Source organism: Streptomyces sp. NPDC029292, from assembly GCF_055569295.1.
Genome location: NZ_JBVHXR010000010.1, coordinates 229,800 through 287,470, shown reverse-complemented (window position 1 = coordinate 287,470; position 57,671 = coordinate 229,800). Strand labels below are relative to the sequence as shown.

42 protein-coding genes, 1 tRNA gene and 4 pseudogenes are annotated in these 57,671 nt (G+C 68.8%); 29 read left to right on the top strand and 18 right to left on the bottom strand.

The window, feature by feature from the left end:
* Positions 1-110 precede the first annotated feature (110 nt).
* The 4 genes and pseudogenes from ACZ4WS_RS23325 (at position 111) to ACZ4WS_RS23310 (ending at position 3,371) form a co-directional block, all read left to right on the top strand.
* Complete coding sequence (locus tag ACZ4WS_RS23325) at positions 111-977, top strand: SDR family oxidoreductase (RefSeq protein WP_467983138.1); 867 nt, start codon at positions 111-113, stop codon at positions 975-977.
* Positions 978-1,119: 142 nt separating this feature from the next.
* Positions 1,120-2,046 (top strand): annotated as a pseudogene (locus ACZ4WS_RS23320) (replication initiator); the annotation flags it as partial.
* Positions 2,039-2,221, top strand: coding sequence for a helix-turn-helix domain-containing protein (locus ACZ4WS_RS23315; protein WP_327429483.1), 183 nt, complete (start codon positions 2,039-2,041; stop codon positions 2,219-2,221). The pseudogene ACZ4WS_RS23320 and the gene ACZ4WS_RS23315, both read left to right, overlap by 8 nt.
* Positions 2,221-3,371: pseudogene (locus ACZ4WS_RS23310) on the top strand (tyrosine-type recombinase/integrase). Before ACZ4WS_RS23315 ends, ACZ4WS_RS23310 begins: the two are co-directional and overlap by 1 nt.
* 481 nt (positions 3,372-3,852) lie before the next feature.
* On the opposite strand, the gene ACZ4WS_RS23305 reads toward ACZ4WS_RS23310, so the two are convergent.
* Positions 3,853-7,317, bottom strand: coding sequence for a type ISP restriction/modification enzyme (locus ACZ4WS_RS23305; protein ID WP_467983137.1), 3,465 nt, complete (start codon positions 7,315-7,317; stop codon positions 3,853-3,855).
* Positions 7,318-7,595: 278 nt separating this feature from the next.
* Between ACZ4WS_RS23305 and ACZ4WS_RS23300 the strand changes: the two genes are divergently transcribed.
* The 3 genes from ACZ4WS_RS23300 to ACZ4WS_RS23290 are packed head-to-tail and all read left to right on the top strand — an operon-like array spanning position 7,596 to position 13,752.
* Complete coding sequence (locus ACZ4WS_RS23300) at positions 7,596-9,341, top strand: N-6 DNA methylase (protein WP_467983136.1); 1,746 nt, start codon at positions 7,596-7,598, stop codon at positions 9,339-9,341.
* Positions 9,338-10,609, top strand: a complete 1,272-nt coding sequence (locus tag ACZ4WS_RS23295) for a hypothetical protein (RefSeq protein ID WP_467983135.1) — start codon at positions 9,338-9,340, stop codon at positions 10,607-10,609. The genes ACZ4WS_RS23300 and ACZ4WS_RS23295 overlap by 4 nt, the downstream gene beginning before the upstream one ends.
* Entirely contained in the window at positions 10,609-13,752 is a 3,144-nt protein-coding gene (locus tag ACZ4WS_RS23290; protein WP_467983134.1) for a type I restriction endonuclease subunit R, read from the top strand. Before ACZ4WS_RS23295 ends, ACZ4WS_RS23290 begins: the two co-directional genes overlap by 1 nt.
* A 299-nt stretch (positions 13,753-14,051) precedes the next feature.
* Here the strand turns inward: ACZ4WS_RS23290 and ACZ4WS_RS23285 are convergent, their stop codons facing one another.
* From ACZ4WS_RS23285 to ACZ4WS_RS23275, 3 genes are all read right to left on the bottom strand, one after another.
* A complete protein-coding gene (locus ACZ4WS_RS23285; protein ID WP_467983133.1) occupies positions 14,052-17,102 on the bottom strand; it encodes an NACHT domain-containing protein in 3,051 nt (1,016 codons plus the stop codon).
* Positions 17,103-17,319: 217 nt separating this feature from the next.
* A complete protein-coding gene (locus tag ACZ4WS_RS23280; RefSeq protein WP_467983132.1) occupies positions 17,320-17,859 on the bottom strand; it encodes a GNAT family N-acetyltransferase in 540 nt (179 codons plus the stop codon).
* Positions 17,856-19,139, bottom strand: a complete 1,284-nt coding sequence (locus ACZ4WS_RS23275; protein ID WP_467983131.1) for an XRE family transcriptional regulator — start codon at positions 19,137-19,139, stop codon at positions 17,856-17,858. Before ACZ4WS_RS23275 ends, ACZ4WS_RS23280 begins: the two co-directional genes overlap by 4 nt.
* A 240-nt stretch (positions 19,140-19,379) precedes the next feature.
* On the opposite strand from ACZ4WS_RS23275, the gene ACZ4WS_RS23270 reads away from it, so the two are divergent.
* The 8 genes from ACZ4WS_RS23270 to ACZ4WS_RS23235 all read left to right on the top strand — a co-directional run bounded on the left by ACZ4WS_RS23270 (position 19,380) and on the right by ACZ4WS_RS23235 (position 28,960).
* Positions 19,380-19,826 carry an ATP-binding protein gene (locus ACZ4WS_RS23270; RefSeq protein ID WP_467983130.1) on the top strand — a complete coding sequence of 149 codons (447 nt, stop codon included), beginning with the start codon at positions 19,380-19,382 and terminating at the stop codon, positions 19,824-19,826.
* Positions 19,827-20,052: 226 nt separating this feature from the next.
* Entirely contained in the window at positions 20,053-20,241 is a 189-nt protein-coding gene (locus ACZ4WS_RS23265) for a hypothetical protein (RefSeq protein ID WP_467983129.1), read from the top strand.
* A 190-nt stretch (positions 20,242-20,431) separates the two neighbouring features.
* Positions 20,432-20,611, top strand: coding sequence for an FxLD family lanthipeptide (locus ACZ4WS_RS23260; protein ID WP_016825826.1), 180 nt, complete (start codon positions 20,432-20,434; stop codon positions 20,609-20,611).
* Between the two features lie 395 nt (positions 20,612-21,006).
* A complete protein-coding gene (locus ACZ4WS_RS23255) occupies positions 21,007-23,961 on the top strand; it encodes a lantibiotic dehydratase (protein ID WP_467983128.1) in 2,955 nt (984 codons plus the stop codon).
* Complete coding sequence (locus tag ACZ4WS_RS23250) at positions 23,958-25,232, top strand: lanthionine synthetase C family protein (RefSeq protein WP_467983127.1); 1,275 nt, start codon at positions 23,958-23,960, stop codon at positions 25,230-25,232. Before ACZ4WS_RS23255 ends, ACZ4WS_RS23250 begins: the two co-directional genes overlap by 4 nt.
* A 21-nt stretch (positions 25,233-25,253) precedes the next feature.
* Positions 25,254-27,335, top strand: a complete 2,082-nt coding sequence (fxlM, locus tag ACZ4WS_RS23245) for a methyltransferase, FxLD system (RefSeq protein WP_467983126.1) — start codon at positions 25,254-25,256, stop codon at positions 27,333-27,335.
* A gap of 88 nt (positions 27,336-27,423) precedes the next feature.
* Positions 27,424-28,557 (top strand): hypothetical protein, encoded by a 1,134-nt coding sequence (locus ACZ4WS_RS23240; RefSeq protein WP_467983125.1) that lies wholly within the window; start codon positions 27,424-27,426, stop codon positions 28,555-28,557.
* 19 nt (positions 28,558-28,576) lie between these two features.
* Positions 28,577-28,960: a tyrosine-type recombinase/integrase gene (locus ACZ4WS_RS23235; RefSeq protein ID WP_467983190.1), complete on the top strand. Its 384-nt coding sequence runs from the start codon at positions 28,577-28,579 to the stop codon at positions 28,958-28,960.
* A gap of 47 nt (positions 28,961-29,007) precedes the next feature.
* Here ACZ4WS_RS23235 and ACZ4WS_RS23230 read toward each other — a convergent pair.
* Positions 29,008-29,080 (bottom strand) — tRNA-Arg (locus tag ACZ4WS_RS23230).
* A 37-nt stretch (positions 29,081-29,117) separates the two neighbouring features.
* Here ACZ4WS_RS23230 and ACZ4WS_RS23225 point away from each other — a divergent pair.
* Positions 29,118-29,858, top strand: a pseudogene (locus ACZ4WS_RS23225) (serine hydrolase domain-containing protein); the annotation flags it as partial.
* Between the two features lie 46 nt (positions 29,859-29,904).
* Here the strand turns inward: ACZ4WS_RS23225 and ACZ4WS_RS23220 are convergent.
* Together ACZ4WS_RS23220 and ACZ4WS_RS23215 are read right to left on the bottom strand one after the other, a co-directional pair.
* Positions 29,905-31,659 (bottom strand): IclR family transcriptional regulator domain-containing protein, encoded by a 1,755-nt coding sequence (locus tag ACZ4WS_RS23220; protein ID WP_467983124.1) that lies wholly within the window; start codon positions 31,657-31,659, stop codon positions 29,905-29,907.
* 224 nt (positions 31,660-31,883) lie between these two features.
* Entirely contained in the window at positions 31,884-33,158 is a 1,275-nt protein-coding gene (locus ACZ4WS_RS23215) for a M6 family metalloprotease domain-containing protein (protein ID WP_467983123.1), read from the bottom strand.
* Positions 33,159-33,465: 307 nt separating this feature from the next.
* Here ACZ4WS_RS23215 and ACZ4WS_RS23210 point away from each other — a divergent pair, with 307 nt between their 5' ends.
* Positions 33,466-34,110, top strand: a complete 645-nt coding sequence (locus ACZ4WS_RS23210; RefSeq protein ID WP_467983122.1) for a TetR/AcrR family transcriptional regulator — start codon at positions 33,466-33,468, stop codon at positions 34,108-34,110.
* A 173-nt stretch (positions 34,111-34,283) separates the two neighbouring features.
* A complete protein-coding gene (locus ACZ4WS_RS23205) occupies positions 34,284-35,834 on the top strand; it encodes an MFS transporter (protein ID WP_467983121.1) in 1,551 nt (516 codons plus the stop codon).
* A gap of 184 nt (positions 35,835-36,018) precedes the next feature.
* On the opposite strand, the gene ACZ4WS_RS23200 is transcribed toward ACZ4WS_RS23205, so the two are convergent.
* Positions 36,019-36,522 (bottom strand): MarR family winged helix-turn-helix transcriptional regulator, encoded by a 504-nt coding sequence (locus tag ACZ4WS_RS23200; RefSeq protein WP_467983120.1) that lies wholly within the window; start codon positions 36,520-36,522, stop codon positions 36,019-36,021.
* Between the two features lie 187 nt (positions 36,523-36,709).
* Between ACZ4WS_RS23200 and ACZ4WS_RS23195 the strand changes: the two genes are divergently transcribed.
* Positions 36,710-37,537 carry a dioxygenase family protein gene (locus ACZ4WS_RS23195; protein WP_467983119.1) on the top strand — a complete coding sequence of 276 codons (828 nt, stop codon included), beginning with the start codon at positions 36,710-36,712 and terminating at the stop codon, positions 37,535-37,537.
* A gap of 1 nt (position 37,538) precedes the next feature.
* On the opposite strand, the gene ACZ4WS_RS23190 is transcribed toward ACZ4WS_RS23195, so the two are convergent.
* The gene (locus ACZ4WS_RS23190) at positions 37,539-38,057 is read right to left on the bottom strand and encodes a GNAT family N-acetyltransferase (RefSeq protein ID WP_467983118.1); all 519 of its coding nucleotides are present in this window, start codon (positions 38,055-38,057) and stop codon (positions 37,539-37,541) included.
* 168 nt (positions 38,058-38,225) lie between these two features.
* Here ACZ4WS_RS23190 and ACZ4WS_RS23185 point away from each other — a divergent pair, with 168 nt between their 5' ends.
* The 3 genes and pseudogenes from ACZ4WS_RS23185 to ACZ4WS_RS23175 all read left to right on the top strand — a co-directional run bounded on the left by ACZ4WS_RS23185 (position 38,226) and on the right by ACZ4WS_RS23175 (position 41,455).
* Positions 38,226-39,227, top strand: a complete 1,002-nt coding sequence (locus ACZ4WS_RS23185) for a sigma-70 family RNA polymerase sigma factor (protein ID WP_467983117.1) — start codon at positions 38,226-38,228, stop codon at positions 39,225-39,227.
* A 529-nt stretch (positions 39,228-39,756) separates the two neighbouring features.
* Complete coding sequence (locus tag ACZ4WS_RS23180; protein ID WP_467983116.1) at positions 39,757-41,025, top strand: TetR family transcriptional regulator; 1,269 nt, start codon at positions 39,757-39,759, stop codon at positions 41,023-41,025.
* Positions 40,998-41,455: pseudogene (locus ACZ4WS_RS23175) on the top strand (SDR family oxidoreductase). The gene ACZ4WS_RS23180 and the pseudogene ACZ4WS_RS23175 overlap by 28 nt, the downstream one beginning before the upstream one ends.
* Before the next feature lie 200 nt (positions 41,456-41,655).
* Here the strand turns inward: ACZ4WS_RS23175 and ACZ4WS_RS23170 are convergent.
* Positions 41,656-42,651 (bottom strand): helix-turn-helix transcriptional regulator, encoded by a 996-nt coding sequence (locus ACZ4WS_RS23170; RefSeq protein WP_467983115.1) that lies wholly within the window; start codon positions 42,649-42,651, stop codon positions 41,656-41,658.
* Between the two features lie 62 nt (positions 42,652-42,713).
* Between ACZ4WS_RS23170 and ACZ4WS_RS23165 the strand changes: the two genes are divergently transcribed.
* The 5 genes from ACZ4WS_RS23165 to ACZ4WS_RS23145 all read left to right on the top strand — a co-directional run bounded on the left by ACZ4WS_RS23165 (position 42,714) and on the right by ACZ4WS_RS23145 (position 49,085).
* Positions 42,714-44,252, top strand: coding sequence for an MFS transporter (locus ACZ4WS_RS23165; protein ID WP_467983114.1), 1,539 nt, complete (start codon positions 42,714-42,716; stop codon positions 44,250-44,252).
* Positions 44,253-44,459: 207 nt separating this feature from the next.
* Positions 44,460-45,221: a DeoR/GlpR family DNA-binding transcription regulator gene (locus ACZ4WS_RS23160; RefSeq protein ID WP_467983113.1), complete on the top strand. Its 762-nt coding sequence runs from the start codon at positions 44,460-44,462 to the stop codon at positions 45,219-45,221.
* Between the two features lie 155 nt (positions 45,222-45,376).
* On the top strand, positions 45,377-46,330 hold the full coding sequence (gene pfkB / locus ACZ4WS_RS23155) for a 1-phosphofructokinase (protein ID WP_467983112.1): 954 nt from the start codon (positions 45,377-45,379) through the stop codon (positions 46,328-46,330).
* A gap of 289 nt (positions 46,331-46,619) precedes the next feature.
* Entirely contained in the window at positions 46,620-48,719 is a 2,100-nt protein-coding gene (locus tag ACZ4WS_RS23150; RefSeq protein ID WP_467983111.1) for a PTS fructose transporter subunit IIABC, read from the top strand.
* 108 nt (positions 48,720-48,827) lie between these two features.
* On the top strand, positions 48,828-49,085 hold the full coding sequence (locus tag ACZ4WS_RS23145) for a hypothetical protein (protein WP_467983110.1): 258 nt from the start codon (positions 48,828-48,830) through the stop codon (positions 49,083-49,085).
* A gap of 337 nt (positions 49,086-49,422) precedes the next feature.
* Here the strand turns inward: ACZ4WS_RS23145 and ACZ4WS_RS23140 are convergent, their stop codons facing one another.
* The 4 genes from ACZ4WS_RS23140 to ACZ4WS_RS23125 form a co-directional block, all read right to left on the bottom strand.
* Positions 49,423-50,178 (bottom strand): DUF6227 family protein, encoded by a 756-nt coding sequence (locus tag ACZ4WS_RS23140; protein WP_467983109.1) that lies wholly within the window; start codon positions 50,176-50,178, stop codon positions 49,423-49,425.
* Positions 50,179-50,335: 157 nt separating this feature from the next.
* Positions 50,336-51,556, bottom strand: a complete 1,221-nt coding sequence (locus tag ACZ4WS_RS23135; RefSeq protein WP_467983108.1) for a L,D-transpeptidase — start codon at positions 51,554-51,556, stop codon at positions 50,336-50,338.
* A gap of 205 nt (positions 51,557-51,761) precedes the next feature.
* The gene (locus tag ACZ4WS_RS23130; protein WP_467983107.1) at positions 51,762-52,787 is read right to left on the bottom strand and encodes a P1 family peptidase; all 1,026 of its coding nucleotides are present in this window, start codon (positions 52,785-52,787) and stop codon (positions 51,762-51,764) included.
* Positions 52,788-52,802: 15 nt separating this feature from the next.
* A complete protein-coding gene (locus ACZ4WS_RS23125) occupies positions 52,803-54,026 on the bottom strand; it encodes a low temperature requirement protein A (protein ID WP_467983106.1) in 1,224 nt (407 codons plus the stop codon).
* A gap of 183 nt (positions 54,027-54,209) precedes the next feature.
* Here ACZ4WS_RS23125 and ACZ4WS_RS23120 point away from each other — a divergent pair, with 183 nt between their 5' ends.
* Positions 54,210-54,350 carry a hypothetical protein gene (locus ACZ4WS_RS23120; protein WP_467983105.1) on the top strand — a complete coding sequence of 47 codons (141 nt, stop codon included), beginning with the start codon at positions 54,210-54,212 and terminating at the stop codon, positions 54,348-54,350.
* Between the two features lie 40 nt (positions 54,351-54,390).
* Positions 54,391-54,573, top strand: a complete 183-nt coding sequence (locus tag ACZ4WS_RS23115) for a hypothetical protein (RefSeq protein ID WP_467983104.1) — start codon at positions 54,391-54,393, stop codon at positions 54,571-54,573.
* Between the two features lie 43 nt (positions 54,574-54,616).
* On the opposite strand, the gene mscL is transcribed toward ACZ4WS_RS23115, so the two are convergent.
* From mscL to ACZ4WS_RS23095, 4 genes are all read right to left on the bottom strand, one after another.
* Entirely contained in the window at positions 54,617-55,087 is a 471-nt protein-coding gene (gene mscL, locus ACZ4WS_RS23110; RefSeq protein ID WP_467983103.1) for a large conductance mechanosensitive channel protein MscL, read from the bottom strand.
* A 144-nt stretch (positions 55,088-55,231) separates the two neighbouring features.
* On the bottom strand, positions 55,232-55,771 hold the full coding sequence (locus ACZ4WS_RS23105) for a hypothetical protein (RefSeq protein ID WP_467983102.1): 540 nt from the start codon (positions 55,769-55,771) through the stop codon (positions 55,232-55,234).
* Between the two features lie 192 nt (positions 55,772-55,963).
* Entirely contained in the window at positions 55,964-56,842 is an 879-nt protein-coding gene (locus ACZ4WS_RS23100) for an S-methyl-5'-thioadenosine phosphorylase (RefSeq protein WP_467983101.1), read from the bottom strand.
* A 105-nt stretch (positions 56,843-56,947) separates the two neighbouring features.
* Positions 56,948-57,271: an FmdB family zinc ribbon protein gene (locus ACZ4WS_RS23095; protein ID WP_467983100.1), complete on the bottom strand. Its 324-nt coding sequence runs from the start codon at positions 57,269-57,271 to the stop codon at positions 56,948-56,950.
* Between the last annotated feature and the right edge of the window lie 400 nt (positions 57,272-57,671).

The window sequence follows — 57,671 nt, the reverse complement described above, 5'->3', positions numbered from 1 at the left end:
TGGCACGCGAATGGCACGGCCGCCGCCCTTCGCCGGCCGGGTAGACGATGCCGGGACCCGACCGACCGGGAGCCGGCCCACCACCGATCCCTCCGCTACCGTGGCAGCCCATGACGGTCCTGATTATCGGTGGCAGTGGCTTTCTGGGAACTGAACTGGTCCGCCAGGCCATCGCGGCGGGGCACGAAACGGCCGCGACGTTCGCCTTCCGACCCGGCAGGGCCTCGGGTGTCGCCTGGCATCCGCTCGACGTCCGGGACCCTGCGCGTGTCGCCAGGGTGATCGCCGACGTTGCCCCCTCGGTCGTCGTCAACGCGTCCAGCGGCCAGTCTGACTGGGCGGTCACCGCCGACGGCGCGATCCGCGTGGCGCTGGCTGCCGCCGAGCAAGGCTGCCGCCTGGTCCATGTCTCCAGCGACGCGGTGTTCTCCGGTGCGCATGTCCGCTACGACGAGAGCAGCCTGCCTGATCCGGTCACCCCCTACGGCGCCGCAAAGGCCGCCGCCGAGACGGCGGTGCGGCTGCTGGTGCCGGGTGCCGTCGTCGCCCGCACCTCGCTGATCCTCGGACACGGCAAGTCCGGGCACGAGCGCATGGTGCATGCCCTTGCGGCCGGCACCCGCGACGGGGTCCTGTTCACCGACGACATCCGTTGCCCGGTACATGTCGAAGACCTGGCCGCCGCCTTGTGGGAGATCGCGCTGTCCGACGCGGCCGGGGTGTTCCACCTCGCCGGGCCGGATGCCCTGAGCCGTCACGACCTCGGTGTGCTCATCGCCCGGCACCAAGGACTTGACGGTGCGCAGCTGCCCGCCAGGCGACGAGCCGACAGCAACCTGCCAGGGGCCCTCGACGTACGCCTCGAGAGCCGCGCAACGCAGGAACGGTTGCGGACCAGGCTCCGCGGCGCCCGCGAATTCCTCCGTGGAGACGGCCGCATCATTCAGGAGCCGCTCCAGTTGCCCCTGCAGCAGTAATCGCACACGGACATCTTCGTCCCGAAGCAACTTGGGCGGGCGTTCCGTCCTGGGCCGGTGCGCCTCTCACCTGCTTCGATGGTCCGCAGGTGTGCGCGGTTGTCCGCCGCTGTGCGTGGGCGTTGTCACGCAGCTAGACACCCGCCGCTGCCGGTGCGGCGTGCGCCACGACCAGGACGACGCCGTACTCGGGACCCCGCTCGACCCGGACACCTACGACTACGAAGCCGCTGTCCTCTGGAACGCGCACGCCGGTCCGCTATGGCGCCGCTTCTCCACCTACCTGCGCCGGGAGGTCGCCAAGCGGGCCGGACTTTCACAGCGTGCGTTCCGCCAGTACGCCCGGGTTTCCTTCGCCAAGGTCGCCGAGTACCAGAAGCGCGGTGCCGTCCACTTCCACGCCGTCATCCGCATCGACGGCCCCGAGGGCGGCGACACCCCGCCTCCCGCCTGGGCCACCGCCGAACTGCTCACCGACGCCATCAGTGCCGCCGCTGCTCACGTCCGCGTGGACGGTCCAGTCATCGACGGACGCGCGCACACCTTCACCTTCGGCCGCCAGCTCGACGTCCGCACCATCCGCTCCGCCGACTTCGACGGTGGCCAGGAACTCACCGAGCGGGCCGTCGCCTCCTACATCGCCAAGTACGCCACCAAGGGCGCCGAGACCGCCACGGGATCTCTCGACCGCCCGCTCAAGTTCCTCGCCGAACTCGCCCAGCTCGACATCAGCGACCACGCTCGCCGGCTGATCCGCACCGCCTGGACTCTCGGCGCGCGCAAGGAGTTAGAAGACCTCCGGCTCCGGGCCTGGGCCCACATGCTCGGCTTCCGCGGCCACTTCTCCACCAAGTCCCGCCGCTACTCCACCACCCTCGGCGCCCTCCGCACCGCCCGCGCCGAATGGCGCCGCGCACAAGCCGCAGAGGCAACCGAGAGCGACACCGACACGACCCTCGTCCTCTCGCACTGGGTCTTCGCGGGAACGGGGCTTTCCTCCGCCGAAGCCTGGCTCGCCGCATCCCTCGAACCCGCCCCCGGAACAGAAGGAGAACCGACACATGCGTGACGAAGAGCTGTTGACCGTGGCCGAAGTCATGGCGCGGCTCAAGCTCGGCCGGTCGACGGTGTACGACCTGATCCGCTCCCGTCGGCTCCCCTCGATCACCATCGGCCGGTGCCGCCGCATACCGGCGCGGGCCCTGAGCGACTACATCTCCCACGAACTGGAGGCGGCTGCCTGATGGCTGGTCAGCGCAAGCGCAACCCCAACGGCGCGGGGACGATCACCAAGCGCAAGGACGGCCGCTTTCAGTGCGCGGTCTACGTGCTCCAGCCGGACGGCACCCGTGCCCGCAAGTTCGCCTACGGCAAGACCTGGCAGGAGTGCGACACCAAGCGCCGCGAGCTCCTCGCCAAGGTCGATCAGGGCGTGCCCGTCCCCACCCGGTCGGCCAAGCTCTCCGAGTGGCTCCCGTACTGGCTGGACAATGTGATCAAGCCTCGGCGGAAGCTCAGCACGTACGACAAGTACGAGGCGCACGTCCGGCTCTACCTGGTGCCGATGCTCGGCTCGAAGCGGCTCGAATCCGTCGGCGTCGCCGACGTACGTCGCTTCCTCCTCCGGCTGGAGAAGGAGACCACCGCCGCAACAGCCAAGGAGTCCCACCGCGTGCTGCGTTCCGCACTGTCCTCCGCCTGCCGCGAGGAACTGATCACGCGCAACGTCGCCAAGCTCGTCGAGCCGCCCCGCACGGACAACCGGGGGTTGAAGCCCTGGACGCTGGACGAGACGCTCGACTTCCTCGCCGCCTCTCGCAGAGATCCGCTCTACGCGGCCTTCGTGCTCGCCATCGCGATGGGACTCCGGCGGGGCGAGATTATCGGCCTCCGGTGGTCGGATCTCGACCTCGACAACCGGGTCCTCTACGTTCGCCAGCAGACTCAGCGCCGTCGCGGCGTCCTGTACGACGACGACCCCAAGAGCCGCCGTCGCCGCGTCGTTCCGCTACCCGCGCTCTGTATCGCCCGCTGCGCTGGCACCGGATGAGGCAGTCGGCCGCACGCGCCAAGGCGGGGGAGCAGTGGCACGAGTCCGGCTACGTCTTCACCACCCGCACCGGTCGCCAGGTCGAGCCGCGGAACGTCTACCGCTCCTTCACCCGCATCGCCGACTCCGCCGGCCTCCGCGTCATCCGGCTCCACGACGCTCGGCACGGCACGGCCACCCTGCTTACGGCGGCCGGAGTCGCGCCCCGCGTCGTGATGGAGATCCTCGGCCACTCGCAGATCAGCATCACCATGGACGTGTATACGCACGTCGTGCAGGACACGCAGCGTGAGGCCATGAGTCACATGGACCGGCTGCTCAGGAAGCGCCCCGGTCGTCAGTGACCGTGCTCGTTGATGTCAGAAGTGGATGTCAAAGGCCCCGGACCAAGATCGGTCCGGGGCCTTTTCCCATGTGCCCCCGGCAGGATTCGAACCTGCGACACCCGCTTTAGGAGTGGGATCGAATCCTTGCCGGGTGGTGCCAGGCGCTGCCTCGCGGTGCTGTTTCCCCTGGTCAGAAGCGCGCAGTGAGCCAGTTGATCCGGCTCATGCCGCCCTGTATCGGGTCGTCCGCTCACGCATCGCTCACGCGCAGCCGACTGCTGAGCAGCGCGTGGTCAGGTCTGGCCGAGGTCGATCTCCACCGGGAACGGGGCCGCTACCTTGAGGACGCCGGTGAACAAGTCTCCGTCCCGGTAGGTCTTCGTCGCGAGTCCGTTCTGGCTAGCCCTTCCTCCTTCAGGCGGTCGGCGCTTCGTGAGGTCGTCGGCAAGAGAGTGGGACGAGGAAGTGTGCGAGCCACGAAGCAGCTGCTCCCCGGCCCTCATGCCCGACCGCGGTGCCGTCGGGCATGAGGGCCGGGCCGCACAGGTGAGTGCCGGTCAGGTGCCGCGTCACCCGGGGAGTCGTTCGGGGGCGTTAGAGGCTCGACAGGTCCGGGAGGTTGACCATCGACTGTTTCCAGGCCGGGCAGAAACGCGTGGTCCGGATCAGTGCGAGCGTTCTTGGCGCGCTCGGGTACTGGGAGGATGCGGCGCCGATTCAGTTCAGCCACATCGATCAGAGGGGCGGTCACTATGCGGTCGAGTAACTCTGCCTGCCGCGGCTCCAGGTCAGTCAGGTGACTGAGTACGGCGAGGATCTCCACGAGCTCCCGACTCCACTCGTGCTCCCAGTGCTCTGGGCGCTCGCGGTCGAGTTCGCTGGTCACCTTGCCGGCGCTGCGGGTGCTGCGGTACGCGAGCCAGCTGTCGAGTACGTTACGACCGCCGGTGGTGTAGTTGCGCATGCGCGGCGTGACGCCAGTGAAGACGCCCCCCTCGATGATCAGGTGCTCGTTTTCGGAGTCGTAGGTGATCGTGGAGGGGAGCCCATCAGGCGCGACTTGTCGGGCATATGTGATCTCGGGATGCAGGTCTCTCCACCAGTTCGATGTGCCTGCGGGGCGTCCATCGCCTGGACTGATGCTTCGTGTACCGAAGGTGGACGCCCACAGAATGTGGTGTCCCAGGCTGACGGCCTCATGCCAGAGGTCACTAGCGGCGGTCAAGGGGATGCGTACGCCGAGTGAGTTGAGGTCGTCTGCATAGCGCTCGGTGAAGGCGGGATGGGCGGTGACGGCGCCGACATAGGCCAGCAGGTCTTCCGGGATGACCTCTTGGAGACCGTAGGAGTTGGCGAGGTGATGTAACAGCCCGGGGGCGATGTTGGGGGAGCGGTCAGCATGCAGGAACGGCAGCACGCGACCACCGTTGCCGTTGAAGTAGTGCATGTCCGGGATGAGCGCGGTAAAGAGCAGGGCTGGGCCGGTCTGCAGGCGTTGCGAGTGCTGTTCGACGATGAAGACCTGGCCGTCTATGGCGGCTTGCCACAGCTCCGGGCGGGAAAAGTCGATGACGCGCCCGTCGGGTATGAGCCATTGGCGGTCCCAGGCTCTGCGGGCGACGCGTATCGGAACAGGACAGGGGCTGTGCTCGTCGCGGAGAAGGGTCGGCGGGTGGGGGTGACCGGGTATCTGGACGGCTTCCTTGTCCAAGGTGCGGTCGCGGGTCTCTTTGAAAAGTGCCCTTTGCGTAGAGAGGTCACGTTCCTGGACGAGGCGGTCCCATCGTCGGCGCAAGGTGGTTTTGGATGGACTGAAGACCCAGTTCCGGTTGGGTTTTATGCCCGGTTTACGCCAGGGTATGAGGTCGGTGAGAGCGGGAAAGGTGTCCCAGCCGCTGTGGGAGGCGGGTGTGAAGGGGGCGTGCTTGACAGGCCGGGAAGTGCGCCAGCCGGGGCCGTTGATGTGCAGGTCGTGTAGTTGCTCTTCTTTGTCCCGGCGAGTGCCGTGGACGGCCGTGTAGTGGACAGGGGCCAGTTGGTCTCGCCGCTCGCCTTGCTTGCGGACAAAAATGGCTATGGCTAGTTCCTGCTGGACGCCCGGGAAGAAACGGCTGTTGAGTGGCGGTCTCTTCGTCTCAGGGGTGAGGTCGATGACCCAGCCCTCGGTGCAAGTGCGGCGCAGGTACGAGCGCATGCCCTGAAAGCCGGCGCCGCGGATGAACCCGCCGGTACTAACGAAGCAGACAACGCCGTGACGGTGGTCGTCGTACTGGTCGAACACCTTGTGCGTGGCCCAGCGCCAGAAGTAAGTGCAGAGGCTTTTCAGTTTGTTCTCGTACACCCCTGCCGCACCGTGTAGCCGGAAGGCGTCCAGCGGTGGGGCGCCTCGGTCTGGTGAGCCATTCTCGATCCATCCACCCTGGCCTTCTGCTTGTTCGCGGTGGGGAGGATTGCCGATGACGACAGTGATGCGGCTTTCGCGCTGGATGAAGCTTGCGGCTTCAGCGTCGTCGCGCAAGGGGCCCCACAGGGCGCCGTAGCGGGTGAAGAGTTCGCTCGGCCGCCAGGGGTCGGCAAGGGTGTCGGCTAGATGTAGGCGCATGTCGCGCAGCCGAACCCGGGCGTTGAGAGAACGCAGCATCTGCCCGACGCGCATCTGTGCAACGGCGAAAGCGCCCATCTGCTTTTCGAAGCCGATCAGTCGGCCTGCGAGTTCTTGGACGGATTCGGCGCGGAAGCCATCATTGCCGCCCTCGGACTGCTTGCGGGCGACGAGGTCGATGATGCCGGTGAGGAAGGTGCCGGTGCCCATGGCCGGGTCGATGATGGACACGCCAGGGTCGGCGAAACCGTCTGGGCAACCCAGCGTGGTGATCAGCACTTCGTCGACAAGGCGGATCATCTCCTCCATCAGCGGCGCTGGGGTGTAGTAGGTGCCGGAGTCCTTGCGGAGGTCGGGGTCGTACTCCTGCAGGAAGTGCTCGTAAAGGTGGATGTGGAAGCCGGGTTCGCTGGCCAGGGCGCTCCGCCAGTCGATGGCGTCGATGACGCGAACGAGCATGTCGAGGCTGTCGCGAAATTCTCCCTCGACCTGGTCGGTGAGAATCTGCAGAGCGCGCCCCATGACGGAATGCTCCGCTCCCAGCCGGCGGCCGACCTCATGCAGGCTCATCTTGGCCAGTGAGCTGTCATGGGCATTGGCGGCATCCGCGCTGGCGAGTAGGAGCGCGAAGGTGACAGATTGGGCATAGCGGTCGGCGAAGGCCGCGCGTTTGTCCCGGTCATCAGTGGTGGGAAAGAGATCGACTTCGAGAGTGGAGGCCAGGTCAGTGAAGGGACGCCGGTGGCGCGGGAGCCTGGCCTCGGCGTCGAGCCGGTCGTGGACAGCATCGCGCAGGAGTGTGCACAGCGGGGCTACCTGAGCGACAACTTCCCGCATCGATGTCAGTGGATGCGGCTGCCAACTGAAGAACGCTGTCAGCATTGATTCGAAGGCGGCTTCGCTGGCTACCGGTAGCCGCAGGCGGGCGCCGGCAGTACGCAGATCGCCGTCGAGATGGATGGCGTCGCCGTGCTGCCGCCCTGAGCGATACATGATCCAGGTCTGGCCGTTGGTGTAGATCAAGTTGGGGAGCTTCGCCATGCCCTGCCACTGTCGTAGATCACGTTGGTTCAGTCCGCCAGGATGGATCACGCTCTTGTCCGGGCTCTTCAGCTCGACGTAGCCGACGATGTTGCGAGATAACTTGCCGATCCGCACAGCCAGGTCGGGGCGGATTCGGTGCGCGGCGATCGCTACCTCGGCATGCAGGACAGCCTGTAGCCCTAACACGTTCGCCGCGTCGACGAGAAGCGTCTCCACGGCGCGACGTATCGCGGCTTCCTTCTGCCCGTGCAGCAATGCCTGCTTGCACGCTGCACCGAACTCGCTGATGATCCGCCGAAACCCGTCCCTGCGCTGCATCCCGCCCCCAGAGGCCAGCACACTCCCGGTATCCAACTCAACACACAGTAAGTGCAACATCACTGACCGTCGAGAGGGTCTCAAGGCTGCGTACACCCACCGGCCTGCGGCAGTGCCCCCTTCTCCCCGCGCTGCACGGGTTCAATCTTCTGATCCGCAGCTCTGCTACAGGTCGGTGCTGCAGGCCCTTGAAGGGGTCCCCTAGGTGAACCATGGGACGGCGGCTGCTGCCTCTGGCAAAGTGATCGGCACTGCTAAACGATTCTCGTGAGGAACTTGTGAGCTCGCTCGGTAGCTTCATCTGGTCAATCGCTGACCAGCTTCGGGGTCCCTATCGCCCTAACCAGTACGGGACGGTGATTCTCCCGTTCACGATCTTGAGACGGCTCGACTGCGTACTCGAGCCGGACCGCGCGGCGGTACGGGAGCTGGCTGCGAGGTACGAGAACCCGAACCGGCTCAAGATCGAGGTCAAGAAAGCCACGGGGCGGACGTTCTACAACACCTCCAACTACGAGTTCGCGAACGTGCTGGCTGATGCGGACGGGCTGGCGGACAACCTCGCTGACTACATCGACCGGTTCTCCACCGACGTGGACGTGTTCGAGTACTTCGACTTCAAGAAGGAGATCCTAGCCCTGGAGAAGGCCGGACTCCTGCGCGAGATCGTCAAGTCCTTCGGCGCCGTCGATCTCCACCCCGATGTGGTGTCGAACTCCGACATGGGCGACGCCTTCGAGTACATCATCCGCAAGTTCAACGAGGCCGCGAACGAGACCTCTGGAGACCACTACACGCCGCGCGACGCGATCCGGCTGCTGGTCGACCTGCTCTTTGCGGAGAAGGACGTCGACCTCACCGAGGGCGGCATCATCCGGTCGCTGTACGACCCAACCGCCGGCACCGGCGGCATGCTCTCCCTCGCAGAGGAGCACCTGCTCGCCCAGAATTCCGAGGCGAAGTTGAGCCTGTACGGCCAGGAGTACAACCCGCAGTCGTACGCCATCTGTAAGTCCGACCTGCTCGCCAAGGGCCACGACACGACCAACATCGCCTTCGGCAACACGCTCACCGACGACGCCTTCAAGGGCCGTCAGTTCGACTATTGCATGTCCAACCCGCCCTACGGGGTGGACTGGAAGCAGTACGCCAAGGCGGTCAAGGCGGAGCGCGACTCCGCCGGCCCCTACGGCCGCTTCGCTCCGGGTCTCCCCGCAACCTCGGACGGCCAGATGCTCTTCCTGCTCCACCTGGCCCACAAGATGCGCGCACCCGAGGACGGCGGCGGCCGCGTCGGCATCGTCATGAACGGCTCGCCGCTCTTCAACGGCGCCGCCGAATCCGGACCCTCCAACATCCGCAGGTGGCTACTGGAGAACGACCTCGTTGAGGCGATCGTCGCCCTGCCGACCAACATGTTCTTCAACACCGGTATCGCCACCTACATCTGGATCCTCGACAACACCAAGCATCCCGACCGCCAGGGCAAGGTCCAACTCATCGACGGCACGTCGTTCTGGACCAAGATGCGCAAGAACCTCGGCTCCAAAGGACGCGAGATCAGCGACGCTGACCGCGTCGAGGTCGTGCAGCTGTACGCCGACTTCGAGGACGCCGACCCCGACCTCTCCAAGGTGCTGCGTAACGACGAGTTCGGCTACTGGACCATCACCGTCGAGCGTCCCCTGCTTGATGAAGACGGGAACCCTGTCGTCGACCGCAAGGGCAACCCGAAGCCCGACTCGAAAAAGCGTGACACCGAGAACGTGCCCTTTACCTACGGCGGCTCAACCGCTGGCGTAGCAGGGGAGCGCGAAGTCGTCCAGGCGTACTTCGACGCGGAAGTGAAGCCGCACGTTCCTGACGCCTGGGTCGACTGGGCCAAGACCAAGACCGGCTACGAGATCCCCTTCACCCGCCAGTTTTACAAGTACGTACCACCCCGCCCGCTCGCCGAGATCGACGCCGACCTGGAGAAGCAGGTCGCCAAGATCCTCGATCTCCTCCGCGAGGTGGAGCAGTGATCACCACGCCGCCGCCCGACTGGCGTAAGACAACGGTGCGGCGAGTGTTGCGCCTGCTGGACCGACCTGCTCGGTCGGGGCTCGGTGTCATCACTGCCTATCGGGATGGCACAGTCACTCTGCGCTCGAACCGCCGTGAGGACGGTTACACCTTCTCTGATACCGAGAACGGCTATCAGGAGATCCGCCCCGGCGACCTGGTTTTCCACGCCCTCGACGGTTTTGCTGGCGCCGTCGGCGTCTCGGACAGTCATGGCAACGGTTCACCCGTCTACCACGTCTGTGAGCCTGTGGCGGGCGACGATCCCGCTTACCTTGCCCGCCTGCTACGCCACCTTGGCACCTCCGGCTTCCTCGCCACCCAGGCGCCGAACGTTCGCGAGCGCAGCGTTGACTTCCGCAACTGGAGCACTTTCGCTCGCATTCCTCTGGTACTGCCCCCGGCCGACGAGCAGCGCTCCATCGCCGACTACCTCGACCGCGAGACAGCCCGCATCGACACGCTCATCGAAGAGCAGCAGCGGCTGATCGACATGTTGCGGGAGCGTCGGAAGGCACTCGTCGAAGAGATCGTGTTCGGTGGTCTCGATGCTTCGGCCACGAGTGAAAATCCTGAGTCGTGGCTACCTCCCACGCCGTCGCACTGGCGGGTCATGCAACTCGGATTCATGAGCGACACCCTGGCCGGCTACGCCTTCCCGAGCGATGGTTTCAGTTCCGATGGAGACCATGTGCGTCTGCTGCGGGGCGTCAACGTGAAGCCAGGCAGGGTCGACTGGGCGGATGTCGTCTACTGGGATTCTCACGCTGCGCCCGTTCCTGCAGAGTTCGACCTTCAAGCTGGAGACCTCGTCTTCGGGATGGATCGACCGTTCGTGGGCGGTGGCGTGCGCATCGCCGCGATCTCCAGCGAGGACCTCCCAGCCTTGTTGCTCCAGCGGGTCATGCGGATCCGGCCGGATGCCGAGGCAGATCCCGGCTATGTCCGGTATGTGATGTCGACTGATGCTTTCTACGACTACCTGGAGCCGCTGTTCACCGGTGTCAGCGTGCCGCATGTGAGCGAGTGGCAGGTGCGCAAGTTCAAGATGCCGTTCCCGCCACTCGATGAGCAGCGTTGCATTGCTATGCACCTGGACGCTCAGACGACAAAGATCGACACGCTCATCGCCGAGACCGAGCGGTTCATCGAGTTCTCCAGGGAGCGCCGGTCGGCGTTGATCACGGCGGCGGTTACGGGGCAGATCGACGTACACGAGGTGGCGTGATGGCTGACCACAACGAGGTGGTCTTCGAGACCGAGATCTGCGAGTACCTCCGGGACCACGGTTGGCTGTACTCGGCGAACGACCGTGACGGTGGTGAGTACGACCGGGAGCGGGCGCTGTTCCCGGATGACCTGTACGCGTGGCTAGAGAAGACACAGAAGGCGGCGTACGAGAAGGCGTTGAAGGCGGCGGGGTCGCAGGCGAAGTTCCTCGACGTACTGACCGCGGCGCTCGACCGGCCGCTGGAACATGGTGGCGGGACGCTGAACATCCTGCGTAACGGGGTGCAGTACATCGGCGGTGGTCGGTTGAAGATGGCGCAGTTCCGTCCGGAGACGTCGCTCAACGAGACCACGACGGCGCGCTACGAGGCGATGCGGGTGCGGGTGGTGCGGCAGGTGCACTTCTCGACCGCCGACCAGCGCAGTATCGATCTAGTGTTCTTCGTCAACGGCCTTCCGGTGGCCACGGTGGAGCTGAAGACTGACTTCACCCAGTCGCTGGACGAGGCGGTCAACCAGTACAAGCAGGGTCGCAATCCGTTGACGAGCGGGCGGCCGGAGCCGTTGCTGTCGTTCGGTCACCGCGCGTTGGTGCATTTCGCGGTCTCGAACGACCTCGCGGCGATGACCACGAGGCTGGAGGGGGAGAAGACCCACTTCTTGCCGTTCAACATCGGCTTCGACAGCGGTGCCGGCAACCCGCCCGGCACGGACGGACGGTCGTCGACGGCGTACCTGTGGGAACGCGTCTGGGAGAAACACGCCTGGCTGAACTTCATCGGGAGGCTGATGATCGTGCAGACCAAGGAAGAGTGGGACGTCACCACCGGCACGTCGGTGCGGCGTACAAACATGCTCTTCCCGCGGTTCCACCAGTGGGAGGCCGTCACGAGCATCGTCGCGGCGGTGAAAGAGGAGGGTGTCGGGCAGCGGTACCTGATTGAGCACTCGGCCGGGTCGGGGAAGACGAACACCATCGCCTGGACGGCCCACCGGCTGGCGCGGCTGCACGTCGATGATCGGAAGGTCTTCGACTCAGTCATCGTGGTCGTGGACCGCACCGTGCTCGACTCCCAGCTGCAGGATGCGATCCGGCAGATCGACGGCACCGGCAAGATCGTCGCGACTATCAACCCCGAGGACGTCCGCAAGGTCGGCGCGAAGTCGAAGTCGGGTCTGTTGGCGCAAGCGTTGAAGAACGGCGAGCTAATCATCGCGGTGACGGTACAGACCTTCCCGCATGCGCTGGACGAGATCCGGACCGACGCTGGCCTCAAGGGCAAGCGGTTCGCCGTCATCGCCGATGAGGCGCACTCCTCCCAGTCGGGTCAGATCTCCTCGAAGCTGAAGCAGGTACTGACGGCCGAGGAGGTCAAGGAGATCGAGGAGGGCGGCGAGGTCGACGTGGAGTCGGTGCTTGCCTCGGAGATGACCGAGCGGGCCGAGTCGGAGAACATCTCCTACTTCGCTTTCACCGCCACACCGAAGAACAAGACCCTCGAACTATTCGGCCGCAAGGGTGCCGACGGGAAGCCGCGCGAGTTCCACCTGTACTCGATGAAGCAGGCGATCGAGGAGGGCTACATCCTCGACGTGCTCAAGGGCTATCAGTCCTACGACACCGCGTTGAAGATCGCCGGCAGGGCCGAGAGCGGTGACGGGGGAGAGGTCGAGGAGGCCGCCGCCCGCAAGGGGCTCATGCGGTGGGTGCAACTCCACCCGACGAACATCAGCCAGAAGGTGCAGATCATCGTCGAACACTTCCACGCCAACGTCGCCTACCTCCTCGAAGGCAAGGCGAAGGCGATGGTGGTGACCGACTCGCGCAAGTCCGCAGTGAAGTACAAGCTGGCCATCGACGCCTACATCGCCAGGCGCCGCACCGAGGACGCCTCGTACAACTACCGGACCCTGGTCGCCTTCTCCGCCGGGGTGACGATGACCGAGGACGAGACCTGGCACAGCGACTGGGGCCCGCAGCCGTCGAAGGACGACGAGTTCACCGAGGCCAACATGAACCCCGGCGCCGGGGCTGAGCTGGCAGCCGCATTCAAGGGCGAGACGTACAAAATCATGCTGGTCGCCAACAAGTTCCAGACCGGCTTCGACCAGCCCTTACTCTCGGCGATGTACATAGACAAGAAGCTGTCAGGGGTCACCGCGGTGCAGACACTCTCGCGGCTCAACCGCACCCATCGCACCGCTGGTGGGGAGCAGAAGCGCAAGACGTTCGTCATCGACTTCGCCAACAAGCCCGAGGACATCAAGGCAGCCTTCGAGCCGTACTTCAAGAACGCGACCCTGGAGACCGAGACCGATCCGTACGTCGTCGTCCACCTGGCTAACAAGCTTGCCCAGGCCGGAATCTACACCGAGGACGACGTTCGCAAGGTCGCCGAGTTGTGGGTGACCCGGAAGGGCAACAACGCGCTCTCGGCGGCGATCAGCCCGGCGCAGCACGGGTTCCGGCGCCGCTACGCGCGGGCGATCGAGGAGGAGGACAAGGTCACGCTCCAGGCGCTCGACCTGTTCCGCAAGGATGTCTCCACCTACGTACGTCTCTATGACTTCATGTCCCAGATCGTCGACTACGGCGACCCCTACATGGAGATGCTCTCGATCTTCCTGCGCCTGCTGGAGAAGGTCATCGCCGAGTCCGCCTGGGCCGCCGACGTTGACCTCTCCGACGTGGTGCTGGTCGGGGTCAAGCACAACAAGGCGATCCCGGTCAACATCTCGCTCGTGGGCGACGGGCAGCTGAAGGGCATCAGCGCAGCTGGCACGGGAATGAAGAAGGATCCGAAGTACGTCGCGCTCCAGGTCGTCATAGACAAGATGAACGACCTCTTCGGTGCCGAGTCGTTCGCCGAGTCCCAGGTCAGGGAGTTCGTGCAGGGACTCGTCCAGCGGTTGCTCGCCGACTCGAACCTGGTCAGGCAGACCAAGGTGAACTCCAAGAAGCAGTTCGTGGAGTCACCAGACTTCCAAGCAGCCGTTACGGAGGCGGTGGCAGACAACCAGGACGCCCACAACACGATGGCTGACTACTTCTTCACCGATGGGCCGGCCATCAACTCGATCATCGTGGCCCTCGCGGATGCCTTCTACGAAGCTGCGGTTGATCAGCAGGTGGATTCTTAGATACGGCAGTACGCATGTCGCGCCCCCAGCGCACCGTCCTGCTGCGGAGGTGAGGGCAAGCAGGCTCCATCGCCCTGCTGCCCGAGCCCCCACCCAGCTGGCCCGCGACACTGCAGGCCACCGAGCGCGGTGCGGAGACGGCTGCTGACTGGTACGGCAGGTCAGACCCTGGTACCTGCCCTCGGCCTCCAGAACCGGGCCGCCGCGATACTGGGTCGTGTACCGCTGGTAGGGAGAGCTCCCTACTTGCCACGCCTTGTGCGTGCTAAGGGATTGTGGCCGGCTTTGAGGCCCATACTTCACTTCCCGTCGAGTCTCTCCCAATACTCGTACACGCCCGGCCTTGTTCCGTCGTTGGCCAGGATGGTGGAGGCGCTGCACCTGAGGCGAAGCCGAGTTTTCGGTTCCCCGCTGGCCGAGAACCTTTCAAGCGTGGCCAGTCCCGTCGAATCCAGGTCGTTGACGAACTTCTTCCAGGCGTCAGGCCCGTAGTCTCGCGGCCACTTCAGCCGAGGATCTTCTGGCTGGTGATCGCGTCGGAGGATTACCGACTTCTCCAACCGCCTGGCCATGTTGCTCAAGAAGTGACGCGCAGCCAGCACATCGACGGATGGGCCTGCCAGACCTTGCGCTCCGGCGTCTGCGACTTCAGACCCGTACTTACGCAAGGCATCGAGGATTTCATCTCTTCGATCTAGAAGCGCATTGGGAAGCAACAACTCGACCAGATCGGCGTGACGCACACCACGTAGTCCCGAGAGATCAGATGGAGAACCGATCACCCGAATCTTCTTGATCTCGGTCTGTTTGAGATGAAGTTGCCAGCCAGGGGAGCTGGGCAGAGCGAGCGAGGAGAGTTCGCAACTGATCAGGTGGGCCCTAGTGAATCGTGTCTGGCTGAGGTCCAGCTCATCAGAGAACACGGCGCCGACGATTTCAGTGCCGGGCATCTGACCCGTTTCCCGGATAACAGCTGCCCAGAGGGCTCCTAGGTTGGTCGCGGCCACGAGGTGGCCGACACCGGCTCCGTTGGGGCGGTAGTCGCTGATTGCCTGAGCGGTGCGCTCCGGGCCGGCTGTGGCCACTACTCCCGCGATGGTCGCCGATCGCCAGTGGGACTGCTGGAGCATCGAGCGGAACAGATTGATCTGTCCGTTGACGAGGTAGTGGCTTGCGGCCCCCGCCAGGAACTGGTCGAAGAACAACTCATGCTGGAAGCGGAACCGGGAAGTAGACGTGTCTTCCGAGGCAGCGGCGAGCCCGCAAAGGACAGGGAGCCGTTGCTTCAGATGGCGCCTGCCGGGACTGGACAGTTCTTCCTCGATGGCGCTTTCGGCTGCGATCTCCAGTTCGCTGATGTCCGCTTCGCGCTCTTCGTTGCTCGCCATGAACTCGGCCACGTACTCAAACATCCGTCGTAGCTCTGCGCTGCTGAGTAGAGCCGCGTCTGTCTGGCCCATCGTCAGCTTCCTCTCCTCGCGGGCCACGTACTTGTTTAGCAGTCGCTCAGTGAGGCCATCGCTTTCGATCTCGCTCTCGTCGGGGGCGAGCGCAATCTCGGCGAACACGCGCGCGAAGAAGGGAAGGCCGAGTAGCTGCCGGTCGTGCTCAGACAGACGGTCGAGCTTCTCCGGGGGGACACCGTACGCGTCCAAGAACGACACGACGTCCTCATGAGACCAACGCTGTACCTCGGCGATGCGGTGGCGTACGAGAGCCAGTCCCTGCTCGTTGGCGCGCTCGACGCTGGAGCGGTATTGGCCCATGTAATAAGAGGACCTGGCTGACACGACGACCACGCCTCGTCCTCCGAGCTCGTTGAGCCATGGGCGCAGCGACCCGATGGCGTCGCTATAGCCCACGCCTCCCAACAGCTCATCGAAACCGTCGATGAGGAGCGTCATGAGGCCGTTCCGGCAAAGGGCCTTCACCCCTGCGTCAGTGAGGTTCCGGGTTGACGCGACCGCGCTTGACACAACCGTCGGCAGGCTGTCGAGTACCTGACCGGTGGAGCGGACGTAGAGGAACAGAGCCAGATCTGACGGATCACCTCGTTCCAGAGTCTGCTCAACTGTCCGAGCTCGGGACTTTGCGGCGTCCACCATCGCCCGGGTCTTACCGATGCCAGCCTCGCCGTTGATGAAAACCACCTGTGTTTGGCCCCGATTGGCCTGGAGGTCCTCGTCGACTCCGTCTATGAGGTCAGCGAATGTGCAGGCGGGTTCCGTGTGGCTGCCGTCCATGTCGGATACGACGACCTTGGCCATCCGGGTGGTACTGGGTTCTTGCGCGGCCCAGCCCAGAGTCTCGCGCTCCTCGGTGGCGAGTTGGGCCTCGATCTGCTCCAGCTTCTGGCGCAGCCGAGTTGCGACAACCTGCCAGTTGGCCAGAATCCGCAAGTATTCGGAGTAAGGAACCCAGTCGGATTCAGCCCGCCACTGCCTCGCGTTGTCGGGGCCGAGGCGGAAGTAGTCTCGGCGGGGCTGGGTTCCAGTGCCTTCGCCGGTAGCCTTGCTCCAGTAGTACTCGAAGCCCTGCTCGTGATCCGAGTACACGAGTTCGGAGTCGTCGTCAGCGAAGCCGCGGAGATCCCGTTCGACATCATTGACGAAGTACTGCAGTGTGGCGTCTTCCTGGCCCTTCGCCTTGAGGAGCGGATGGAGGGCAGCTTGGATGCCTTCATCAGACGGGGTGGCGCTGACCCGGTCGCCACCGAAGCTGAGATAGGTGGGGCTAGTCCCGCGAAATCTGGAGTAGATGTGCCACTCACTGTCTTTTGCGGTCACATACATGAATGGCCACAGCATCACTTCATGCTGTCCCCAGATGAACGACGGCCGCAGTTCTGAGGAGTTCTGGTCGCTCTTCTGGAGGCGTAGCGCAGCGTTGGAGAGGCAGTCGGCGATAGCGTCGGAGATGGCCTGGATCAGTTCGTCCAGCGTGGCCATCTCGTTCTGCCCTGTGGGTAGCGGTCCCCCGTGGCTAATGTGGTCACGCAGGCGCTTGACGTTTCGCAGTTCCTGAGGCGCGTTAGGCACGCCTCGGTCGTAGAGGTCCAGGACCTGAGCGATGGCCTGGCCTACACAGGACGCCGATGTCGAATTATTGTTTTCGAGCTGCTGGCGGGCCCGGCGTAGGCAGCCGGTCCACTCGCCGAGCCCGGGCGATCGGCCGACGGCAGGGGTGGCCAACCCCGCCGCCCGTGCTGTAGCCGAGGCCAGGAGGGTGAGGAAGCGAAGCTCGAAGTCCAGAACGGAAAAGCCTTCGTGGACGCTGCGAGGGCGACCTCTCGTCACCGGAGCGTAGGACGCCTCCATGTGGCGGAACACCGCTGATGGCGTGTCGGTCACTGATCCCCCTATGTCGCCTTGGGCTCGGCCGTTGGGCGAACCTTATCGACCTTGTGCGACGGGTGTTGGAGGTGGCGGAAGCCGACCGGTGTGCCCGTGACTGTCGTTTTAAACTGCTGAGCCTGGACGACGGCCCGAGCGAGGGAGCCGCCGCATGAGGCTGGGCAGTCGTGGCCGCCCTGCGCTGCTTGGAGGCGGCGGCTGTCATGGGCTCCAGTCAGCAGATAGCCCGGATCATCACGGTGAGGACCGGTGAGGCCGGTGACGGCTGGCTTTGCCCTATGTCCTCGTACCCCCATGATCCGTAGAGCGCGTGGACCTTTCCGTCCCCGGCGGCAGGGTTGACCATGAGCGTCACGTACGGCTCGTCGCGGGGGGCGAGGAGGGCGTCGTGGATGCGGCGGGCGGTACCAGTTTTCCGCCAGGCCGGCCGGACGCCGATCTCCTTCAAGGCCACCGCTGGGCGCTCGGTGTACCTCTCGGCCGGCGTCGGGCTCGTGCGCTGCCAGTAGCGGTCGCCGTGCTCGATGATGTTGCCGTAGGCGTAGCCGACCGGGTGCCCGTCTGCGTACGCGAGGACGGCCGTGAACCCGGGCTCGGTGCCGTGCCGGTCCAAACGCTCACCGAACGCAGTGACGGCGTAGTTCGGCAGGTGGAGCAGAGGGGCGCGTACGTCGGCGTACACGTCGAGGAGGTCGCCGCGGGCGGTGTCGAGGGCGGTGAAGGTGCGCAGTTCGATGGCGGGCGCCGTGGTCATGCGGCCATCCTCCAGGCGGCGGTGTGCTCGGTCCAGGTCTGCACGGTGGAGCTGCCCGGCGCGGTGGCGCGCAGTGCGGCCCCGAACTCCTGCAGCATCCGTGTGACCCGGGCGTGCTGGGTGGCGGCTTCGGCGGAGACCTTCATTGCGGTGGCTGTGGCGGCGTCGGGGGCGCCCTGTGCGAGCTGGGCGTGGGCGAGCCGGGTCGTGGTGATGGCGCGGGACCGGATCATGTGGGGCCGGAGGGCGGACAGGCAGCGGTGGGCGTGATACTCGGCGGTCGAGTAGTCACCGAGCGCCAAGTGCGCTGACAGGGCCAGGGAGTCCAGCTCGGCCTGGTCGTAGAAGGCGAGCATCCACACCGGCCGGTAGTCGGCGGGATCGGCGCGCAGCATGGCGTCCTGGGCTTGCTCAAACGCCCGGCGGGTGCCGGTGCGGTCCTGTGCCGCGCCGTGAATGGCGCCCTGGCGGGCCAGGCCGAGGGACGCGAACAGGGGGTCACGGCGGATGAGGTGCAGGTTGCGGGCGACGTCGTTGGCGGCGAACGCGTCCGCCGGACGGCCCATGTGGCGGTACATGGTGCCCGCGTGGCTCCAGATGCGGAACTTGATCGCCTGGTCGCCGGACATCTCGGCGAGGGCCTGGGCCTCACGCATGTGCGCCTTGGCGACGTCGTAGCGCCGGCCGTCAATGGCGGCCCACATCGCGGAGGAGCGGAAGGCCGCTGCGGAGGCGTAGAGGCTGCTGCGTACGCGCTGGGTGGCGCTGCCCGCGTTCTGGAGGTTCAGCGCCTCGTCGGCGAGCGCGGCGGCCCGCTGCTCGATGCCGAGTTGTCCGCCGTGGCGGTGGTCGCTGGCGATGATCTCGGCGAAGCGCTTGTTGAGGCGGTTGACGTCGCTCATGCCGATACGGCGCGGCGATGCGGTGCCGGGAGCGGCTGCTGCTGCGGCAGCCGCCGCGATGCCGCCGACGAGGGTACGGCGCTTCATGTCGAGGTCCTCCTGCTGCGGTGGGGCCGGGGTGGACGAAGGCCGGCCACGTGGCACGAACCCTAAAGCGACGGCGGGTAGTCCGGTGACGTCCTCAAGTGCCCTGCGGGCGGCTGACTTTGGCCAGGTGACGCGACCCGCTTTCCATGCCCGGACCGACGAGCCGTCGAGCCCGCCAGGGCGCCCGGTCAACCGTTCAATGGCCCTGTTCGCGGCCTCGGCGAGGCTGTTGGAGCTGTAGCCGTGTTCGGTCATCCACGCCTCAAGAACGGTGTTGCGGGTGGTGTCCATGCGGGCACGGTAGTCCGCGCGATCCCCACCCGCCAGGTAAAGGAGAGGTCAAAACGCCCTAGGTCGGTCCGTCGACTGAGCGCCTGAACGTCCTAACCAACCTGCTGGAAAAGGGAGTTGTCTGGGTGCCGGTCGCCCTCTACGCCCCACCGTGCGGGCGGCTGTTGACGGCCCGCCCGCCCCTGAGGTTCCCCCGCGGGGGTGGGCCGGGCACCGAGACGACACGAAGGCTCCACCCCAATGACGAGTCTGAGAACACCAGTTGAGGCCCTCTCCGTCGGCCACCCGACGTACACCCAGACCTTCCCGTGCGAGCCGTCCACGGCCGAGATCGGCCGTGAACTCGTCCGAGACGTCCTCGGTGTGTGGCACCTCGACGCCTTCGCCGACCGTGCCGCGCTGATCGTTACGGAGCTGATCGCGAACGCCTCCAGGCACACTCCGTGTCCCGAGATCCGCCTCACGGTTGGGCGGCCGAGCGCGACACGACTACGTGTTGGGGTCGCGGACCGGGAACCATCGCGTCTGCCCATACTCAGCCAGGCGGCTGACGACGACGAGTCGGGGCGCGGGCTGCTCCTCGTCGATGCTGTCGCCGAATGCTGGGGCTACGACGTGCACGGCTCGGGCAGACGACCTTGGGGCAAAGAGGTCTGGGCGGAACTCCGCACCGGGGACGGCAAGTGAGCATCCCGGCCACGGCACCCTCGCCCCTTCCGGACCTCGCCCGACTCCGGCCCCGCCAGCAGATGGCCATGGACTGCGCCCTCTGCGCCCGCCCACTGGGAGCGAGCGGTCGACGGCTGGGCGAGATACGCCACCGGGGCCTGCCGTTCCAGCTCTGGGCCTGCGCTCCCGACTGCCAGGCCGCCAGATCGACCATCCCGACCAGCTGAGAAAGGGAAGTCCCTCCATGGAATGGCCATGGATCACCGGTGATTGCTGGCTCGGCTGCGGGCGTACCGGAGTTCTGGTGATCTGGCTCGGCCCGGTGCAGTGGGACGGGCAGCACGCGCCCTTCTACGCGTGCGAGCCGTGCCTCGATCGCCTCAAGGCCCAGGCGCTCGCCTACTTCATGGAGCGGCGGCCGACGTCCGTTTGATCAGACTCCCGGCACACGACTTCCCGGCGTGAGGCAGGCACCCCGCGAGGACTTCCTACGCGGAGCACGTCCCCTCGTGCCGGGCGGCCAGGAGCCGTCCCGGGGAGCAGCCGTCTGGCAACGCTCCCGTGACGGCACCTGGTGGGCGCTCCAGCCCAGTAACACAACAACGATTACGAGGAGTTGAAGCATGACGCGCAGCACCGTAGTTCCCAGCCGCACCGAAGTACGCCCGCAGATCCCGGGGGCATCGGACGGCTTCGACCTGGACGTCTCCCTTGTCGAGATCGCCGACCCGGCGGGCCTGGTCAACCTGACCGACGACAACTGCGGGTCCACCTGCGGCGCCTGCACCACCAACGTCGCCTGACCCGGACCCCAGGACACCCCGGTCTGGTGCCGCCGCGTCTCCGCGCGGCGGCACCAGCCGCCCGCCCCCCCACCCCCCGAGGGGCACGGGGGTGTTTTTTTCCCCCACATTTCACACCCATTCTCCTGCCTTCGTTTTCGCCGTGGGCCAGCCCCGGCACCCCCACCCTTCCCCCACCCCCCCACCCTAGCCCCCCCTTTTCCCCCCCCCCCCCCCCCCCCCCCCCCCCCCCCAGCCGCCCGCCCCCTCACCTACGGAGGTACATGGTGGTTGTTTCGCCCGCAGCGTTCCGCACCGGTTCCACTGCTCTCGTGCGCGCCGTGGCCCGGCCCTCGCTGCCGTTTCCTCCATGCCCTGACCTCGATGACCGCTCGCCCAGTGGTTCGTCTGCCCGTGTGGCGTGGCTACGCGCGGTCTGGGCGAACAAGGACGTCGCCGAGGCACTCCAGCACTCCAGCCCGGTCCTGGCCGCGCAGGTAGTGGCCCTGTGCACGGCTGAGCATCCCGCCCTCCGGGACGTGCAGCGCGCGGCGCTGTCTGTGGTCCGCTACCTGCTGCGGGCCCTGCACCGGGCTACGCCTTTCGGCCTGTTCGCCGGCGTGGCCACCGCGGAGTTCGGCCCGCAGGCGCGGGCCGACTGGGGCGAGGACCACGTGGCCGTGGGCCGCGCGGGGGCAGAGTGGCTGGCGGACCTGGTCGCACGGCTGGAGTCCTGCCCGGACCTCCTCGAACGGCTGCCCGTCGTCATCAACAACACCGTGACGTACCGGGGAGACCAGCTCATCGTGCCGTTCCAGCCCGACGTCCAGGAAGACCGGACTCGTGCGGTCGAGGCGTCTCTGGCGCTGACCGGACCGGTGCGCGCGGCCCTTGCCGCGACCCGACTGCCGATCCGGTTCGGCACCCTCGTGGACAAGCTCCAGGCGGAGTTCCCCGAGGCCGGTCCCGAGAAGGCGCGACACCTGCTGAGGGAACTGATCCGGCGGCGGGTGCTGATCACGAGCTTGCACGCTCCGAGCACGGAGACTGACGCCCTCGGGTATCTGATGGGCCAACTCGACGCGATCGACGCCGGAAGCCTCGCCCCGGTCGCGGAGACGGTGCGCGAACTCCATGCGGTCCGGGCGGGCCTGGAGGAGTGCGCCACGCACGGCGGCCGGGACAGCGTCGCGGCGCGGATGCGAGACCTCGTCCCCGGCCTGCATCGCCACCCCGTCGCGCTCGACCTCCGCCTGGACGCGCAGATCGTTCTGCCGGAAGCGGTCGCCCAAGAGATCGAGCGCGCCGCTCTCATCTTGACCCGCTTGAGCATCAGCCCGTACGGCACCGCCGCCTGGAACGAGTACCACCAGCGGTTCTACGAGCGGTACGGCATCGGCACGATGGTGCCGCTCGCGGAGGTCGTCGCGGACAGCGGCACCGGCTATCCCGACGGCTACCCAGGCGCTCCGGCCAGCGCACGCAGGCCCCGCGTCTCCGCCCGGGATGACGCCCTCGTACGACTGGCTCAGGCCGCCGCGCTCGACGGCCGTGACGAAGTGATCCTCACGGACGAACAGATTGAGGCCCTGGACGTGGGCCCCGACGAGCCTCGGTTGCCGCCGCACTTGGAGATCGGGGTGCGGGTGCACGCGGCCAGCCTGGAAGAGTTGCAGCGCGGGCGGTTCCAGCTGGAGGCCGTGAGCGTGTCCCGTGGTGCCGGCGTCTCCACGGGCCGATTCCTCAGCGTGCTGACCCCCGCCGACCGCGAGGCCCTGGCCGCCGAGCTCGCCGACCTCCCGGCCGCGGACGGCAACACCGTGCCCGCGCAGCTCTCTTTCCCGCCCCTGCTCTCCGAGAGCGCCCACGTCACCCGCTCCCCACAGGTTCTACCCACCGTGATCAGCCTTCAGGAACACCGTGCCCCGCAGGACACCGTCCTCACCCCGGAGGACTTGGCGGTGGGGTGCGACGGCCGCCGCATGTACCTCGCCGCCCCCGAGCGCGGACACCGCGTCGAGGCCATCGGGATGCACGCCCTGAACCTCCACACCCACACCCCGCCGCTGGTGCGGTTCCTCAACGAACTGTCCCGCGCCCAGTGCGCGCAGGTCACCGTCTTCGACTGGGGCGCCGCCGCGGCGATGCCGTTCCTTCCACGCCTGCGGTACGGCCGGACCGTGCTGGCCCCGGCGCGCTGGCGACTGGAAGCGTCCGAACTGCCCGGCCATGCCTGCCCTCGGGCCGAGTGGGACGCCGCGCTCAGCGACTGGCGTGCCCAGCGGAGGCTGCCGCGCCGCGTCCATCTCGTTGAGGACGACCGACATCTCTTCCTCGACCTCAACGAGGCCGGCTACCGGACGCTCCTGCGCCAACACCTCGACCGCACGCGCCTGGCCTCGCTGGTCGAGGCCCCGGAACCGGAAGCGTACGGCTGGTGCGGCGGGCGAGCCCACGAGGTCGTAGTGCCCCTCAAAGCAACCAGGCCGTCGGCATGGCCGCCACTGCCAGCCCCCAGCCGGGCCCGTGCCCTGTCTGCGGCCCAACTGCAGACACCCGCCGCTTCTTCAGTTCTTCTAACCGCCCTGTACGGCGACCCCCGCCGCCAAGATGTCCTGCTCTCCAGGCACTTGCCCGACCTCCTCGAACAACTCGGCAACCCGCCATGGTGGTTCATCCGCTTCCGCGACCCGGATCAACACCTCCGCGTACGCATCGCCCTCCCCGACCCGGAAGCCTTCGCCGACACGGCCCGAACGGTGAGCGCCTGGGCCGACGAGCTACGAAGCATCGGCCTGCTGGCCGACCTGCGCTATCCCACCTCCTACCGCGAGATGGGCCGCTGGGGCTCCGGCACCGCATGGGAGGCGGCCGAAGAGGTGTTCCGGGCAGACTCGCGCGCCATCCTGGCCCAGCTCGCGCAGCCACAGCGCCCCAGCCAGCGCACGCTGGTGGCGGCCCACACCGTCGCCATCACCTCCGCGTTCCTCGGCACCACCGAGGCCGGAATGCAGTGGCTGATCGACCACATCCCGCCGACAGCCCCCAAACCGGTTCCGCGCCCGCAGTTCACCGACGCCGTACGGCTCGCCGACCCGAGGGACGACTGGACGGCGCTGCGCCGTGTCCTGGGCGGGGACGCCATCGTGTCGGGATGGGCTGACCGGGATACGGCGCTCGCCACGTACCGGCCGCACCTGCCCGGCCCGGACACCCAGGGCATCGCCGTCGACGACGTCTTGACCTCCCTGCTGCACGTCCACTTCGTGCGCCACGTCGCCGTGAACTTCCCGGAGGAAGAGGTGTGCCTCTATCTGGCGCGTGCCGCCGCCCTGGCCTGGACCGCTCGCACCAGGGGGAGGTCCTCGTGACTGCCCACCCCGCGCTCGGCCTGGTCGACGCCATCGCCGCCCAGCTCGCCGACCCCGACACCGTGCCCCTCGTCTCCAGGATGCTGTCCTCGGACCGGCAGCACCTTGCTTACGGCCCTCCCGGAATTGCGCTCCTGCACATCGAGCTGGCCGCCAACGGCCTCGGCCCGTGGCACCGCGCCCACGACTGGCTAGCAGCCGCCTCCCGGCAGCCGCTCACCAGCGGCCCGGACAGCCACCCGTTCTACGGAGTGCCCGCCTTCGCCCACGCCCTGACCTGTGCGGCCGACCACCTTCCCGACTCCTACCAGCGCGCCCTCGACGTGATGGAGGGACAGATCGCAGTCGACGCCGGACGCCGTCTCGACGCCGCACACCGCCGCATCGACGCCGGACGCCTGCCGCAGCTCGCCGAGTTCGACGCCATCCGGGGCCTCACCGGATACGGCGCCTATCTGCTGCGCCGAAACCCGGGCAGCTCCACGATGCGCGCCGTTCTCGACTACTGCGTGCGCCTCACCGAACCGATCACCCACCATGGCGAGACCCTGCCAGGCTGGTGGGCGGAGACCGGGCCCTCGGGCAGCCCGGACGACCGATTCCGCGGTGGGCACGCCAACACCGGTATGGCGCACGGCATCGGCGGCGTGCTCGCGCTCCTGGCCCTGGCCGCTCGGAACGGCTCCGTCACCGATGGGCACCATGCAGCACTGCGCACCTTCTTGGCCTGGCTGGACCGTTGGAAGGAGAAGGCCGGCGGCGGACCGGTCTGGCCGTACTGGGTCACTCAGGGTGAGCTGCGCAGGGGGCGTCTCGCCCCGTCAGTCCCCAGGCGGCCGTCCTGGTGCTACGGCACCGCCGGCCTCGCCCGCGCCCAGCAACTTGCCGCGCTGGCCCTCGGAGATGCCAGCCGGCAGATCGACGCGGAGAACGCGCTCGTGGCCGCCCTCACCGATCCCGAGCAGCTGAAGGCCACGACGGACAACGGCCTCTGCCACGGGTTCGCCGGCCTCGCCCACGCTGCCGCGCGTACGGCAGACGACGCCCACCCCTCGACCGCGGGGAGACTCCGAGCCGCGTTCCCGGCCCTCCTGGCTGCGGTCATCCCACCGGGCACTGACCCCGAACTCATGGCCACGGCGCTCATTCAGGACGAGGAAGGTGACCCCGGCCTCCTCGACGGCGCCGCCGGCATAGCCCTGGCCCTCCTGGCGCCCAGCACCGCGGCACCACCCCGGTCCGCCTGGGACGCATGCCTCCTCATCGCTTGATCCACCGACCGAAGGACCTCTATGCCTCCCGACCGCTGGCAGCAGCACAACATCACCTTCGTCGACCGCGCGATTGCCCGGCGCACGATCGCCGAACGCCTCGGCCCCGCCCTGATCGAGGCCGAGGCTGACGGGCAGCTCACCGGCTGGTGGTTCATGAACAAGCGGCCCTGGCCGTTGCGTTACCTCGCGGACAAGCCCTCACCAGCCATTGAGTCGCTTCTGAGCGATCTCATCGGCGACGGCGTGGCCGTGTCGTGCCTGCCCTGCGTCTACGAGCCCGAGACCGACGCATTCGGCGGACCCGAGGCTATGGACGCAGCCCACGAACTGTTCCACAGCGACTCCCGCCACCTGCTCACCTACCAGCCGAGCCCGATGCACTTGGGACGCCGGGAGACCGCCGTCCTGCTGGCGAGCGCCATGATGCGCGGCGCTGGACTCGACTGGTTCGAACAGGGCGACGTATGGGCGAAGGTCGCAGTTCTTCGACCGGCTACCAATCCACCACCACCCGAACGAGCCGCCGAACTGGCTCCGGCCATGCGGAAGCTCATGACCGCCGACGCCCACAGCCTCTGCCGCCGGGGTGGCCCACTCCACGCGCACGAGGAATGGGTGACCGCCTTCGAACGGGCCGGAGCCACGCTCGCTGACCTCGCAGGCCAGGGCGCTATCACCCGCGGCCTGCGAGCCGTCATCGCCCAACACGTGATCTTCCACGCCAACCGCGCTGGTCTCCTCCGGGACGACCAGAGCGCCCTGTCCCGCATCGCACGAGAGGTAGTCATGGGAACGAGTGACCACACCGAGTCGCCCACCGAGGCAACGGCCGGCATCGATAGCGTCAGTGTGGTGAACACCGACACGATCACCACCGCCACGGCGGACGCCGAGCGCCTCCGCAACGCCTTGGTCGACCAGCTCCGTGCGGACGGACACGCCCGCACGCCCGCCGTCGAGACCGCGTTGCGGACTGTGCCCCGCCATGTGTTCGTGCCCGAGGCGTCGCTCGAAGACGCCTATGCCAACGCACCGGTGCACATCAAGTACGACACCGACGGCACGTCCATCTCCTGTGCCTCCCAGCCGGGCGTCGTCGCCCTCATGCTGGACCAGCTTGAAGCCCGGCCCGGCGAGCGCATCCTCGAACTCGGCGCCGGCACTGGCTACAACGCCGGTCTGCTCGCCCACCTGGTCGGCGCGAGCGGATACGTGACCACCCTCGACGTCGACGACGACCTCGTGGAGGGTGCCCGCACGCACCTCGCCGCCGCCGGAACCACCAACGTCGAGGCGGTGCCCCGCGACGGGGCACTCGGCTACGCCGAAGCAGCGCCGTACGACCGGATCATCGCCACTGTGGGCGCGCATGGCGTGCCGCACGCCTGGCTGCAGCAGCTCGCCCCCGGCGGCCGGCTCCTCGTCCCCCAGCGCCTCAAGGGCACGGTGTCTCGGTCCATCGCCTACGAGCAGCGTGACGGCCGGTGGGTGTCCCTCGGCAGCGAGATGAACACCTTCATGCCGCTTCGGCGGGGCATCGCTGACGACGACCGCCGAGTGATCCCGCTCAGTACGGACGGCGCCGTACGACTCCAGGCTCCCGCCGGGCTCAGCATCGACGCCGATGCCCTCGCAGGTGTACTTGACCAGCCGCGCACCGAGGAGTGGACCGGCATGAGGATCCGCGCCATGGAGTCGCCGGAGTGGATGGAACTGTTCGTCACCTGCTCCCTGCCCTCCGGCCTGATCCGGATGCTGTTCCCTCAGAGCGCCAAGGGCACTCTGCTCACCGAGGACCCCTATCCCTCGTCGACCGCGGTCGTCGACAAGGGGGCCGTCACCTACCTCGCCCGGCGCCTGTCGAACGAGAAGACCCCCGAGGGCGACAAGCTCTGGGAGTTCGGCGTCATCGGCCACGGCCCCGGCAGCGACGAGCTGACCGCGAAGGTCGCCGACACCATCCGTACCTGGGACAGGGAGTACCGAGGCCGTGAGGCCACGTTTGAGATCCAGCCCCTCGACGCCCCCGCCCTTGAGCAGCGTCCCGGTCTCTTCGCCCTCGACACCCCGCTGAACCGCATCGTCGTCGACTGGCAGTGACGCCCCAGGCGTAGCGGACGGTGCCCGTCGGCACACGGCTGGCGGGCACCGTCGCCCCAGCAGTCCTCACTCTCGCCCCGGGGGATCCATGGACCCGCACGGACCCATAGCCCAGCGCTTCCCACTCGTCGCCCGCTTCCGCCCCGCCTGCCTACCCCTACCAGAGCGCGTGCGCGCACTCGTCGACCTGGCCGAGACCGCAGTGAAGAAGGCCGACCAGGGGCTCGCATCGGCCGTCTACAACCAGGCCGCGCTCATCGCCTCCGACCTCGACCTCCCCGACCTCGCCCGCGAGATGTGCCACCAGCACGCCGCCGCCTACCTCCACGCCTGCCCCCTGCCCAGCATGAGCGCGATCCGAGGACTGGAACCGGTCGTCAACCTGGCCCGCCTCCAGATCCGCGCCGGCCGCGCAGATGAGGGGCGTCAGCGACTGCTCGACCTGTACGAGGCTGTCGAGGCGGGTACAGCCGCCCGGTTCGAGGGCGTCACCGTACCTGCGGACCTCACCGTGACCGGCGAAGACCGCCAGGAGGTTCGTGCGTGGCTGTGGCGCGTCCTCCTTGCAGACGGCACGCGCACCCTCACCACCGAGGGGCGATGGGCCGAGGCGCTGGCGCACATCGAAGCCCACCATGGCATCGGAAAGCGGATGCTCGACGGTCGGCAGGTCGCCGTACTCGCCGCCCTGGTTGCGGGTGACACCGCAGGGGCCACTGACCTCATTGCCGACACGATGCCCGGCGATGCCTGGGAGCAAGCCGTCACGGCATGCCTGACCGTTCTATGCCGCCGCGACGCCGGGCAGCCGATCGACGGCCACCTGGCCGACCTGGTGACGGCCTACTCCGGACGGAAAACCGAACCCGGGATGACCGTCTTCGACACCCGGCTCGGACTTACAGTCCTCGACGCGATCGGGTCCGCCGAGGCGCTCGCCGCGCACCGCATCGTCGAGGACCTCCACCGCAGGACGACGGACGCCGAGGACGGCTACGCAGCCCGCGAGAACTTGGCTCACCCTCTGTTCACCGAGATCGCCACGGACCGGCAAGTGCAGGAATGTCGCGCGCTGGTGCGCGCCTGCGCCCTCGGCGCAGGGATCCTCCCGGACGGACCGCGACGAGAACTGACAGCAGCTCTGCGCGCCAGCGACAGCGTGATCCGGGTAAGCCTCGCACGTTCCTCCGGGCCCAGAGGAACGCAACCCTTGCGGTTCTGACGGTGTCTATCGGCGCGAGATCGACCTCCCGCCGGTCCGGCTCCACGACCTCCGCCACGGTGCCGCGACCCTCGCCCACGCGGCCGGGGCCGACCTGAAGGACATCCAGGAGATGCTCGGCCACTCCTCGATCACCATCACGGCCGACACGTACACGAGCCTGCTCCCCGAAGCGGACCTGGCGATCGCCGAGGCCGCAGCCCGGCTCGTCCCGCGCGCCCGCGCCACCTCCGAAAACAGCGCCCCCGAAGCGGAGGCCAAGCCCGACGACGCGGAGCATCCCGGCCCGGAGGCCGCGCCGGATGATGCTGATCCGTTGGGAGGAATTTCGGAGATCAACTCTCCGTCCGCTCACGCACCGCTCACGCAAACGGCCCCGGACGAGACGTCCGAGGCCGAGTAGAAGCCCTCCCTGAGGAAGAAACCCCAGGTCAGAGCGGTAATGCGTTGTGCCCCCGGCAGGATTCGAACCTGCGACACCCGCTTTAGGAGAGCGGTGCTCTATCCCCTGAGCTACGAAGGCGTGCGGATCTCGTGAGACCCGGCGACTAGCGTAGCGGATGTGGGCTCCTGGCTGGGAAGGTTCCTGTTTTCGCAGGTCAGGTCAGGCCAGGTCAGGGCGGGTCAGGGTCGCTCAGGGGTTCGGGAAGGGGCTTGGGCACTGGCAGGCCCGGCTCGATCGGCTGCGTGAGGTTCACCATGTGCCCGGTGCCGCGCTTGCCGTTCTCGTGGACGGCAGGGTTCATGAGCTGGCCAGTGGTGTGCTGCACCGGGGGACCGGGGTCGAGGCGACCGCCGACTCCGTCTTTCAGCTCGGGTCGCTCGCCAAGGTGTACACCGCGACCCTCGTGATGCAGCTCGTCGACGAGACGAAGGGAAGCTCGACCTCGACGCGCCCGTCAAGGACGTGCTTCCCGACTTCGCCGTCGCCGACCCCGAGGCGACGAAGACGATCACCGCGCGCCAGCTCCTCTCCCACACCAGCGGACTCACCTGCGACTTCACCTACGAATCCGGCCGGGGCGACGACTGCGTCGCCCGTTACGTCGAGGCGGCCAAGGAGGTGGGGCTCGACTGCCCGACCGGCACCGCGGTGTCGTACAGCAGCCCTTGGGTGCAACGTCCTCGGGCGGATCGTGGAGGTGCTGACCGGGCTCGTCTGGGACGAGGCGCTCAAGCAGCGGCCGCTCGTGCCGCTCGGGCTCACTCACACCATGACGCTGCCCGAGGAGGCGCTCGCGTTCCGGGCGGCCATGGGGGAGTTGGGGGAGGATCCCGAGCCGGCTCCCGCCTGGGAGCTAAGGGCTTAAGGGGCTGACGGTCTGACGGTCGCTCCGCTGGAGGCAGTCAGCTGAGCGGTACGCGTCTGAAGCGGCCCGCGACGCGCAGGTCCGCCTCGATCCGGCCGGCCGTGGCGTGGAGTTCGGGAAGGACGTCGCGGACGCACTCCTCGGGCGTACGGCGGCTGCTGTGCATGGCGACGTTCACCGCGGCCACGACCCGCCCGCCGCGCCCGCGCACCGGGACGGCGATGGACCGTAGCCCCTCCTCCAACTCCTCGTCGACCAGGGCGTATCCACTGTTCCGTACGCGGTCCAGTTCGGCCCTCAGCTGCTCCGGGTCCGTGACGGTGTGCGGGGTCAGTGGGAGCAGCTCGGGGAGCGGGGGCTCCGGCAGGTCCGCCAGTATCACGCGGCCCAGCGAACTCGCGTACGCGGGCAGCCGGGTGCCGACGGTGATGTTGACGCTCATGATGCGACTGGTGGCGACGCGGCCCGTGTACTGGATCTCGTCGCCGGTCAGGACCGCCAGCGACACCGAGTCGTGCAGCCGCTGCGAGAGTTCGGTGAGGTGCGGGGCGGCGATCTCGGCGAGCGAGGTCCGCGAGAGCGGCGGGAAGCCGAGGCCCAGGACGCGGGGGGTGAGCCGGAAGACGCGGCCGTGGGCGGTGACGTATCCGAGGTGTTCCAGGGTGATCAGGGCGCGGCGGGCGGTCGCGCGGGCGAGCCCGGTGGCCTGGGCGACCTCGGTGAGGGTCAGTTCGGCGCGGCCCTCGCCGAAGGCGGTGATCACGGTGAGGCCGCGGGCCAGCGACTCGATGAACTCCCGGCCGAGCTCCTGCTTGGAGGCGCCGGTCCAGGCGGCCAGGCCGGAGGGGGAGACCGGTCGGGAGGAAGTGCCTGGCGCGGAGGGAGCACCTAGTGGGGAGGGAGCGCCCGGTTCGGAGGGAGCGGAGGAAGTGCCCGGTTCGGCGGGCGGCGCCTCCCGCAGTTCCCGCTCCATCGCCGCCACGGCCGTCCGCAGCCGCGGCAGCAGCGACTCCCGCAGGTCGGCCGCGGTGTGCCGACTGGTGTGACTGACCACGCTCGCCACACAGGCGATCCGCCCCGCCTCCCGCACGGGCAGGGCGATGGCGACGAGCCCCGGCTCGATCAGCTGGTCGTCCAGCGCCCACCCGGCATCGCGGACTTCCGCGGTCCGCAGCTCGAAGTCATCGCCGAGCGTGGGGAGTTGGGTGGGACGGGCCACGGGGCCCGCGCCGCCTCGCGACTCCTCGTCCGTCTCGAGTGGCCGGCTCCGCGCCGGTACGGCGGGAAACCCCCGGTCCTCCGGATCCGTCGCCCGCCGCTCGCGCCACCGCGCCCACTCCTCCTCGCCCCACTCGGTGGCGAACAGCGGCCCCGGAGCGGTGCGTTCGGCGGGCAGCAGGTCGCCGATCCGGAAGCTCAGGGACATCGCGCGGCGCCGTGTCGCCTGGTGGATGAAGCGGATCCCGTCCCGGTCGCCGACGGCCAGGGACACCGACTCGTCGAGTTCGTCGGCGAGCGCGTCGGCGTGTGCGTCCAGGAGGCGGGGGAGGCGCAGGGCGGCGAGGTAGGCGTTGCCGAGTTCCATCAGGCGGGGCGCGAGTACGGCGTCCCGGCCGTCGAGGCGTACGTACCCCATGCGTGCCAGGGTCGCCGTGATCCGGTCGACGGTGGACCGCGCGAGCCCGGTGGCCCGCTCCAGGCCGCTGAGGCTGGACACCCCGTCGGCCTCGGTCAGCCGCCGCAGCACGGCGATACCACGGATGAGGGGGGTGACGGCCTCGGCGGGCACCACGGTCCCCGTCCCGCTCCCGCTTCCGCTCCCGCTTCCGCGTCCGGTACCGCTCCCGCTTCCGCGTCCGGTACCGCTCCCGCTCGCAGGACCGTTCCCGGTCTCGTTCCCGGTCTCGTTCCCGTTCCCGGGCTCGGGGGCCGGCACGACGTTCGATGGCATGGGCTGGCTCTCCGTTGCGGATCTCAGAAGAGACACCGTAGTGCTTGCCCGGGCATACCCGGACGTCAGCGCCGCGTCACGAACACCCGGTAGTTCCCCGCGAGATCCGCCGCGGCGATCCGGACCGTGACCCCGGTCTTGGGATCCTTGAAGGTCTCGCCGGGCGTGAAGGGCGCGTCGGAGAGTTCCGCGTGGACGTTGGGGGAGCGGGTGCAGCCGCCGCTGTCGCGTTGGGAGTCGTACACGGTGATGGGGCCGTTCCCGGTGTCGACGTCCGCGTCGACCTTGTAGATGAGGATGCCGGGGCGGCAGACCGCGGAGTCGTTGCCCTCACGGGTGCGCAGTTCGAGGGCGTATCCGGTCTTGGAGCTGGTCGGCACGAAGACCAGCTTGGCGCCGCCGGGCCGGGCCAGCGGGGTGAGCGTGTACTCCGCGGTGCCGGTCGCCGCCGCACAGCTGACCTGCGTGTCGTCGAGCCAGCCGAGCTTCCACTTGTGCCAGCCGAGCAGATCGTTGTCGGCCCCCCAGTCCTCGCTCATGATGTCCCAGTGTCCGACCGCGCCTCCGCCGTCCTGGGTGTAGAGGTCGGGCAGGCCGAAGGTGTGGCCGTTCTCGTGCGGGAGCACCCGGTAACCGGTGTCGGTGTAGGAGCCGGAGCCGTCGTCCTGGCGGCTGTAGACGAAGGACGCGTTGGAGACCGGGACGCCATCCGCGACCGGCGCCTCGGAGTTCCCCGCGAAGGTCACGGACAGCACGGTGTCCAGGGCGGAGGGGCCCGCGTTCGGGGTGATCAGCACGTTCAGGATGTCGTACGAGCGGAAGTCCACCGTGGGATCGGCCGCGGCCACGATGTCCTGGACCAGGTCGCGGTAGCCGGGGTCGAAGGGTGCGCCGCGCTCTATGCCGTACGCCTTGAACGGCTTGGGCATCCGCAGCCAGTGCTGGATGGGGGCCGAGGGGCGGTAGTCGAGGCGGCCGTACGAGCCGGTGCGAAACCACTTCTGGGTCTGCGGGAAGAACTCGCCGTATCGGTCGAGCGCGCTGCCCTTGCCGGGCGCGTCGGAGAAGTCGACCATCAGTGTGAGGGCCCGGACAGTGCCGGTGGAACGGGCGTACCCGGACGCGGTCGGGATGCCTTCCCCCATCTGCACGCCCGTCGGGCCGTTGATCATGCAGGGACCGAGCGCGGTGGAGTGGGTCAGTGCGATGGAGCCCGCCGTCGTGGAGCCCGCCGTGAGATGCCCGGTGCCGGCGGAGGTGCTGACCGCCAGCGTCAATACGGTCACCGTGGCGAGCGCGGCCACGCGGCGCGGGCGTATCCGACGGCTGGTCGGCTGCATGCGGGGGCCCTTCGCGCCACGGCAGCCGCCGGTCTCCGACTGCACCCTTGCGATCACCCTGTGTCGACGGCGAGGCGGGCGCGCGCTGGAGGAGCCCGATCGTGGGGTTCCCGCCCGGAGATCCTCCGAGAGGATGTGATGCAGGTCACAAGGGGGGCGGGAAATAACCGGGGATCGTTTCCCCGTTTAGCCATACGTCCGAGCGAAACGGGGAACGAATCCCCGGATCGCAGTGAGTGTCACCAGACCGTGTCAACGGGTGTCAACGGGTCTGCGACACCCATCCGTGTCACCAAAGGAGTACGCCGTGGAGACCGCTACCCCCGAGCAGCGCCGAGTGCCCCGGCCGCGCGCCGATGCCCTGCGCAACCGGGAGCGGATCGTCGCCGCCGCCCGCGAGATGTTCGTCGAGTTCGGCCCCGACGTGCCGTTCGACGAGATCGCCCGCCGGGCCGGTGTCGGCAACGCCACGGTGTACCGAAACTTCCCCGACCGCGACTCCCTGGCGCGGGAGGTCGTCTGCTCGGTCATGGACCGCACGTCGGAGTGGGTCGAGGAGGCAATCGCCCGGGGCGGAGACGCCTTCGAGGCGCTGAGCGGCTTCGTGCACTTCGCCGCCGACGAGCGGATCGGCGCCCTGTGCCCGATGCTCTCCGAGAGCTTCGACCAGAACCACCCGGATCTCGTCGCCGCGCGCGACCGGATCACGGAACTCATCGAGACGCTGATGGCCCGCGCCCGCGAGGCCGGGCAGCTGCGCCCCGACGTCGAGTTCGGCGATCTGATGATCGCCGTCAGCCAGCTCACCAGGCCGCTGCCGGGCACCGCGTGCCAGGGCATCGACCGCTTCGTACACCGTCATCTGCAGCTGTTCCTGGACGGTATGCGGGCTCCGGCCCGCTCCGAACTGCCCGGAGTGGCCGCGACCGTGGAGGACCTGCGACGAGCGTGACCGACCGCCCGGCCGACATGAGCGACCGCCGGGCCGACATGAGTGACCGCCCGACCGATTAATCCAGCGCACAGCGCCAGTCAGAACTCGCACAACGCTTCCGGCCGTCACCGGCGACGAGCCGTCCCTTTTCACTGATTTTTCCGTTACGAAGTCCCGGAGTGGGTATCCCCATGTCTGAAACACGAACGTCGACAGCGTCGAGGGCGTCAGCAGCAACGTCCGACGCACATTCCAACCGCTGGAAAGCGCTCGTCTTCATCGCGCTCGCCCAGCTGATGGTCGTCCTCGACGCGACCATCGTGAATATCGCACTGCCCTCCGCCCAGCAGGACCTGGGGATTTCGGACGGCAACCGGCAGTGGGTCGTCACGGCCTACGCCCTCGCCTTCGGTGGTCTGCTGCTCTTCGGCGGCCGCATAGCCGACCTGTGGGGCCGCAAGCGCGCCTTCGTCGTCGGTCTGGTCGGCTTCGCCGCGGCCTCCGCGCTCGGTGGCGCGGCGCAGAGCGGGGCGATGATGTTCGGCGCCCGCGCTCTGCAGGGTGTGTTCGGCGCGCTGCTCGCGCCCGCCGCGCTCTCGCTGCTCGCCGTGATGTTCACGGACGCCAAGGAGCGCGCCAAGGCGTTCGGCATCTACGGCGCGATCGCCGGTGGCGGCGGCGCCGTCGGCTTCATCCTCGGCGGTGTCCTCACCGAGTACATGGACTGGCGCTGGACGTTCTTCGTCAACATCCCGTTCGCGATCATCGCGGCCGCGGGCGCGTACTTCGTCATCCGTGAGCCCGAGGGCGGCCGCAACCGCTCGCCGCTCGACATCCCGGGCGTCATCCTCTCCACCGTCGGCCTGGTCTCCCTCGTCTACGGCTTCACGCGCGCCGAGTCCAACGGCTGGGGCGACTCCGTGACGGTCGGCCTGTTCGTCGCGTCCGCGCTGCTGCTCGCCGCCTTCGTGTTCGTCGAGTCCAAGGTCAAGGCCCCGCTCCTGCCGCTGCGCGTCATCACCGAGCGCAACCGTGGTGGCGTCTACCTCTCCCTCGGCCTCGCGATCATCGCGATGTTCGGCACGTTCCTCTTCCTGACCTACTACCTGCAGATCGTGAAGGGCTACTCGCCGATCTCGACCGGCTTCGCCTTCCTGCCGATGATCGCGGGCATGATCACGGGCTCCACTCAGATCGGCGCCCGGCTGATGACCCGGGTCGCGCCGCGGCTGCTGATGGGCCCCGGCTTCCTGGTCGCCGCGCTCGGCATGCTGCTGCTGGCCCAGCTGGAGATCGGTTCGTCGTACGCCTCCGTGGTGCTGCCGGCGATGCTGCTGCTCGGTCTCGGCATGGGTACGGCGTTCATGCCCGCGATGTCCCTGGCCACGCACGGCATCGAGCCGCGTGACGCCGGTGTCGCCTCCGCGATGGTCAACACCTCGCAGCAGGTGGGCGGCGCGATCGGTACGGCCCTGCTGAACACGATCGCGGCCTCGGCGACCACCTCGTACATCAAGGACCACATCGCCGGTGCCTCCTCCAAGCCGCAGCAGCAGCTCGTCCAGCTGGAGGGCATGGTGCACGGCTACGCCAATGCGATCTGGTTCGCCGTCGGCATCCTCGTGGTCGCCGCGGCGATCGCCCTGACCTTCATCAACGCCGGTCGCCCGGACATGACTTCGGCCTCCGGCCAGAGTGAGGGCGTCGAGGACGAGGTGAAGGTGCCGGTGGTCGCCCACTGACGGCCCGTACCGCTCGCACTCCGGTACTTCGCGTACGGGTGCTTGGCGAGCGAGTACGTAGCGAACGGGTACTTCGCGTATGGGTACTTCGCGTATGGGTACTTCGCGAACGGGACTTCGCGTACGGACGAGGGGTGGGGACGCCTCGTCCGTACGAATCCCAGGATCTGCCCTGGTTCCGAGCTCAGCGGAGCCAGGGCAGATCCGCGCCCGCTTCCTTCGGCTGGAGCCCCTCGGCGACGATCTGCATGGCCTCGCCGAGGGCCTTCTGCTGTTCGGGCGTGAGCCGGTCGAAGAGGGCCTGGCGTACGGCGGCCACGTGGCCCGGCGCGGCCTTGCTCAGCGTCTCGTAGCCCGCGTCGGTGAGCACCGCGAACTGGCCCCGTTTGTCGGAGGGGCAGTCCTCGCGGCGCACCCAGCCGTTCTTCTCCAGGCGCGCGATCGCGTGGGACAGCCGGGAGCGGGTGATCTTCGCGTTCATGGCCAGCTCGGTCATCCGCAGCCGCCGGCGCGGCGCCTCGGCGAGCTGCACGAGCAGGCCGTAGTAGACGTGCGGCATGCCCGCGTCGCGCTGCAGCTGGCGGTCGAGATGGTCCTCGAGGAGTGTGGCGGCGTGCATGTACGCACGCCAGGTGCGCTGCTCCTCGTGAGTGAGCCAGCGCGGCTGTTCAGCGGATGCCGTGTTCATGTACTCCACTGTACGAGCCCCTTCTTGAATGTTAAACAAACTAGCGGTATGATCGACCGTAGAAGTTGAGACTTCAAGTACATAGATCTGCGAGTGCATCTACGAGTGCATGGATCTAACAAGTGCAGAGATTTAGACTTCAAGTAACTGGTCTTTTGATTGAACCCCTTCGGAGGGAGTCGCCGCCATGTCTGCCGTCACGTCTGTCGCCACCGAGGAGCGTGCCTCGCGGCAGCGCATGCCCGCCCTCTATCTGAGTCATGGTGCCCCGCCGCTCGCGGACGACCCGATCTGGCCCGGCCAGCTCGCCGCCTGGTCCGCCGACCTGCCGCGCCCCAAGGCGATCCTCATGGTCTCCGCCCACTGGGAAGAGGCCCCCCTCGCCCTCGGCGCGGTCGAGACGGTCCCCCTCGTCTACGACTTCTGGGGTTTCCCCGAGCATTACTACCAGGTCCGGTACGCGGCTCCCGGCGCCCCCCAACTCGCCGAGTCCGTACGGAAGCTGCTGCGCGCGCCCGGTACGCCGGTGCAGGACATCCCGGACCGCGGGCTCGACCACGGCGCGTACGTCCCGCTGGTCGAGATGTTCCCCGAAGCCGACATCCCGGTCCTGCAGATCTCCATGCCGACCCTCGACCCGGTCCGCCTGTTCGAGATCGGGCGCAAGCTGGCGCCGCTGCGCGACGAGGGCGTCCTGATCGTCGGCTCCGGCTTCTTCACGCACAATCTCGCGGCCCTGCGGCACACCGGCGGCGGCGTTCCGTCCTGGTCGAGCGAGTTCGACGACTGGGGGCACCGCGCCCTGGACGCCGGTGACGTGGACGCGCTGCTCGACTTCGAGCGCAAGTCCCCGGCGGGCCGGCTCGCCCACCCGCGCACCGAACACTTCGCGCCGCTCTTCGTGACCATGGGCGCGGCGGACGCGGCCGGTGAGCTGGACGGGCCGAGGTCGCAGAAGTCGGTGATCGACGGCTTCTGGCTGGGGATGGCGAAGCGGTCGGTGCAGTTCGGCTGACCTAGAGGTCTTTTTCGTACCAGGCCACATCCCAGTACCGGCCGAACTTGCGGCCCACCTCCCGGTATGTGCCGACGTGACGGAACCCGAAGCGTTCGTGCAGCCGCACGGACGCTTCGTTGGGCTGCGCGATGCCCGCGTAGGCGCGGTGCAGGTCCTCGTCGGACAGGGCCTCGAAGAGGGCCTTGTAGAGGAGCGTGCCGACGCCCCGGCTACCCGCGTCCGGGGCGAGGTAGATGGTGACCTCGACGGAGGTGGCGTAGGCGGGCTTCGCCCGGAAGGCGCTGGATGTGGCGTACCCCAGAATCTGCTGTGAATCCGTGTCCACGGCAACCATCAGACGGTGCGGGCCGTCTTCCGGGTGGGAGAGCAGCCAAGGGCGGCGCTCTTCCGGCGTGAAGACAGCGGTATCGAATGTGATGGGTGTCTCACGTACGTAGTGGTTGTAGATGTCCGTGAGGCCGTCGAGGTCGCTCTCGACTCCCGACCTGACCTGCACCTCTGTACGCTCCGACGGCATCCGGCCTCCCTGCGTGGTCGCACAGGGTACTGCATGATCAGAAAAATCGAAGGGCGGGTTGGGAATTCTGTCCGGATTCCAGTCGTTGTTTCCTTCGGATGCCGGGCACCCGGGAGGGTGAGCCCGAGTCCAGGACCACCCGCAAGCCACCATCGCAAGGGAGCACGCATGGCAACCCGTGCCGTCGCCCGTCGTAAGTCCGCCACCGGCGAGACCACCGACGCGGCACGCAGTGTTCGCGTCGTAGGCGGCGAGATCGCCGACCGCGACCTGGTCGGCATGTACCTCGACGAGATCGCGCGTACGCCACTGCTCGACGCCGCCAAGGAAGTCGAGCTGTCTCAGACCATCGAGGCGGGTGTGTTCGCGCGGCAGATCCTCGACGGCGAGGTCGAGGACGCAAAGGCGGACGCGACCCGCGAGGAGCTCGAGGCGCTGGTCGCCGAGGGCGAGCGGGCCAAGGACATCTTCATCCGCTCGAACCTCCGGCTGGTCGTCGCGGTGGCCCGGCGCTATCCGCGCAGCGGCCTGCCCCTGCTCGACCTGATCCAGGAGGGGAACGCGGGCCTGGTGCGCGCGGTCGAGAAGTTCGACTACCGCAAGGGCTTCAAGTTCTCGACCTACGCGACGTGGTGGATCCGTCAGGCCATCACCCGCTCCATCGCCGACCAGTCGCGCACGATCCGCCTCCCCGTCCACCTGGTCGAGGAGCTGGGCCGGATCCGGCGCGTGCAGCGCGAGTTCAACCGCGAGCACGGGCGGGAGCCGGAGCACGCGGAGATCGCCACCGAGCTCGGTTCGACGCCGGAGCGCGTGGGCGACGTCCTGGACTGGGCCCGCGACCCGGTCTCGCTGAACATGGCGGTGGACGACGACGGCGACACCCAGTTCGGTGACCTGCTTGAGGACACCTCCGCGGTATCGCCCGAGCAGTCCGTGATGACGCTGCTGCGCAGCGAGGAGCTGGACGACCTGATCGGCCGCCTCGACCAGCGCACGGCCTCCATCATCAAGATGCGGTACGGCATCGAGGACGGCCGGGAGCGCACGCTCACGGAGGTCGGCAAGGAGCACGGGCTCACGCGCGAGCGCATCCGCCAGATCGAGAAGCACGCGCTCCTCGAGCTGAAGAAGCTGGCGCGCGACACCGGGTTCGACGCGGCGGCGTGAAGGTCGTAACGAACGCGGTGGCGTCAGAGGCGTAAGGAAAGCGGTGGCGTGAGGGTTGCAGGGGCCGTTCGGGTCCCTTCCCGACCCGCTCGGCGCTTACGTACCGACCCGTATCGACAGGTGTCGGCCACAAGTCGACCAGACATGGCCATCTAAGGCCGCTTTAAAACGCTGGGCTCGGGGCACAAGACTTCAGGGCCCAGGGTTCAGGGCTCCGGCGTACGCCCCCAGCCCCCAGAGCCGAGTCCCGACGCACTCCCCCCCCGCGCCGGGACTCTTCCAGAGCCGAGCTTCGGCGCCTCCCCCCCTGGCGCCGGGGCTCGGCTCCATTTTGTTTCCGGGCCGAGGGGGTGGGGGGGATGAGTGGGCTGTCCCTGCGCAGGTGGGGACGGGGGCGCGGGGCGCGCAGAGATGGGGACGGGCGGGGCGCGCGGATGCTGTTTCCGGGCAGGTCGACGGGCCACCCCGAACCTGAACCCCGGGGTGACCCGGATGGCAGATTCTGCCACAGAGGCATAACCTGCCGTCCGTGACCGGTACCGAACGCGAGGCGACCCCTGCCTCAGCCGACCACGCGCCCTCAGTAGACCGGACGCCTTCCGCCGAACGGGCGGTTTCCGCCGACCGCGCGGCTTCCGTCGAACGCGCGCCCTCCACCGTCCATGCGGCTTCCGTCGAACCAGCCGCCCGCGCCTCAGCAGACCATGCGCGCTCCGCCGACCACGAGCCCTCCGCCGACCGCGCGGCCCGCGCCTCAGCCGTCCACGCGCCCTCAGCCGACCGGACGCTCTCCACGCTCTCCGCCGAACGCGCCCCCTCCGCCGAACGCGCGCGTTCCGTCGATCGCGCGGCCCGCGTCTCTTCGGGTGTCGACGGACTCTCGCTGACCGAGCGGCGTAAGGCCGCCACCCGTATGGAGATCGCGCGAGCCGCGGCCGGGCTCTTCATGCGCAACGGCCTGCGGGCCACCCGCGCCGAGGACATCGCCCGAGCGGCGGGCATCGCGCCGCGCACCTTCTACCGGTACTTCGCGAGCAAGGAGGAGTCTCTCGGCCCCCTCTTCGCCGCGGGTGTCGAGAAGTGGGCCGAGACCGTCCGCGACGCCCCGGCCGACCTGTCCGTCCCCGAGGCCCTGCGCCACGCGGTCGTCGCCACCATGACCCCGGGCGTCGCCGTCAGACGCGAGTCCTGGGAGTGGGTCCGCTCCCTCCTTCGCCTGGCCGAGGGAAGTCCGGCCCTGCTGAGGGTGTGGGGCGAGGAGTGCCAGATGGCTGAGCGGACCTTGGCGGGGGTGCTGGCGGCGCGGATTTCCGCCGCGGCGGGGGACGCCGGACGGGCGACGGGTGCACCGCCTGCCGAGGCGCCCGCGTCGGCGGGCGACACCGCCGCCCGAGCCGGTACGTCCGCACTCGTCAGCCGGGCCACGTCCGGTGACCGCCCTGCTCCGGCCGGCAGTCCTGTCGCCACCGGCACCCTTGTCGCCACCGGCACCCCTGTCGCCACCGGCGGCCCCGCCCCCACCGCCACCCCCGCCGCCACTTCCCGGCGTCGTGCCTCCGCCGACCGTTCCATCCCCGCCTCCAGCCAGCCCCCCTCTTCCCCCGAACCTCCCCCCGCCCTTTCCCCCGAGCTCCGCCTGAGCGCCGCCGTTGCCAGCGCAGCCGTTCGTGCGGCGGTGGAGGCATGGGCGGCCGGGGACGCCGCGGCCGACGGACCGGACGGCCCCGTCGCGCTCGCGGTACGCAATCTCGCAGCCCTTCGTGACTTTCCGTGGAGCGCCGAACGAGCAACGACCTGACCGGCAAGACCATCCTGATCAGCGGCGGTGCCCGCGGTATCGGCGCCGACATCGCCCGTACGGCCGTCGCCCCCGGAGCGAGCGTCGTGCTGGGTGACGTACTGGCCGAGGAAGGGTAGGCCCTGGCGGGGGAGTTGGGCGACGCGGCCTGACGAAGGTCGCCGCGGTGGAGCTCGGCACGGCCAAGGTCCGCGCCAACTCCGTTCACCCTGGCATGACGTACACCCCGATGACCGAGACCATCGGCATCAAGCAGGGCGACGGACACTTCCCGAACAGCCCGATGGGGCGGGTCGGCGAGACCCACGAAACAGCGAAGGTTGTCGCCTTCCTGCTCTCCAACGACTCCGCGTACGTCACCGGCGCCGAACTCGCCGTGGACGGCGGCTGGTCGGTGGGCCCGACGCTCAAGTACGTGACGGGGCGGTGAGGTTGGCGTACACGGCCCTGTGCGTCACGGGGTGCTGAGGGTTCCGTACGTCACCGGGTGGCTAGGTCGCCATACGTCGCCGGGCGTCGAGCTCCCCGTACGTCGCCGGGGGTAGAGGTTCCCGTACGTCGCTGGGCGTAGAGATTCCCGTACGTCGCTGGGCGCCGCTGTTCCCGTACGTCTCCGCACGTCTCCGCACGTCACCACCCGCCGAAACTGGAGTCCTGCTCCGGCCCGCCCGCCGCCCGCGTCAAACGCCCGCCCAACTCCCGTAGAAACCCCACCAGTTCCGTCGGCTCCCGCGCCGTGAACTCGCAGTCCACCATCGCGAGCCGCACCGCCAGCCACTCCACGGAGTCACCGGCGGTCGAGCGCAGCCGGCAGCTGTGGTCGTCGATCGGCTCGGGCGCCCCGAGCCAGGCGGGCAGGCGCGCCGCGACGAACGCGGCGGGCGCGGCGAAGGTGACCTCGAACTCGTACGTCTGCTGCCGTCGGTACATCGACTGCCGCAGATACTCCGCCGCACTCCCCGTCGGCAGCTCGCGCGGCGTGAAGCGGACGCCCGTCGCGAAGGGCTCGGCGACCCGGTCGACGCGGAACGTGCGCCAGTCCTCGCGGTCGAGGTCGTACGCGACGAGGTACCAGCGACGGCCGGTGGAGACGAGCCGGTAGGGCTCGGTCAGCCGCCGCGACGGCGTCCCGTCCCCGGAGCGGTACGCGAACCGCAGCCGTTCCCGCCCGGCGACGCTCGACGCCATCACGGTCAGCGTCTCGGGCGCGATGCTCGCGCCGTCCCCGCTGGTGAGTGGAGTGGTGGCGGCCTGGAGGGTGGACACGCGGTGCCGCAGCCTGCTCGGCAGCACCTGCTCCAGCTTGGCGAGCGCCCGTACGGACGCCTCGTCCACGCCCTCGACGGCGTGCCCGGCACCGGCCCGCAGCCCCACCGCGATCGCCACGGCCTCCTCGTCGTCGAGCACGAGCGGCGGCATCGCCTTGCCCGCCACCAGCCGGTACCCGCCGTCGGCCCCCTTGCTCGCCTGCACCGGATAGCCCAGCTCACGGAGCCGGTCGATGTCCCGCCGAACAGTACGACGAGACACCCCGAGCCGCTCGGACAGCTCGCCGCCGGGCCACTCGCGGGGCGTCTGGAGGAGGGAGAGGAGCTGGAGAAGCCGGGCCGGCGTATCCGTAGTCATGTTTTCCAGGGTGCCGTACATCTAGGACACGATCTGACCTAATAGGGCTCTACCTTCTCCCCATGACCTCCACCGAGACCCCTCTCACAAACCCGGTCGACGGCGCGGCCGCCACGGCGGACCGGCGCCGCTGGTTCGCGCTCGCGATCGTGATGACCGCGGCCTTCATGGACCTGGTCGACGTCACGATCGTCAACATCGCGACTCCGTCGATCCGGCGGGACGAGGGCGCCTCGTTCAGCCAGATCCAGTGGATTACGGCGGGCTACGCGCTGGCCTTCGCCGCCGGGCTCATCACCGGTGGGCGGCTCGGCGACATCCACGGCCGCAAGCGGCTCTTCCTCATCGGCATAGGCGGATTCACGATCGCATCGGCCCTGTGCGGCTTCGCCGCGAACCCGGAGATGCTCGTCGCCTCGCGCATCCTCCAGGGCGGCATGGCGGCGATGATGGTGCCGCAGGTGCTGTCGATCGTGCACGCCACCTTCCCGGCCCATGAGCGGGGCAAGGTCTTCGGTCTCTTCGGCGCGATCGTGGGCCTGGGCGCGGTCTCCGGCCCGCTGCTCGGCGCGCTGCTCACCGAGTGGAACCTCTTCGGCCTGGAATGGCGGCCGATCTTCCTCATCAACCTGCCGGTGGGTGTCGCCGGACTGATCCTGGGCCGCCGCTTCATCAGCGAGTCCAAGGCCCCGCAGGCCCTCAAGCTCGACCTCGTCGGCGTCGCCCTCGTCACGCTCGGCATGCTGATGCTGATCTACCCGCTCACTCGCGGCCAGGAGCTGGGCTGGCCGCTGTGGGGGTACGCGTCGATGGCCGGCGCCCTCGTCGTCTTCGCGGCGCTGGTGGCGTACGAGAAGCGGAAGACGGCGCGGGACGGTTCGCCGCTGGTCGAGCTGTCGCTGTTCAAGGTGAAGAGCTTCGCGGCGGGCATCGCCGTACAGACCGTCTTCGGTGTCAGCCTCGGCATCTTCTTCCTGGTCTGGACGCTGTACTTGCAGGTGGGGCTGGGGTGGAGCCTGCTGCGGGCGGGGCTGACCGGCGTGCCGTTCTCGCTCGCGGTCTCGGCCGCGGCGGGGATGTCGGTGCAGCTGCTCGTCCCGCGGTTCGGACGCAAGGTGCTCCAGGCGGGCGCGCTGATCATGGCGGTCGGAGTGCTCCTCTACATCTGGGAGTCCGAGCGGTACGGGATGGCCATCGCCTCCTGGCAGATGGCGCTTCCGCTGGTGGTCATGGGCGCGGGCATGGGCTTCATCGTGGCCCCGCTGACGGACGCGGTGCTGTCGGAGGTCCCGCGGGAGCACTCCGGTTCGGCGTCCGGGCTCATCAACACCGTGCAGCAGATGGGCAACGCGCTGGGGCTCGGGCTGGTGTCGGTGGTCTTCTTCGGCGAGATCGGCGACCGGCTGACCCCGGAGCAGGTGGGCCCGGCCTTCGTGAACGGCTTCCAGCACGCCCTTGGCTGGGTCGCGGCGGTGCTGATGGCCATCTTCCTGCTGATGTTCGCGCTTCCGAAGCGGCCGGCGCAGCATGTGGAGGGCGTGGACGCCTCATCGGCCGAGGGTGAGGGCGAGGCCATGAAGGAGCCCGAACTCGTCGGCTGAGCCACCGTTGACTCGGTCGCAAGGGGCCCGGCACCGCAGGTGCCGGGCCCCTTTTCCTTGCCTCTTTCCTTGCCCCTTCTCCCACCCTCCCCGGGCTCAAAGTCCGTTCATGCCCGAATCACGCCCGAACCTGTTTACTTTCCGGAAATCCGGGCGTAGCCTCCGAGTGAAACCACAGGTTCGGGCATCAGTCGGAGGCGAACGGACATGTACGCACCGGAGCGGCAGCAGGAGATCCTCCGGCTGGCCCGTGACGGCGGCCGGGTGGACGTCGTGTCACTGGCGGAGGAGTTCCAGGTCACCGCTGAAACGATCCGCCGGGACCTGAAGACCCTGGATCGCGCGGGCCTCGTACGCCGGGTCCACGGTGGTGCCATACTCGCCGGGCGCCTGGACTTCGAGCCGGACCTCGCCGAGCGCGAGTCCACCATGGCCGACCTGAAGGACCGCATCGCCCAGGCCGCGGTCGCCGAGCTGCCGAACGAGGGCACGGTGATCCTGGATGCCGGATCGACGGCAGCCCGGCTCGCCGCCGCCCTTCCGCTCGACGCGATGCTCACCGTCGTCACCCACAGCCTGCCGATCGCGGCCCGCCTCGCGGACCACCCCGGCATCCAGCTCCACCTGGTCGGGGGGCGCGTACGACACCGTACGCGCGCCGCCGTGGACGCCTGGGCGCTCCGCGCGTACAGCGAGATCCGCGCCGACGTGCTGTTCATCGCGGCCAACGGTTTCTCCGCCTCGTACGGACTGACCACCCCCGACCTCGCCGAGGCCGCCGTCAAGCGCGCGGCCCTGCACGCCGCGCGCCGCGTGGTGCTGCTCGCCGACTCCTCCAAGCACGGCCAGGAGCACTTCGCCCGCTTCGGCGACCTGAGCGATGTGGACCTGCTGATCACCGACCGCGGCCTGAACCCCGAAGACGCCGCCGTCATCGAGCGCGGCGGCACCGAGGTGCTGTGTGTATAGAGCGGTAGCGGGCACGGAAGTACCTGCGTAAAGAGCGCAAAGAACGTAAAGAGCGCAAAGAACGCAAGAGCGTAAAGAGCGGCAAGCGGCACGGAAGTGCTGTGTACAGAGCGGCAAGCGGCACGGATGTGTCGAGTGTTGAGAAACGAGTGCGCATGATCCTCACCGTCACCCCCAACCCCTCCCTCGACCGTACGTACGAGGTCCCGTCGCTCGACCGCGGCGAGGTCATCCGGGCCACCGGCGAACGCATGGACCCGGGCGGCAAGGGCGTGAACGTCTCGCGCGCGGTCGCGGCCGCCGGGCAGCGCACCGTCGCCGTCCTGCCCCTGGGTGGTGCGCCTGGAGCACTCGTCGCCGACCTGCTCGACGCGCAGGGCATCGCGGTCGCGCCGGTCCCGGTCGCCGGAGCCACCCGCTCGAACATCTCGGTCGCCGAACCCGACGGCACGATGACGAAGATCAACGCGCCCGGTCCCGAACTCTCCGCCACCGAGGCCGAACTGCTCCTCGAGACGGTGCGGCAGCAGTACCGCTCCGGCGACACCGAATGGATCACCTGCTGCGGCAGCCTGCCGAGGGGGCTCGCGCCGTCCTGGTACGCCGATCTCGTCGCGCGGGCGCACGCGGCGGGCGCCCGGATCGCACTGGACACCTCGGGCCCCGCGCTGTTGGCGGCGCTCAGTGAGTGCCCGGACGTCGTGAAGCCCAACGCCGAGGAGCTCGCGGAAGCCGTCGGGCGCCCTCTCTCGACGGTGGGCGACGCGGTGAAGGCGGCCGAGGAGTTGCGCGAGCTGGGCGCGCGCGCCGTGCTCGCGAGCCTGGGCGCCGACGGGCAGTTGCTCGTGGACGCTGCGGGCGCCTGGTTCGGCAGCGCGCGGGTGGATGCCGTACGCAGCAACGTGGGCGCCGGCGACTCCTCACTCGCCGGTTTCTTGATCGCCGGCGGCAACGGCCCCGAGGCGCTCGCCTCCGCCGTCGCCCACGGTGCCGCGGCCGTCCAGCTCCCCGGCAGCGTGATGCCGGGCCCGGCCGACCTCGACCCCTCCGCCGTGACCGTCACGTCGGAGATCCCGATGGACCGCGTACTGACGGAGCCGGTGTCATGACCGCGCGACCCACCGGGCCCACCGGACTCGGACTCGGACCCGGACCCACCGGGTTCACCGGGCCCCAACCCCCTGGACCGGCCCTGAAGCGGCGGGGTCTCCCCTTCCCCGCCGCAGCCATACGGAGGCGGGACCTGCCCGGTCCCACCGCCGGGAGAAGGCGAGGTTTCCCCGACCCCGCCTCCACCACTCACCTCACCTCTGTCCCCTGTTCCATCCCCTCTGTCACCCCCGTCCCCACCCCCGCCCACCAGTCCCCCCGGGCGATACGCGTGCGAAGGAGCCCGCGATGAGCGAGATGATCACCGCGGACCTGGTCGACCTCGACCTGTCCGCCGATACGAAGGAAGCGGCGGCACGAGCCCTCGCCGAGCGCATGGTGTCCCTGGGCCGGGTGACCGACCTCGACGGCTTCCTCGCCGACGTGGCCGCCCGCGAGGCCCAGATGCCGACCGGTCTCGACGGCGGCATCGGCATCCCGCACTGCCGGAGCGCACACGTCACCGAGCCGACGCTCGCCTTCGGGCGCAGCGCGGCCGGGATCGACTTCGGCGCGCCGGACGGACCCGCCGACCTGATCTTCCTGATCGCCGCCCCGGCCGGCGCGGACGACGCCCACCTCACGATCCTGTCGTCCCTCGCCCGCCAGCTGATGAACGCCGAGTTCACGTCCGCGCTGCGGGCCGTGAACGACGCGGCGGCCGCGGCAGCGCTCATCCGCGGGGAAGAGCCCCCGGCGGCCGCGGCCGCCCCCCAGGACTCCGTGGCGGAGTCGAACGCGGCGGCCTCCGCCGGCACCGCCACGGACGGCACGGCCCCGGTGCCGGGAGCGACCGTCGAGGACGGACCCGCCCCGGCGCCGGGCGCCACCGATACCTCCGACGAGCGTCCGTTCCGTATCGTCGCCGTCACCTCCTGCCCCACCGGCATCGCGCACACCTACATGGCGGCCGAGTCGCTGGAGAACGCGGGCCGCGAGGCGGGCATCGAGGTGGTCGTCGAGACACAGGGCTCGGCCGGTTTCACCCGGCTCGACCCGGCGGTCATCGCGGCCGCGGACGGCGTGATCTTCGCCCATGACGTGCCCGTACGGGACAAGGACCGCTTCGCCGGGAAGCCGACGGTCGACGTCGGCGTTAAGGCGGGCATCAACCGTCCCACCGAGCTGATCTCCGAGGTCCGCGGCAAGGCGGAGCGCGGCGAGGTGACGTCGGGAGCCGCGCCCGGCACGCCGGTGGAGCGCGCCGGCGAGTCCGGTGAGGGCTACGGCACCAAGCTGCGCAAGTGGCTGATGTCCGGCGTGAGTTACATGGTCCCGTTCGTCGCCGCAGGCGGTCTCCTCATCGCCCTCGGCTTCGCGATCGGCGGCTACAAGATCAACAAGGCGCCGTCGGTCATGGACCACTTCCTGTGGACCCAGGCGGACAGCTGGGGCGCGCTGTTCTTCCAGATCGGCGTCGTCTCCTTCGGCTTCCTCGTCCCGGTCCTGGCCGGCTACATCGCGTACGGCATGGCGGACCGGCCAGGTCTCGTGCCCGGCTTCGTCGGCGGCGCGATCTCCCTCACCATCAACGCCGGATTCCTCGGCGGTCTGGCCGCCGGTCTCATCGCCGGTGGTGTGGTGATCGGGATCCAGAAGGTCAAGATCCCGGCGGCGTTGCGCGGCATCATGCCGGTGGTGGTGATCCCGCTGATCTCGGCGGCGATTGTCGGATTCCTGATGTTCGTCGTCATCGGCAAGCCCATCGCCTCCGCCCAGAAGGGCATGACCGACTGGCTGAACGGCCTCACCGGCACCAACGCCATCCTCCTCGGCGCCCTGCTCGGCCTGATGATGTGCTTCGACCTCGGCGGCCCGGTCAACAAGGTCGCGTACACCTTCGCCACCGCGGGTATCGCCGTCGCCAGCCCCAGCGACTCGGCCATGAAGATCATGGCCGCGGTGATGGCGGCGGGCATGGTCCCGCCCCTGGCCATGGCCCTGGCGACGACCGTGCGCGGAAAGCTCTTCACCCAGACCGAGCGCGAGAACGGCAAGGCCGCCTGGGTGCTGGGCGCCTCCTTCATCTCGGAGGGCGCGATCCCGTTCGCGGCAGCCGACCCCCTGCGCGTCATCCCCTCTGCCATGGTGGGAGGCGCGGTCACCGGCTCCCTGTCGATGGCCTTCGGCGCCACGCTGCGCGCCCCGCACGGCGGCATCTTCGTGGTCCCGCTGATCGGCAACCCGTTCCTCTACCTGATCGCCATCGCCGCGGGCGTCTGCGTCACCACCGCCCTGGTCGTCGTCCTGAAGGGCCTGCGCAAGCAGAACCCCGAGGGCGTCACCGTGGACGTCGCCGACGCTCCGATATCGGCCCAGGCCTCCTCGAAGGAGCCGATCGCGGCCTGAACGGCCAACCACTCGCCCCTTTAGGGCAGCTGTGAGTTTTTCACCGCATCTGCGAGATGCGTCACGGTCCGGGACCAAAGTCCCGGACCGTGGTGTCTACTGGGGCGCATGCCTGAGCACGTGTCGATCCTCCAGTTGATAGGCGTCGCCGCCCTCGCCCTGGCGACCGTCGTCTGGGTCGTCGGCCTGGTACGCCTCCTGCGCCGGGACCGCTTCGAGGCCGCGGTGAGGCGCTATGGCGACACGCTTCGGGCCCTGCCTCGCCAGCGCCAGTCCGGCCCCGTCGCGGAGTCCGTGGAACTCACTCCCGAGGAGCGCGCCGCTTTCGCGGGCCTGGTGCGCCAGTTCAGCGACAGTCGCTCGTAGCGCCTCGCAATGCCTCGTAGCGCTGGTACACGCCGCGCCCGCAGTGGGCGCCGCCCGGCGCTCCAACCGAAGCCCACGCCCGGCGCTCACAACCACCGCCCGCGCCCCTACCAGGCGCCCGGCGCCCGCAACCGATGCCCGGAACCGGTACCCACTGCCCATGACGGGCACCCGCGCAGACCCACTCTCACCAGCCCCGGCGCACCCCATGCCGCGCACGCTCGGCGCGCGCGAAGCCGCGCGCTCCAGCGCGACTGAAAGCCTGCGCCCGGAGCGCACGCGCACGAAGTCCCGCACCCCGGAGCGTCTGGAGTGTCCGGAGGCGCATGCGCCGATGTCAGCCGAGTCGCGCCGCGCGCCGCTCCATCGCGTCCCGCGCCGCGTCCTCCGTCGTGTACACCTCGCACATGTGCCGCCGGTCCGGTGTGGCCGTGTGCTCGACCTCCCACAGGGAGATCTCCCGCCCGTCGCGCAGCAGGAACGCGTGCTCGTAGAGGGAGAAGCACAACCCGGCCTGGCCCTGGCCCGCGCGGCAAGGGCGGCCGAACGCCTGGGTGATCTGATGCGCGAGCGCGTCGCGCAGCAGCAGCGTCGTGATGTCGGCCCCCGGCACGTCGGGGTTCTCCGCCCGCCGCAGCAGCCGGCGCGCGTGGTCCGCCGAGTCGTCGGGCACGTACGCGTGGCGCGGCTCGGGGATCGGCGACAGCTGCACCATCACGGGCAGTTCGAAGTCGGGCGCGTCCGGCGGCAGCGGGAGCCGGGCCGTGGCGGTGCGCAGCTCCTCCTCGTCGACGTACACCTCGTGCTGCGGATCGCTGCCGGGCGCCGTGTTGTGCACGAGCTCCCACAGCGTGACCGCTGAGCCGTCGGCGAGCAGCCACGTGTGCCGGTACGTCTCGCGGTGCAGCCCCGCGCTGTGGTGCGCGGAGTGCAGCGAACTGTCGTGCGCCAGCGCGCAGTCGAGCCGCCGTATCGTCTCGTCGGGCAGCTCGAAGGAGTTCAGGGCACGACCGAGGAGTCGCGCGAGATGCTCCTCCGGAGACTCGGGCGACTCGGGTGGCTCGTACGCTGCTGTCTCGTACGGAACGCTCAAGGTTTCTCCCGGCGTTGCTGCATGTCACCTTGTGGGTGCATACCGTAGCTCCTCGGTCGGACATCATGTCCGCGAACCGAGAAAACGTACGGACGGAAAACGAGCGGGCCGCGCGGCAAGTTCCCACGCGGCCCGTGCGGGCTTCAAAAGGCCCTCGTCAGACGGCACTTCCCGCGGTCCACGCGCTCCACGACAGGTTCCAGCCGTTGAGCCCGTTGTCCGGCGCGACCGTCTTGTCGGGGGAGTTCTTGACCGTCACGACGTCCCCGATGAGGGAGTTGTCGTAGAACCACTTGGCGGTCGTGTCCCCCTGCGCGCCCTGCACATCGGCCAGCCCCACACAGCCGTGGCTGGTGCCCTGCCGGCCGAAGGGCGGATTCCCGCGGTTGTACCAGTAGTTGCCGTGAATGAACGTCCCCGACGACGTCAGCCGCATCGCGTGCGGCACGTCCGGGATGTCGTACTCGCCGCCGTAACCGACCGTCGAGCCGTTCATCCGCGTCTGGACGAACTTCTCCGAGATCACCATCTGCCCGTTGTACGTGGTGTGCTGCGGGCTGCCCGCCGAGATCGGGACCGTCTTCAGAGTCTTGCCGTCACGCACGACCGTCATGGTCTGCGTGTTGACGTCGACCGTGGAGACCTGGGAGCGCCCGATGGTGAAGGTGACCGTCTTCTTCTGCACCCCGTAGACGCCGTTCGCGCCCTCCACCCCGTCCAGGTCGATCTTCATCGTGACCTTGGAACCGGCCTTCCAGTACTCCTCGGGCCGGAAGTCGAGCCGCTGCGCCCCGAACCAGTGCCCCACCACCTGCTGCCCGCTGCTGGAGCTGACCGTGATGTGCGACTGCACGGCCTTCTTGTCGCTGATCACCTTGTCGAAGTTGAAGGAGACCGGCATCCCGACGCCGACCGTGGTGCCGTTGTCGGGCGTGTACGTGCCGATGAAGCTGTTGCTCGAGGAGACCGTCGTGAAGATGGAGTTGGCGGCGGAGGTCCGCCCGCTCGCGTCCTTCGCGGTGGCCGAGATCTGGTACTTCGTGCCGCGCTCCAGCTGCTCCTTCGGCTTCCACGCGCCGCCGTTCGCGGATATCGCCCCGGCAACGGCCGTCCCGGTCCCGGCCACCGTCATCTTGACGTCGGTCAGCTTGCCGTCGCTGACCTTCACCCCGGTCGCGTTGATGGACGCGCTCGTCGAACCGTCCTTGGCAGAGATGACGATCTTCGCCGTGGATGTCTTGGTCGCGTTCTTGCTGTCCTTGCCGCTCTTGCTGTCGGCGTTGGCGTTGCCGCCGCAGGCGGTGAGGGCGAGGGCGCCGACCATCAGGGCGGCACAGGCCCCCAGTGCGCGCCGCGCTGTTGTGTCCGGCGTTGTCACGGGCTGCTCCAGGTTTCGTGATGTGCGTGATCCGCTCCAGTGCGTGGAGAAAGAGCGAACCGCGGCGGGAAGGGTTCCCTCCGCCCGCGCGCAACGCCATCACGTGACAGAACCGGGACAATCGCCCAACGCCCGCCCCTGGCAGCCCTCCTGGCCGCCGACTCCTTGGCAGCCCCCTGGCCGCCGAGCCCGTGGCGGCTTCCGGCTATCTGCCCCCGTAGAGCTCCTCGTACGACGGCCACACCCCGCCCGGCCCGTCCACCGACTCGGCCGCCCGCACCGCCCGTACGATCGCCCGCGTCACCTGGTCCGCGCCCGCCGCGAGGATCTCGTTGAGCGCCAGGGGGTGTTCGTCGAGTGGCCGGTCGCCTGTGGCCAGCGCGAACACCGTGTCCCCGTCGTTCATCAGATGCACCGGCCGCACGGCGCGCGCGATCCCGTCGTGCGCCGTGCCCGCCAGCTTGTGCGCCTGCGCGCGCGTGAGGTCGGCGTCGGTGGCGACGACAACGAGCGTGGTGTGCAGCGGGGGAGAGCCGTTCTTCGCCGCGGCCTCGGTGAGGCGCTGCCGAGCTGCCTCGTGCACCTTGATCGACGGGTACGCCGTACGGTCCTGCAGCAACTCCCCGTACAGCGCCCCCGTTCCGGGCTCCATCGCGGACCCCGCGGCGTTGGCCACCACAAGCGCGCCCACCGTGATCCCGGAGTCGAGCACGGCGCTCGCGCTGCCGACCCCGCCCTTGAGCTGCCCGATCACAGCACCCGTCCCGGCGCCCACGCACCCTTCCCGCACCGGGCTGCCCGGTTCGCTCGCGTCCGCGGCCTCGACCGCGGCCCGGCCGAGGGCGGCATCCGGTCTGGCCCGGAAGTCGCCCCCGCGGCCCAGGTCGAAGACGGCGGCGGCGGGCACGACGGGTACGACGTGCGCCGGGTCGGCGCTCACCCGCACTCCACGTCCGCGCTCCTCCAGCCAGGCCATCACTCCCGACGCCGAGTCCAGCCCGTACGCGCTGCCGCCGGTCAGTACGACCGCCTCGACCTTCTGCACCAGGTTCCGCGGATCCAGCGCGTCGGTCTCCTTGGTGCCGGGGCCGCCACCGCGCACATCCACGGCGGCGATCGCACCGCCCTCGGGAGCGAGCACGACCGTGGTGCCGGTGAGCCAACCGGCAACGGTTCGTGTCGCATGCCCCACTCGCAGGCCCGCGACATCCGTCAGCGCATCAACTGTCATGGCCCCAGTGTTCCCTTACGCGGGTCTCGCCCCCTCCCGCGTGACCATCCGTGCCGTCAACGTCACCCCGACCACCACCGCCAGCGCCGAGACGATGCCCGCCGCGAGCACCGCCCAGCCGCCCAGGAAGGTGCACATGATGACGAGCAACGCGGTGGTCGGCAGGACAAGCTGCTGAGCGATGCCCACTTTGAAGTGACGCGAGTGCAGCGCCCACACCGTGAGGAAGTAGAGCGCCGTCGGCAGCGTCACCGCGGCGGACGCGGCCAGCGTCGAGATGTGCGCCTTGCCCACCGCCTGCTCGACCGCGATCTCCAGACCCGCACCGATCGCCGCGGCCGAGGCGAAGATCAGGTAGTGGCCGTACCCCCACAGGAACGCCTGTGCGTTGGATCGCAGATGCCCATGGATGGGCACCACGAAGTAGATCCACCACGCGGAGAAGACGATCAGCAGCCCGCCCGCGGCGATCGGCAGCAGTTCGCCCAGCGCGTCGTTCTCGTCGACGCCCGACTTCACGGCGACCGTGGCCGCGGCGATCGTCTCGCCCAGCACGATGATCGTGAACAGGCCGAACCGCTCGGAGATGTGGTGCGGATGCCAGGACGTCGTGAAGTCCTTCTCCGCGAACAGCGGTACGCACAGCTCCGCGATCGCCATCACCAGGAACACCCAGGGCCGGCCGTGTTCCGGCAGGACCAGCAGCCCCAGCCAGCCGACTTGGCACAGCAGCACGCCGCCCGCGTACCGCAGTGCCATGGTTCTCTCGGCCCCTTCGGTGGACCGAGCCACTCGCAGCCACTGCGCGATCATCGCGAACCGCATGATCGCGTAGCCGAGCCAGACGAGCAGGAACGCGTGGTCCTCGAACGCTCGGGACACCCCGGCCGCGAGCACCAGCACTCCGGCGATCTGTACCAGCGTGACCACCCGGTAGAGCGCGTCGTCGTTGTCGTACGCGGAGGCGAACCAGGTGAAGTTCATCCAGGCCCACCAGATGGCGAAGAAGACCATCGCGTAGTTGAGGATGCCCTCGCCCGCGTGCCCCTCGGCCACCGCGTGCACCAGCTGGACGCCCGCCTGGGCGATGGCCACGACGAAACACAGGTCGAAGAAGAGCTCCAGGGGCGACGCGACCCGGTGCGCCTCGTCGCGGCCGCGGGCGGTCATTCTGCGCAGCGGCCCACGGCCGGCCGGCCGTGGCGTCGCGGCGGAATCGGAAGGGGAACTGGACGTCATATGGCCAAGCACAGCAGAAAAGTCCCGGAAATTCTTGTGAATGCGTTCACAAGCGGACCTGGGGTCAAATTCCCGAAGGGATGACCAGGTCAGACGAGGCAAGGGGAGCCGCGCCCGCCGGGCAGGAGGACCTTCGGTCTCCGACCGGGGACCAATGTGGCAGCTCGGCCTTCCCTCGCGGGCGTGCAATGGATTCGTATCCCCGCGATGTTCGCCAACATCTCCGTCACCAGCGCGCTGTGGCTGTTCATCGGCTTCTACGCCACCTGTCTCGTCGTCTGCTGGTGGTTCTGCGCCCGTCCCGGCGCCGAGGCCCCCGGCTGAGCCGGGGCGGGCCGCCACCCCCTCGGCGTACTCTGGACGCATGAGTACCGCCCCCGCTCCCGAACCGCGCGATCCGAAATCGGCGCTGGTCTTCGACGACCCGCTGAGCCAGCAGTCCTCGGACGACACGGACCGTGGGTGGGGCGAGCGGGCCGACAGCACCGGTGACAGCGCGGCCGACCTGAAGCGCTTCCTCGACGAGAAGCCGCCCCACCACCTCTGAGCCCGGCCCGCGAGTTCCTGGGCCCGGGCCCAGAGCTTCGCCGTCAGTCCTGGCTGTGCCCCGAACCGCGCTGCGCCACGAGGGCGTCGCGGATCTCCTTCAGCACCTCCAGCTCGCTCACCTCGATGACCTCCTGCGTGCCCTCCTTCGCCTTCTGCCGGGCCGCCTGGCGCGCCAGGTACTTGGACATCGGCAGGACCATCAGGAAGTAGACGACGGCCGCGGTGATCACGAAGCTGAGGGTCGCGCCCAGCACCGAACCCCACATGATCCTGATGCCCGTCGCGGTGTCGCCGCTGCCGGTGCAGGGGCTTTTGAGGCAGGAGCTGTAGCTGTCGAGGTTCTGCGTGCCGATCGCGCCCACGAGCGGGTTGATGACGCCCTTCACCACCGAGTTGACGATGTTGGTGAAGGCCGCGCCGATGACCACCGCGACGGCCAGATCGACGACGTTGCCACGCATCAGAAAGGCCTTGAAGCCTTCCCAGACGCCGGGTTGCTTCTTCTCGCTCACCAAGAGACCCCTCTGCACAAGTTGTGGAACAAACAGCTCCGCAACCTACGGCAGGGCGTGCCGGACCTGTCCAATTCGGAAGCTCGATCGAGAGACTTGACACCGATTCGTCACCGAGCGCGGCGTCACCGCCGGTCGCGTCGCTCAGCACAGCGTCACCGCCAGCCGTGCGGTCGCGCTCGCGCCGGCCAGCCGGGCCGCCGACGCTCGCGGGACGGAGAGGACGACCAGCGCCCCGCTCTCGGTGGCAGTGACGTCCGGCACCTCGGTCACGCGGGCCCCGGTCGCGACCACCCTGGCCTCGCCGCCGCTGTCCGCCGCGACCACATCGACCCGGTCGCCCGGCCGCAACAACCGCACCGTGGCCCCATCGGCGATCCGCACCGGCGCCGTCACCATCTCGACGGCGCGTCGCTCGCGTACCGGAGCGGAAGCGGAGGTGGCAGAGGAGGTGGCAGCGGGCGACGGATGACCCCGCGCCCCCTCGGCCTCACGAGGGCCCGCCGCGACAAGTGCTGCCGCCGTGACCGCCAGCCCCGCGGCGACGGCCCGCCTCCGGTGCCGTACGAGACGCCGTAGCCGGTGCCGCGCGCCTCGCACCCGTACGGGCGCGAAATGCGGCACCTCGCACGTGGGAGGAGTGTCGGCGCCGGGCGGGCGTACGAGAGGAGAGAGCTGTGCCATGGTGACCACCACCTGTGACGAGAGATCGGCTTGCGATCCCACGATGAGGCCTCGCGGCGAAGCCCGTCGGAGCCCGTGGACTACCGACGGGTTGTGGACAACTCCCTCACTCGAACGAGAAGTTCCGCAATCCCGTGACCACAGCCGTGACCACTGCTACGGCCACGACCACTGCTACGGCCGTGACCACTGCTACGGCAGCGCGAACCCCGGATCCATGCCACCCAGCGCCGTCGTGCACAGACAGTCCCGCGTCCCGTTCCCCGGCAGCGCCGCGACCGCGTCGAAGAGCACACCCCGCAGCCGGTCCACATTCGCCGCGAACACCTTCAGCACCTCGTCGTGCGAGACGCCCTCACCGGTCTCGGCGCCCGCGTCGAGGTCGGTGACGAGGGTCAACGACGTGTAGCAGAGCTCCAGTTCACGGGCGAGCGCGGCCTCGGGGTGGCCGGTCATGCCCACCACCGACCAGCCCTGCGCCTGGTGCCACAGCGATTCGGCACGGGTGGAGAACCGCGGTCCCTCGATCACGACGAGCGTGCCGCCGTCCACCGGTTCCCAGTCCCGGCCGCGAGCCGCTTCGAGGGCCGCCTTGCGCCCGACGGGGCAGTACGGGTCGGCCAGCGACACATGCACCACGTTCGGCACCGTGCCGTCCGGCAGCGGCAGCCCGTCGAAGTACGTCTGCGTCCGCGCCTTCGTACGGTCCACCAGCTGGTCCGGGACGAGTAGCGTCCCTGGCCCGTACTCCGGGCGCAGTCCGCCCACCGCGCAGGGTCCGAGGATCTGGTGTGCGCCGACGGAGCGCAGCGCCCACAGGTTGGCCCGGTAGTTGATGCGGTGCGGCGGCAGATGGTGGCCGCGGCCGTGGCGGGGCAGGAAGGCGACCCGCCGCCCGGCGATCTCGCCGAGGAACAGGGAGTCGCTGGGTGGCCCGTAGGGGGTGTCGACCTGTATCTCGGTCACGTCGTCGAGGAAGGAGTAGAAGCCCGAGCCGCCGATCACACCGATCTCGGCCCTGGCCGCCGGCTGCTCGCCGGCCGGGCTCGCTGGGTTCTCCGTGTTCGCCATGAACCGCACCCTAGCCGGGCCGGGAAACGCCGAAGACCCCGCCGTCGTATGACGGCAGGGTCCCGCAAGGCCGAGCCTTACTAGGCGTTACGCGGCGGACAGGTCCTACGCGGCGGAGCTGCTGCTGGACGAGCCGGTGCCCGACGACTTCGAGTCCGACGAGGACGACGAGGTCGATGACGACGAGGTCGATGACGACGAAGCAGAAGAGGTCGACGGCTTCGACGACGCCGGCGAGCTGCTCGACGAGGAGCTGCGGCTGTCGTTGCGGTAGAAGCCGGAGCCCTTGAAGACAATGCCGACGGCCGAGAACACCTTCTTCAGGCGGCCACCGCAGTTGGGGCACTCGGTCAGGGCATCGTCGGTGAACTTCTGCACCGCCTCGAGGCCCTCGCCGCACTCGGTGCACTGGTACTGGTAGGTCGGCACTTGTCTTCCTCCTGGCACTCTCACTCAATGAGTGCTAACGATCGTCAATACTAACCTGTGCGGCCAGCGAATGGAGTAACGTGCGTCACCTGCCCTCGGGCAGCGGTCAGGGCTTGACCGTCATGAGGGCCGTCGTGCCCAAGTGAGAAGCTGCGTCAGCGGCGGAGTCACAGTGACGTATTCCGCGAGAGAAATCACGTCACATCTCACCGATCGCGGCAGGTTCGCGATGGGCCGCGGGGGGGGGGGGGGGGGGGGGGGGGCGGAGGGGGGGGGGGGGGGGGGGGGGGGAGGGGGGGGGGAGGGGGGGGGGGGGGGGGGGGGGGGGGGGGGGGGGGGGGGGGACGCAAAAAACAACCCACAACCCAATCCCACCCCCCTACACACCCCCCCCCCCCCC

Bases quoted from the DNA above. Each gene is read 5' to 3' on its own strand.
- ACZ4WS_RS23325 (WP_467983138.1), top strand. From the start codon at position 111: ATGACGGTCCTGATTATCGGTGGCAGTGGCTTTCTGGGAACTGAACTG.
- ACZ4WS_RS23315 (WP_327429483.1), top strand. From the start codon at position 2,039: ATGCGTGACGAAGAGCTGTTGACCGTGGCCGAAGTCATGGCGCGGCTC.
- ACZ4WS_RS23305 (WP_467983137.1), bottom strand. From the start codon at position 7,317: ATGCAGCGCAGGGACGGGTTTCGGCGGATCATCAGCGAGTTCGGTGCA.
- ACZ4WS_RS23290 (WP_467983134.1), top strand. From the start codon at position 10,609: ATGGCTGACCACAACGAGGTGGTCTTCGAGACCGAGATCTGCGAGTAC.
- ACZ4WS_RS23280 (WP_467983132.1), bottom strand. From the start codon at position 17,859: ATGACCACGGCGCCCGCCATCGAACTGCGCACCTTCACCGCCCTCGAC.
- ACZ4WS_RS23275 (WP_467983131.1), bottom strand. From the start codon at position 19,139: ATGGACACCACCCGCAACACCGTTCTTGAGGCGTGGATGACCGAACAC.
- ACZ4WS_RS23270 (WP_467983130.1), top strand. From the start codon at position 19,380: ATGACGAGTCTGAGAACACCAGTTGAGGCCCTCTCCGTCGGCCACCCG.
- ACZ4WS_RS23265 (WP_467983129.1), top strand. From the start codon at position 20,053: ATGGAATGGCCATGGATCACCGGTGATTGCTGGCTCGGCTGCGGGCGT.
- ACZ4WS_RS23260 (WP_016825826.1), top strand. From the start codon at position 20,432: ATGACGCGCAGCACCGTAGTTCCCAGCCGCACCGAAGTACGCCCGCAG.
- fxlM (WP_467983126.1), top strand. From the start codon at position 25,254: ATGCCTCCCGACCGCTGGCAGCAGCACAACATCACCTTCGTCGACCGC.
- ACZ4WS_RS23240 (WP_467983125.1), top strand. From the start codon at position 27,424: ATGGACCCGCACGGACCCATAGCCCAGCGCTTCCCACTCGTCGCCCGC.
- ACZ4WS_RS23215 (WP_467983123.1), bottom strand. From the start codon at position 33,158: ATGCAGCCGACCAGCCGTCGGATACGCCCGCGCCGCGTGGCCGCGCTC.
- ACZ4WS_RS23205 (WP_467983121.1), top strand. From the start codon at position 34,284: ATGTCTGAAACACGAACGTCGACAGCGTCGAGGGCGTCAGCAGCAACG.
- ACZ4WS_RS23200 (WP_467983120.1), bottom strand. From the start codon at position 36,522: ATGAACACGGCATCCGCTGAACAGCCGCGCTGGCTCACTCACGAGGAG.
- ACZ4WS_RS23195 (WP_467983119.1), top strand. From the start codon at position 36,710: ATGTCTGCCGTCACGTCTGTCGCCACCGAGGAGCGTGCCTCGCGGCAG.
- ACZ4WS_RS23190 (WP_467983118.1), bottom strand. From the start codon at position 38,057: ATGCCGTCGGAGCGTACAGAGGTGCAGGTCAGGTCGGGAGTCGAGAGC.
- ACZ4WS_RS23185 (WP_467983117.1), top strand. From the start codon at position 38,226: ATGGCAACCCGTGCCGTCGCCCGTCGTAAGTCCGCCACCGGCGAGACC.
- ACZ4WS_RS23170 (WP_467983115.1), bottom strand. From the start codon at position 42,651: ATGACTACGGATACGCCGGCCCGGCTTCTCCAGCTCCTCTCCCTCCTC.
- ACZ4WS_RS23165 (WP_467983114.1), top strand. From the start codon at position 42,714: ATGACCTCCACCGAGACCCCTCTCACAAACCCGGTCGACGGCGCGGCC.
- ACZ4WS_RS23160 (WP_467983113.1), top strand. From the start codon at position 44,460: ATGTACGCACCGGAGCGGCAGCAGGAGATCCTCCGGCTGGCCCGTGAC.
- pfkB (WP_467983112.1), top strand. From the start codon at position 45,377: ATGATCCTCACCGTCACCCCCAACCCCTCCCTCGACCGTACGTACGAG.
- ACZ4WS_RS23150 (WP_467983111.1), top strand. From the start codon at position 46,620: ATGAGCGAGATGATCACCGCGGACCTGGTCGACCTCGACCTGTCCGCC.
- ACZ4WS_RS23145 (WP_467983110.1), top strand. From the start codon at position 48,828: ATGCCTGAGCACGTGTCGATCCTCCAGTTGATAGGCGTCGCCGCCCTC.
- ACZ4WS_RS23130 (WP_467983107.1), bottom strand. From the start codon at position 52,787: ATGACAGTTGATGCGCTGACGGATGTCGCGGGCCTGCGAGTGGGGCAT.
- ACZ4WS_RS23125 (WP_467983106.1), bottom strand. From the start codon at position 54,026: ATGACGTCCAGTTCCCCTTCCGATTCCGCCGCGACGCCACGGCCGGCC.
- ACZ4WS_RS23115 (WP_467983104.1), top strand. From the start codon at position 54,391: ATGAGTACCGCCCCCGCTCCCGAACCGCGCGATCCGAAATCGGCGCTG.
- ACZ4WS_RS23105 (WP_467983102.1), bottom strand. From the start codon at position 55,771: ATGGCACAGCTCTCTCCTCTCGTACGCCCGCCCGGCGCCGACACTCCT.
- ACZ4WS_RS23100 (WP_467983101.1), bottom strand. From the start codon at position 56,842: ATGGCGAACACGGAGAACCCAGCGAGCCCGGCCGGCGAGCAGCCGGCG.